This is a genomic window from Streptomyces sp. NPDC048353, assembly GCF_055587165.1.
In genome coordinates this window covers 1127374-1184490 of sequence record NZ_JBVJGU010000001.1, presented here as the reverse complement: position 1 = coordinate 1184490, position 57117 = coordinate 1127374, and the positions used below count along the sequence as shown (strand labels likewise).

Below are 57117 nucleotides of genomic sequence, written 5' to 3'. Positions count from 1 at the left end.
GCGCGACGTCCTCCGCGCCGCCGGTCGCGCCGACCTCGACCGCGACGGTCGCGGGAGAGGCACAGCGGTGCGCGGGGGCGACAGCCAGCTCGTACGCTCCGGCGGCCGGAAGGCGCAGGGTGTAGCGGCCGTCGGCGCCGGTGGTCGCGGTGGCGCCGGACGGGGAGGCGGTGACGACGGCGCCCGCCTCTGCACCGGTGGCGCCGGTCACGAGGCCGGTCAGGTCGATCGTGGCGGTGTCGGCCTGCGCGGGGGCGGCGGCCAGCGCCAGGGGGAGCACGAGGGCGGCGGTGGTGAGCGCGGCGAGGGTTCTCCACCGGTCACGGCGGTGCGATCGGGCCAGACGCACGGACTCTCCTTCACGAAAGGTGCGACATCTGTTCGCACGAACACCTGATCGTGAAGGAGGAGCGTGCTCGACGGCACGGCTTTCGCCCCATGTTTTCGGCCATTCCCGCGCCGCCGCGGCGGCCGGTTCTCCCCGCCGACCGGAGCGACCGGACGGCTCTCTAGACTTCCGGGCATGAAGAACGAGTCCGTCGTCCAGGTCCGGGGCCTGGTCAAGCGGTACGGGAACAAGACCGCCGTCGACGGCCTCGACCTCGACGTCCGGGCGGGCACCGTGACCGCCGTCCTGGGTCCGAACGGGGCCGGGAAGACCACCACCGTCGAGAGCTGCGAGGGCTACCGCAGGCCCGACGCCGGCACCGTCCGCGTGCTCGGCCTCGACCCGGTCGCCGACGCGGCCGCGCTTCGCCCCCGGATCGGCGTGATGCTCCAGGCGGGCGGCGTCTACTCCGGCGCCCGCGCCGACGAGATGCTCCGCCACATGGCCAGGCTGCACGCCCACCCCCTGGACGTGGACGCCCTGATCGAGCGCCTCGGGCTCGGCTCCTGCGGCCGGACCGCCTACCGCCGGCTCTCCGGCGGCCAGCAGCAGCGCCTCGCGCTCGCCCTGGCCGTCGTCGGCCGCCCCGAGCTGGTCTTCCTCGACGAGCCGACCGCCGGACTCGACCCCCAGGCCCGCCACGCCACCTGGGAGCTGGTGCGCGAGCTGCGCGCCGACGGCGCCACGGTCGTCCTGACCACCCACTTCATGAACGAGGCCGAGACCCTCGCCGACGACGTCGCCATCATCGACGCCGGCAAGGTCGCGGCCCAGGGCAGCCCCGAAGAGCTGTGCCGGGGCGGCGCCGAGAACACCCTGCGCTTCACCGGCCGCCCCGGCCTGGACCTCGGCTCGCTGCTCAAGGCCCTGCCCGACGGCTCGGCCGCCGCCGAGCCGGTCCCGGGGACGTACCGGATCAGCGGCGAGGTGGGCCCCCAGCTGCTCGCCACCGTCACCACCTGGTGCGCCCGGCACGGCGTCATGCCGGAGGGCATCTCGGTGGAGCGCCACACGCTCGAGGACGTCTTCCTCGAACTGACCGGCAAGGAGCTGCGCGGATGAGCACCGGTACGGACACGGGCACGGGCACCTTCACGCCGAGGCCCGGCGCGGCCCCGGTCGGCCGGATGATCGCGGCGCAGACGGCGCTGGAGACCCGGATGCTGCTGCGCAACGGCGAGCAGCTGCTGCTGACGGTGATCATCCCCTCGCTGCTGCTGGTGCTCTTCTCCACGGTCGACATCGTCGACACGGGCGCCACCGAGGCCGTCGACTTCCTCGCGCCGGGCGTCCTGGCGCTGGCCGTGATGTCCACCGCCTTCACCGGCCAGGCGATCGCGACCGGCTTCGAGCGCCGGTACGGCGTGCTCAAGCGGCTCGGGGCCTCCCCGCTCCCCCGCTGGGCGCTGATGACCGCCAAGACGCTCTCGGTGCTGCTCACCGAGATCCTCCAGATCGCGCTCCTGACGGCGATCGCACTGGGCCTCGGCTGGTCCCCGCAGGGCAATCCCCTCGCCGTGGCCCTGCTGCTCCTCCTCGGCACGGCCGCCTTCTCGGGTCTCGGCCTGCTGATGGCCGGAACGCTGAAGGCGGAGGCGACCCTGGCCGCGGCCAACCTGGTCTTCCTGCTGCTGCTGGTGGGCGGCGGGGTGATCGTGCCGCTGGAGAAGTTCCCCGACGCGGCCCGCTCGGTCCTGGAGCTGCTGCCGATCGCGGCGCTCTCCGACGGCCTGCGGGACGTGCTCCAGGGCGGCGCCCCGATGCCGTGGGGACAGGCGCTGACGCTCACCGTGTGGGCGGTCCTCGGGCTCGGCGCGGCGGCGAGGTTCTTCCGCTGGGAGTAGCCGGAGGGTGACGTTCCGGGGTGACTTCACCCGTAACGCACCCCTCGTGAACGCGTGCACAAGCCCCGTCTACGATAGGGCCCGTGTTGACCCCCCTCGCCCACATCGCCAGGCGCTGGACCCCGTCCCCCCGGACCCTCCGGCGCGCCGCGCTCTCCGCCGTCGTGATGAGCGTCCTCATCATCGTCACGGGCGGCGCCGTCCGGCTGACCGGCTCCGGCCTCGGCTGCGACACGTGGCCCAAGTGCACCGACGACAGCCTCATCGTGACGCCCGAGCAGGGCTACCGCGGGGTGATCGAGTTCGGCAACCGCATGCTGACGTACGTCCTGTCGGCCGCCGTCGGCTGGGCCATCATCGCCGCGCGGTCCACCAAGCCGTGGCGGCGCGGGCTGACCCGGCTCGGGTGGGCGCAGTTCTGGATCGTCGCGAGCAACGCGGTCCTGGGCGGCATCACCGTGTGGATGGGGCTCAACCCGTGGACCGTCGCCGGTCACTTCATCGCCGCCAACGCGCTCCTCACCGTCGCCGTGATCACCTGGCACCGCACCGGCGAGGGCGACACGCCGCCCCGGCCGCGCGTCCCCGCCCCGGTGCGCAAGCTCTCCTGGGCGATCATCGCGACCTCGGTCCTCCTCATCGTGCTCGGCACGGGCGTCACGGGCTCGGGCAAGCACGCGGGTGACAGCAGTGACGTCCCGCGCATGCCGTGGGACTGGACCGCCGCCGCCCATCTGCACGCCATCGGCGCCTGGCTGGTCTGCGCCCTCGCCCTCGCGATGTGGCTGGTGCTGCGGGTGGTCGACGCCCCCGACGACACCCGGGCCCGCGCCCGCGCCCTGCTGATCGTGCTGCTCGCCCAGGGCGGGATCGGCTATCTCCAGTACTTCACCGGCGTCCCCGAGGTCCTGGTCGGCGCGCACATGCTCGGCTCCGCGCTGATGTGGATCGCGGTCCTGCGCCTGGCCCTGAGCCTGCGCGAGCGCCCGCTGACCGGCCCGGAGACCCCGGCCAGGACCGACGCGGCACTCACCGTCGTGTAAGTCCGGCTCGCCGTTCACCGCAGGGCGAGGCGCGAGAGCCCGGCGCCGGGGCCCGGCCGGGCGGCCGGCACCGCGTCCAGGCGGTAGACGCGCCGCGCGTTGCCCGCCGCGATCATCGTGGCGACCCGCTGCGCGTCCGTACGGGACCAGGAGCCGTCGCCGACCCACTCGCCGAGCACGCGCGCGAGCGCCGCCCGGAAGACGCTCGCGGCGACCACGTGCAGTTCGGGCAGGGCCCGCGCGCCGCTGGAGAAGAGGAGCTTGCCGAAGGGCGCCAGCTCCAGGAGTTCGGCGAGGACGGCGGCCGCCCGCGCCCCGGTCCGGGTGACGACCGGCCCGAGGTCGGCGTACACGTGCGGGAAGGCCCGGCTGAGCCGCGCCGCCTGACGGTGGTACGGATGGCCATCCAGCAGCACCAGGTCGGTGCCGAGGCCGCTGGTGGCGGTCGCGAAGCCGGCGAGTCCTGCCGGGTCCTCGCCCCCCACGTGCAGTTGGAGCGGGCGTCCGGCGCCGATGGCGATCCAGAGCAGATGGCGCAGCAGCACCGGGTCGGTCAGCCGGCCCCCGGCCCCGCGCCGGGCCAGCCAGCGGCCCGCCGCCCCGCGCACCTCGCCGGGCCCGGGCGGGTCGGGGACGTGCGCGAGCCCCCCGCGGACAGCGTCGGCCGAGCTGAAGGCGACGGCGGTCGCCGCGGCGCCGTGCACCGCCTCCGCGAGGTTGGCGAGGAGCGCGTCGACGGTCCCGGAGGTGTCGGCGACCTGTTCGGCCAGCGGCTCCAGCCGGACGACCTCATGGGCGTCGGCGTCGCCCGCGGCGGCGATCTCGGCGGGCCGCGTCAGATCCGCCGGCAGCCCGGTGTCCACCAGATAGGTGGTGATGCCGGAGGCGCGCAGCAGCCGCCGGCCGGTCTCCAGGACGCCCAGTTCGCGGCGGCGGGCCAGATAGCGGGCCGGCGTGCAGTGGGGCTCCAGGCCGAGCAGGGGCGGGCACCAGCGGCGTACCGCGAAGCCGGTCTGGGTGTCGAAAAAGGTGGTGCCGGGCGCGGCGGTGCCCAGCTGGGCCTCGAAGGTGCCGAGGCCGAGCTCCGTGCGGAGCACGCCGTGGCAGTGCTGGTCCACCAGGCTCGGAGTCTCGATCATGCGGGGGCTCCCTGTGTGGACGTGCTTCCACACGTCCTAACGGGTGAGCCCCGCGCGAGGTTGTTGCCTCCGTGACAGGTGAGCGAAGCCGCTCACCTGTTGGACGGGCCGCCGATCTGGATGCCCGCCATCCGGGTCCACTCGTAGGGGCCGGTCACGACCTTGGCGGCGAACTCGCCGTCGAACTCGTCGTGGAGGGTCAGTCCGGCCTTCTCGGCGGCCTGCTGGGCGACGGGGTACGAGGGCGCCACGAGGTCCCCCCAGCCGCCGTCCTCGCCGACGAGGACGATCCGGGTGCCGGTCTGGCCGATGTAGGCCAGCTGCCCCTCGGCGCCGCCGTGCTTCTCGGAGAACGCCCGGATCTGCTTGGCGAGCTTGGCCGCCTTGCGCTCTGCCTGCTTGGTGTCTGCCATGTGCAGGATGCTACCGAGGGGTAGATCCAGTGGCGACGGCCGGGGCGTGTGGGGTGTCCCACGCGCCCCGGCCGTCCGCACGAGCCTGGAGGTTCCGGTTCCGCTACCGCAGGAAGGGGTCCACCGCGACCGCCACGAAGAGCAGCGAGACATAGGTGATCGACCAGTGGAAGAGGCGCATCTCCTTGAGCTTCGCGCCGGTCGCGCCCGACTTGGCGCGGTTCAGGAGACCGTGCGCCTCCCAGAGCCACCAGCCGCCGGTGAGCAGCGCCACCGACGTGTAGAACCAGCCGGTGTAGCCGAGCGGCGTCAGCAGCAGCGAGACGGCGACCATGACCCAGCTGTAGGCGACGATCTGCCTGGCGACGACCTTGTTGGACGCGAGGACCGGCAGCATCGGCACGCCCGCGCGGGCGTAGTCGTCCTTCACCTTCATCGACAGCGGCCAGTAGTGCGGCGGCGTCCAGAAGAAGATGACGAGGAAGAGGATGACCGCGGCCCAGGACATCGAGTCGGTGACGGCCGACCAGCCGATGAGCACCGGCAGACAGCCGGCGATGCCGCCCCAGACGATGTTCTGCGCGGTGCGGCGCTTGAGGATCATCGTGTAGACGACGACGTAGAAGAGGAGCGCGCCGAGCGAGAGGGCGGCGGAGAGCCAGTTGACCAGGAGGCCGAACCAGAGGGTGGAGACGACGGCGAGGGTGAGGCCGAAGACCAGGCCCTCGCGCGGCGAGACCATGCCGGTGACCAGCGGGCGCTGCGAGGTGCGGTCCATCAGCGCGTCGATGTCGCGGTCGATGTACATGTTCAGCGCGTTGGCGCCGCCCGCCGACAGGTAGCCGCCGAAGCAGGTGGCGAGCACCAGCCACAGGTCGGGCACGCCCTGCTCGGCGAGGAACATCACCGGGACGGTGGTGATGAGCAGCAGCTCGATGATCCGCGGCTTGGTCAGCGCCACGAACGCCTTGACGCGGGCCCCGAACGGCCGATGGCCCCCCGGGCTGGGAGTCAAGACGACCCCTGCGGGTCGGGACTCGACGGCCGTCACGCACACCCCTGACAGAGAATTTCCCAGCAAGCTCCCCAGTGAAGACGGGGTGAAGACTTGCGCGTACCACGCCACTCTAGACGTTGCCCATACGCCGATCTTCTCCGGGGTGGGCTCGTGTTGAGTGGGCTCGTTCCGGGGCGTTCCGGCGCTCCGTCCCACGGATCGGACGTCCCTCGGGAGGCGAAGTGACAGAGTCGCCCTCAGTCTTGAAGTGTCCGCTCATTTGAGGGACATGCACTCGAAAAGATGGACGTTGTGTCGGGGGTAGGCTCGACAACGCCGGTACACCCTCAGTCACCGGCTTATGCAGACATGTGGAGAGGAGCCCTGACTCAGGGTGAGCACTAAGCCGACCACCACAGACCTCGAGTGGACCGAATTGGACCAGCGGGCCGTGGACACCGCCCGCATCCTGGCCGCGGACGCCGTACAGAAGGTCGGCAACGGCCATCCTGGTACGGCCATGAGCCTGGCCCCCGCCGCGTACACGCTCTTCCAGCGGGTGATGCGCCACGATCCGGCGGACCCGGAGTGGGTGGGCCGCGACCGGTTCGTGCTGTCCGCCGGGCACTCGTCCCTGACCCTCTACACCCAGCTGTACCTGGGCGGTTTCGGTCTCGAGCTGGACGACCTGAAGGCGTTCCGCACCTGGGGCTCGAAGACTCCGGGCCACCCGGAGTACGGCCACACCCGGGGCGTGGAGACGACGACCGGCCCGCTGGGCCAGGGTGTCGCCAACGCCGTGGGCATGGCGATGGCCGCCCGCTACGAGCGCGGCCTGTTCGACCCGGAGGCGGCCCCCGGCACCTCCCCCTTCGACCACCACGTGTACGTCGTCGCCGGCGACGGCTGCCTCCAGGAGGGCATCTCCGCCGAGGCGTCCTCGATGGCCGGTCACCAGAAGCTCGGCAATCTGATCCTGCTGTGGGACGACAACCACATCTCGATCGAGGGCGACACCGAGACGGCCGTGTCCGAGGACACGATGAAGCGGTACGAGGCCTACGGCTGGCACGTCCAGCGCGTCGAGCCGAAGGCCGACGGCGACCTGGACCCGGCCGGCCTCTACGCCGCCATCAAGGCCGCCGAGGCCGAGACCGAGCGCCCGTCGTTCATCGCGATGCGCTCGATCATCGCCTGGCCGGCCCCGAACGCGCAGAACACCGAGGCCGCGCACGGCTCGGCGCTGGGCGACGAGGAGGTCGCGGCCACCAAGCGCGTCCTCGGCTTCGACCCGGAGCAGAGCTTCGAGGTCTCCGACGCGGTCATCGGCCACACCCGCGCGCTCGGCGACCGCGGCCGCGAGGCCCGGGGCGCCTGGGAGAAGTCGCTCGCCGAGTGGCGTACGGCCAACCCCGAGCGGGCCGCCCTGTTCGACCGGATGCAGGCCAACGAGCTGCCCGAGGGCTGGGAGTCGAAGCTCCCGGTGTTCGAGGCCGGCAAGGGCGTGGCCACCCGTGCCGCCTCCGGCAAGGTCCTGCAGGCGCTCGGCGCGGTGATCCCGGAGCTGTGGGGCGGCTCGGCCGACCTCGCGGGTTCGAACAACACCACGATCGACAAGACCTCCTCGTTCCTGCCCGAGGGCAACCCGCTGCCGGAGGCCGACCCGTACGGCCGCACGATCCACTTCGGCATCCGCGAGCACTCCATGGCCGCGGAGATGAACGGCATCGCGCTGCACGGCAACACGCGGATCTACGGCGGCACCTTCCTGGTGTTCTCCGACTACATGCGCAACGCCGTGCGCCTGTCCGCGCTGATGCACCTGCCGGTGACGTACGTGTGGACGCACGACTCGATCGGTCTGGGCGAGGACGGCCCGACGCACCAGCCGGTGGAGCACCTGGCCTCGCTGCGCGCCATCCCGGGTCTGAACGTCGTGCGCCCGGCGGACGCCAACGAGACCGCGATCGCCTGGCGGGAGATCGTCAAGCGGCACACCCGCGAGTTCGGCAAGGGCGCCCCGCACGGTCTGGCGCTGACCCGCCAGGGCGTGCCGACGTACGCGCCGAACGAGGACACCGCCAAGGGCGGGTACGTGCTCTTCGAGGCCGAAGGGCCCTCCGGGCAGAACACAGAGCCGCAGGTCGTGCTGATCGCCACCGGCTCCGAGGTGCACCTGGCCGTCGAGGCCCGCGAGCAGCTCCAGGCCGAGGGCGTGCCGACCCGGGTGGTCTCGATGCCCTCGGTGGAGTGGTTCGAGGAGCAGGACCAGGGGTACAAGGACGCCGTTCTGCCGCCGTCGGTCAGGGCCCGGGTGGCCGTCGAGGCCGGCATCGGTCTCACCTGGCACAAGTACGTCGGTGACGCAGGCCGGATCGTCTCGCTGGAGCACTTCGGTGCGTCGGCGGACGCCAAGGTCCTCTTCCGCGAGTTCGGGTTCACCCCCGAGGCCGTCGCCGCCGCGGCGCGGGAATCTCTCGCCGCCGCCTCGCGCTGACGCCCATACGTACGACTAATGGAGATGCAACTCTCATGACAGACGCTCTCAAGCGCCTCTCCGACGAAGGCGTCGCGATCTGGCTGGACGACCTCTCGCGTCAGCGGATCACGTCCGGCAACCTGGCCGAGCTGATCGACCAGCAGCACGTGGTCGGTGTCACCACCAACCCGTCGATCTTCCAGAAGGCCATCTCGGAGGGTCACGGCTACGACCAGCAGCTGACCGACCTCGCCGCGCGCCGGGTCACCGTCGAAGAGGCCATCCGCATGATCACGACGGCGGACGTGCGTGACGCCGCCGACATCCTGCGTCCGGTCTTCGACGCGACCGGCGGCCAGGACGGCCGGGTCTCCATCGAGGTGGACCCGCGGCTGGCCCACAACACGACGGCCACCGTCGCCGAGGCCAAGCAGCTGGCCTGGCTGGTCGACCGGCCCAACACGCTCATCAAGATCCCGGCCACCGAGGCGGGTCTGCCGGCGATCACCGAGGTCATCGGCCTCGGCATCAGCGTCAACGTGACGCTGATCTTCTCGCTGGAGCGCTACCGCAAGGTCATGGACGCCTACCTGGCCGGTCTCGAGAAGGCCAAGGAGCGCGGCCTGGACCTGTCCAAGATCCACTCGGTGGCGTCCTTCTTCGTGTCCCGCGTGGACACGGAGATCGACAAGCGCCTGGACTCGGTCGGCACGGACGAGGCCAAGGCCCTGAAGGGCAAGGCGGCCCTCGCGAACGCCCGTCTCGCGTACGAGGCGTACGAAGAGGTCTTCTCATCTGAGCGCTGGGCGGCGCTGGACAAGGCGCAGGGCAACAAGCAGCGTCCGCTGTGGGCGTCGACCGGCGTGAAGGACCCGGCGTACAAGGACACCCTGTACGTGGTGGACCTGGTCGCCCCCGGCACCGTCAACACCATGCCCGAGGCCACCCTGGAGGCGACCGCCGACCACGGCGAGGTCTCCGGTGACACCGTGCGGGGCACCTACCAGCAGGCGCGCGCCGAGCTGGACGCCGTCGCGAAGCTCGGCATCTCGTACGACGACGTCGTGCAGCTGCTGGAGGACGAGGGCGTCGAGAAGTTCGAGGCGGCCTGGAACGACCTGCTCAAGTCGACCGAGGCGGAGCTCCAGCGCCTCGCACCTTCGGAGGCGTAACCACCTTGAGCGCTGTCCACGGAGCCAACCCGCTCCGTGACGCCGCAGACCGACGGCTCCCGCGCATCGCGGGGCCGTCGGGTCTGGTGATCTTCGGCGTCACGGGCGATTTGTCCCGGAAAAAGCTGATGCCCGCCGTCTATGACCTGGCCAACCGCGGCCTGCTGCCGCCGGGCTTCGCGCTCATCGGCTTCGCCCGCCGCGAGTGGCAGGACGAGGACTTCGCACAGGAGGTCCACGACGCCGTCGAGCAGCACGCCCGCACCCCGTTCCGCGAGGAGGTGTGGCAACAGCTGATCCAGGGGATGCGCTTCGTCCAGGGAGACTTCGACGACGACGACGCCTTCGAGCAGCTGAAGTCCACCATCGAGGAGCTGGACAAGGCGCAGGGCACCGGCGGCAACTTCGCCTTCTACCTCTCCGTGCCGCCGAAGTTCTTCCCCAAGGTCGTCCAGCAGCTGAAGAAGCACGGCCTGGCCGACCAGAAGAACGGCTCCTGGCGCCGCGCGGTCATCGAGAAGCCCTTCGGCCACGACCTCGCCTCCGCCAAGGAGCTGAACGAGGTCGTCCACGAGGTCTTCCCGCCCAACGAGGTCTTCCGGATCGACCACTACCTCGGCAAGGAGACCGTCCAGAACATCCTGGCGCTCCGCTTCGCCAACACCCTCTTCGAGCCGATCTGGAACCGGTCGTACGTCGACCACGTGCAGATCACCATGGCCGAGGACATCGGCATCGGCGGCCGGGCCGGCTACTACGACGGCATCGGCGCCGCCCGGGACGTCATCCAGAATCACCTCCTCCAGCTGCTCGCGCTGACCGCGATGGAGGAGCCCGCCTCCTTCGACGCGGACGCGCTCGCGGCCGAGAAGACCAAGGTGCTCGGCGCGGTCAAGCTGCCCAAGGACCTGGGCGCCTCGACCGTGCGCGGCCAGTACGCCGCCGGATGGCAGGGCGGCGCCAAGGCCGTCGGCTATCTGCAGGAGGACGGGATCGACCCCAAGTCGAAGACCGACACCTTCGCCGCGGTCAAGCTGGAGATCGACAACCGCCGCTGGGCGGGCGTCCCCTTCTACCTCCGTACCGGCAAGCGGCTCGGCCGCCGCGTCACCGAGATCGCGGTCGTCTTCCAGCGCGCCCCGCACTCCCCCTTCGACTCCACCGCGACGGAGGAGCTGGGCCAGAACGCCCTGGTCATCCGGGTGCAGCCGGACGAGGGCGTGACGATGCGCTTCGGCTCCAAGGTGCCCGGCACCTCGATGGAGGTCCGGGACGTGTCGATGGACTTCGCCTACGGCGAGTCCTTCACGGAGTCCAGCCCCGAGGCGTACGAGCGGCTCCTGCTTGACGTGCTGCTCGGCGACTCGAACCTCTTCCCGCGGGTCGAGGAGGTCGAGCTGTCCTGGAAGATCCTCGACCCGATCGAGCAGTACTGGGACAAGCACGGCAAGCCCGCGCAGTACCAGTCCGGGACCTGGGGTCCGGTCGAGGCGGACGACATGCTCGCACGAGACGGACGGAGCTGGCGCAGGCCATGAAGACGGACCTGACGGACACCACGTCCAGCAAGATCAACAAGGCGCTGGTGCTCGGACGGCGGGCCATCGGCACGCCGGCCGTCGGCATGGTGCTCACCCTCGTCATCGTCACCGACGAGGAGAACGCCTACGACGCCCTGAAGGCCGCCAACGACGCGTCCCGCGAGCACCCCTCGCGGACGCTGGTGGTCATCAAGCGGGTCTCGCGTTCGCCGCGTGACCGGGCGAAGGCGCGGCTCGACGCCGAGGTCCGCCTCGGCGCCGACGCCAGCACCGGCGAGACGGTCGTCCTGCGGCTGTACGGCGAGGTCGTCGACCACGCCCAGTCGGTGGTCCTTCCGCTACTGCTGCCCGACGCCCCCGTGGTCGTCTGGTGGCCGGTCAACGCCCCGGCCGACCCGGCGAACGACCCGCTGGGCGCGCTCGCCCAGCGGCGGGTGACGGACACCTACGCGTGCGAGCAGCCGATCCGCGAGCTGACCGGACGCGCGGAGCGGTACACCCCCGGGGACACGGACCTGTCATGGACCCGGATCACCCCCTGGCGTTCGATGCTGGCCGCCGCGCTCGACCAGGTCGTGTGCGAGGTCACCTCGGCCGAGGTGGAGGGCGAGGAGTTCAACCCGAGCGTCGAACTGCTCGCCATGTGGCTGGCGGACCGGCTGAAGGTGCCGGTACGGCGGGCCAAGTCGTCCGGTCCCGGGCTCACCTCCGTCCGGATGGAGTCCACCTGCGGGCCGATCGTCCTCGACCGGCCGGACGGCTCGCTGGCGACGCTCTCCATCGAGGGGCAGCCGGACCGTGCCGTGGCGCTGAAGCGCCGTGAGACGGCGGAGCTGATCGCGGAGGAGCTGCGGCGGCTCGACCCGGACGACACCTACGCCTCGGCGCTGCGGTACGGCGTCCACCGGCTGGAGGAGAACGTCGCCCCGACGGCTCCCGAGCCGGCCGAAGCGGCGGCGGCCACCGACCCCGCTCCCTCGTCGGCGAAGAAGCCCGCGGCGAGGAAGGCGGCGTCCAAGTGAGGGTTCCGCAGCTCGTCGTCCACCGCGACAAGGAGCTGATGGCCCAGGCGGCCGCGGCCCGGCTGATCACGCGGATCGTGGACGCCCAGGCCGCGCGCGGCTCGGCGTCCGTGGTCCTCACCGGGGGCCGCAACGGCAACGGGCTCCTCGCGGCGCTCGGCGCGGCTCCGGCCCGGGACGCGGTCGACTGGTCGCGGCTCGACCTGTGGTGGGGCGACGAGCGGTTCCTGCCCGAGGGCGACCCGGAGCGGAACGTCACCCAGGCCCGTGCGGCGCTGCTCGACAGCGTGCCGCTGGACCCGGCGCGGGTGCACGCCATGCCGGCCTCGGACGGTCCGTACGGTGACGACGTGGAGGCGGCGGCCGCCGCCTACGCCACCGAACTGGCCGCCGCGGCCGGTCCCGAGGACCATGCCGCGGTGCCGTCGTTCGACGTGCTGATGCTGGGCGTCGGGCCGGACACCCATGTGGCCTCGCTCTTCCCGGAGCTTCCGGCGGTCCGCGAGACCGAGCGGACGGTGGTCGGGGTGCACGGCGCGCCGAAGCCGCCGCCGACCCGGGTCTCGCTGACCCTTCCGGCGATCCGGGCGGCGCGCGAGGTCTGGCTGCTGGCGGCGGGCGAGGACAAGGCGAAGGCGGCGGCGATGGCGCTGTCGGGCGCCGGCGAGATCCAGGCGCCGGCGGCCGGGGCGTACGGCCGGTCGCGGACGCTCTGGCTGCTCGACGCCGCGGCGGCCTCGGAGCTGCCGCGTGATCTGTACCCGTCGGCGTCGGCCTGACGGACGGCTTGTCGGACGGGCGTGAAGGCCCGGTTCACCCGTGGGTGGGCCGGGCCTTCGGCGTCGGTACGGGTTCCAGGAAGGGCGCGAGGAGTCCGGGCACCGCCGCCGCCGCGAAGGCGAGGCCCTCGCTCTCGTCGGCGTCGAGGATGTCGTACGCCCCCGCGCCGGCCGCCGTGGTCGCGGTCAGCGTCAGGACCCCCGCGCGGCGCTGGAAGACGGACTGCTTGACGGTCCAGCCGATGACCCCGCCGCGCTGGAGCGCGACCGTGGCGCGCCGGACGGTGCCGGACCGGATGACGAGATAGCCGTCCGTGACCCCGTGCCCGAGGCCGCGGTAGGCGTCGAGGGCGAAGAGGACACCGGTCGGGACCAGGACGACCGCGCAGGCCGCCGCGACGTGGAACAGGACGGGGGTCAGGAGGGCGCCCAGGACCGCGAGGACCACGACCGGGGCGAGAGCGGCCCACAGGGCCCAGCGCAGCCGCCGGCCGCGGGCGGCGCGGGGGTGGGCGACGAGCGGGGCGCCGGTGGGCGCCGCGGGTTCGCGCAGGACCTGGGCGGCGACCCGGTCCGCGACGGCCCGGGGGGCCGGGGGCAGCAGGGTCTTGTGGTCGCCGTGCTTGTCCTCGTCGTCGTGGGTGAGGCCGGTGGCGACGGCGTCGACGCGGGCGGCGCGGCAGAGCCGTACGCCCAGCGGCTCGACGAGTTCCACGCCGCGCAGCCGCCGTTCCTCGATCGAGACCGAGCGGGCGGTGAGCAGTCCGCGGCGCACCCGCAGGGTGCCGCCGGGCTCGCGCTCCAGTCGGTAGTTCCACCACATCTCGACCCAGAGACCGAGCGCGCCGACGATTCCGGCGAGGGTGGCCAGCAGCACCAGGACGACGATCATCCAGACGACCGGTGTGTCCCGGAAGCGGTCGCCCACCCAGTCGATGACCGCGCCCTGGGCGCCGAACCACTGGCTGACCTGCATCACGGCTCCGGCCGCGGCTCCGCCGAGGAGCGGGGCGACGAAGGAGACGGGGGCGTAGCGGATCCAGCTCGGGTCGAGGGCGGCGAGCGCGCCGTCGTGCCGGGCGTCCTGCGCGTCGGGGACCTGCCGGTCGAGGAGTTCGCGGCGCAGCCGCTCCCCCTCCGCCCTGCTGACCGGGTCGAGTTCGAGGGTGGACTCGCCTCCGCCGCTGTTCTCGCCGGTGCCGATGCGGACCTTGACGAGGCCGAGCACGCGCTGCAGCGGATGGGCGGTGAGGTCGACGCTGCGGATGCGTTCGCGGGCCAGCGAGCGGCGTTTGACCAGCAGGAGCCCGGTGTGGAGTTCGACCCTCCCCCAGCCTTCGGCCGGGGGCGCCCCCGTCTGGCTCGGCTCCGCCCCGATGCGGTAGCGGGTGCGGCGCCAGCGGACGTAGTCGACGGCGGAGCCCGCGCCGACGAGCAGAAGGGCTCCGGCGAGGACCCAGGCGACGGCCTGCCACAGCGGCAGGGAGCCGGCGAGGCCGAGCGCGACGGGCAGCCCGGCCCCGCCGGCGACGCCCGCGAGGACGGCGGCGGTGACCAGGACCGTACGGCGGTCCAGGCGCCGCCACTCCTCGGCCGGTGTCATGTCGCGTCCCCGGGCGTGGCCTGGGTGATGCGGGTCAGCCGCCGGGCGAGGTCGGCGGCGAGTTCGTGGTCCAGGCCCTGGATCCGGACCGCGCCCTTGGAGGACGCGGTCGTCACGGTCACCGTGGCGAGCCTGAAGGCCTGTTCCAGCGGTCCCCGTATGGTGTCGACGGTCTGGATCCGGGACATCGGGGCGATCCGCCACTCCTGCCAGATGGCTCCCGTACGGACGTAGACGGCGTCCTCCGTCACCTCCCAGCGGTGCACCCGGAACCACCAGGCGGGGAAGAACGCGGTGCAGGCCAGGCCCGCCGCGGCCGTGGCCGCGGCGGCGAGCAGCAGCGCGAACCGCGCGGGGGCGAGGAAGACGCCGAGGACGCCGAGGACGAGCACCGGGACGGCGGTCGTCACCAGCCACTGGGTCCGCCACCAGGTGACGGCCCGTTCGTTCAGCGTGTTGTCCGGCGGTCGCAGCCGCACCTCGGTCCCCACCGCGTTCTCCCCCCTGGTCATCGGATCAGCCGCGTCCGCGCAGGGTGCGGTAGGTGTCGACGAGTGCGGCGGTCGAGCCGTCGAGCCGGTCGCCGCCCTCGCCCCGGGTCAGGACCGGCTCGATCTTCTTGGCGAGGACCTTGCCGAGCTCGACGCCCCACTGGTCGAAGGAGTCGATGTTCCAGACGGCGCCCTGGACGAACACCTTGTGTTCGTAGAGGGCGATGAGCTGGCCGAGGACGGAGGGCGTGAGCTCCTTGGCCAGGATGGTGGTCGTGGGGTGGTTGCCCCGGAAGGTCTTGTGCGGGACCAGCTCCTCGGCCACGCCCTCGGCCCGGACCTCCTCCGGGGTCTTGCCGAAGGCCAGCGCCTGGGTCTGGGCGAAGAAGTTGGCCATCAGCAGGTCGTGCTGCGGGACCAGACCCGGCGGCAGGTCGGCGACGGGCTCGGCGAAGCCGATGAAGTCCGCCGGGATGACCTTGGTGCCCTGGTGGATCAACTGGTAGTAGGCGTGCTGCCCGTTGGTGCCGGGGGTGCCCCAGACGACGGGCCCGGTCTGCCAGTCGACGGGGACGCCGTCACGGTCGACGGACTTGCCGTTGGACTCCATGTCGAGCTGCTGGAGGTAGGCGGTGAACTTCGAGAGGTAGTGCGAGTACGGCAGGACGGCGTGCGACTGGGCGTCGAAGAAGGCGCCGTACCAGACGCCGAGCAGCCCGAGGAGCAGCGGCGCGTTCTCCTCGGCGGGGGCCGTACGGAAGTGCTCGTCGACGAGGTGGAAGCCGTCGAGCATCTCGCGGAAGCGGTCCGGGCCGATGGCGATCATCAGCGAGAGGCCGATGGCCGAGTCGTAGGAGTAGCGGCCGCCGACCCAGTCCCAGAACTCGAACATGTTCGCCGTGTCGATGCCGAACTCCTCGACCTTCTCGGCGTTGGTCGACAGCGCCACGAAGTGGCGGGCGACGGCCTCCTGGCCGGCCCCGAGTCCGGTGAGGAGCCAGGTCCGGGCGGAGGTGGCGTTGGTGATCGTCTCGATGGTGGTGAAGGTCTTCGAGGCGACGATGAAGAGCGTCTCGGCCGGGTCGAGGTCGCGGACGGCCTCGTGGAGGTCGGCGCCGTCGACGTTGGAGACGAAACGGACCGTCAGGTCCCGCCGGGTGTAGGCGCGCAGGACCTCGTAGGCCATGGCGGGGCCGAGGTCGGAGCCGCCGATGCCGATGTTCACGATGTTCTTGATCGGCTTGCCGGTGTGGCCGGTCCACTCCCCCGCGCGGACCTTGTCGGCGAAGGCGCCCATCCTGTCCAGGACGGCGTGCACCGCGGGGACGACGTTCTCTCCGTCGACCTCGACGACCGCGTCGCGCGGGGCGCGCAGCGCGGTGTGCAGCACCGCCCGGTCCTCGGTGGTGTTGATCTTCTCGCCGCGGAACATGGCGTCGCGCAGCTCGGCGACGCCGGTCGCGGCGGCCAGCTCGCGCAGCAGCGCCAGCGTCTCGTCGGTCACCAGGTGCTTGGAGTAGTCCAGGTACAGGTCGCCGACCCGCAGGGTGTAGCCGGTGCCCCGGTCGGGGTGGTCCGCGAACAGGTCGCGCAGATGGGTCTCGCCCCACTGCTCACGGTGCTTGCCGAGGGCGGCCCACTCCGGCGTCTGGTTGAGCCGCACGCGGCCTTCGGTCTTCATCTCGGACATCGCCCACTTCTTCTCTCACTGCCTGTTGCCCCGCTGCCTTCCCAACCTAATTGATCGCCGGTGCCGACGACGCGACGGCGCCGTGAACGGGCGATGGCGTCGGGTGCCGGGGCGTCAGCGGCCGCCGGAGTGCGGGGAGCTGGGGGGGGCAGCGGCGCGTCAGTGGCCGCCGCGGTGGAGGCGGCCCGCGTAGTGGGCCTCCAGGGCCGCGTTGCGCTCATGGCCGCCCGGCAGGTTGGCCGAGACGTAGACCGGCGGCCGGTGGCCCTCGGCGAGCAGCAGGGCGACCGCCTCGGCGACCACCATCTGCACGAGGAGGGAGGAGGTGAGGGTGGAGATGCCGCAGAGCCCGCCGCCGTCGGGCAGCGGTAGCACCGCGTCGCCGGTGGGGGCGCGATTGTCGAGGACGACGTCGGCGAGGTCGGCGAGCCGGTGGCCGCCGGCGTGCAGGGCGGGAACGGCGTGGGTGTGTTCCAGGGAGGTGAGGGCGACCAGCCGGTGACCGGCGGCGGTGACCTTCAGCGCCAGGTCGACGACCGCGTTGTTCACACCGGAGTTCGAGATGATGACGAAGAGGTCCTGGGGGCGGGGCGTGGCCAGGGCGTAGAGGCGTTCGGCGAGGCCCGGGGAGCGTTCCAGAAGCGGGTCGGCGAGCACCGCCGGGTCCTCTCCGCCGCGCAGGACGAGGTCGGCGAGGGAGAGACGGCTGGTGGGCACGAGGCCCCCGGCGCGGCCGGCGATCTCCAGGGCGGCGGCCTGGGAGTGCCCGGTGCCGAAGGCGTGGACCACTCCGTCGGCGGCGACGCAGTCGGCGAGGAGCCGGGCGGCGGCGGGGACGGTCTTCTCGTTGGCGGTGACGGCACGCTCGACGGCGTCCCGGGCGTACTCGGCGAAGAGGGCGGCACCGAGGGGCGGTTGCGGCATGAGCGGACCTCCGCTGGTTCGTTGAACCTATTTCTGGAGAGCGATCCGAATCAATGAACCAGCGGCGGCCGAGCCCGTCAAGAGCGCCCGCCCGACGGCCGCGGGTGGGGCGCGGGGTTCAGGCCCGGCCCGGCGGCCGGGGCCGTGACGGCCGCTACCGGTACGGAAGCCGGGCCAGGGACACCGCGCCCGTGAGGCCGTCCGGAGCAGGGCGGGGGGTCAGGCCCGACCGGGCCACATGGGCGGTGAGCCGGGGCAGCAGCGGGCCGCCGGGGCCGAGCAGACCACCCGTCACCACCAGCGGCTCGCCCGGGCGGGGCGCCAACGCGCAGACGGTGGCCGCCAGTTCCTCCGCCGCCCGGTCGAGCAGCTCCCCGGCCACCGCGTCCCCGGCCCGCTCGGCATCGGCCACCAGGGGGCTCAGCGCGGCGAGGCGGACCGGGTGCCCGGCGTACCCGTACCCGACGATGTCCTCCTTGCTCAGCCCGCCGCACAGCTCCCCCACCGGCCCGGCGAGGGCGGTGGCAGGGCCGCGGCCGTCGAGGGAGCGCAGTACGGCCCGCAGCGCCTCGCGCCCCAGCCAGAAGCCGCTGCCCCCGTCACCGAGCAGCCAGCCGTCGCCGTCCACGGTCAGGACCGCCCGGCGGCGCTCCACCCGCGCGGCGGCGGCGCCCGTCCCGGCGATCAGGACGAGTCCGTCCGCCGGCGTGCCGGGCCCCGAGGCGAAGGCGATGTCCGCGTCCCCGAAGACCTCGACGCGTCCCGGGACGATCCCGGTCGCGGCCAGCGCCTCGGCCAGCGCCGAGCGGGCGTTGTCGTGGCCGCCGCCCGGTCCGCCGCCCGCGAAGCCGGCCACGACGGCGAGGACCGCGCCGCGCCGCCCCTCCGGCACGGCGGTGCCCAGGGCCGCCGCCAGGTTTCCGACCAGGGCCGCGCGCGGAACGCTCAGCGCGTTGCCCGGGCCGCCCGCCCCCTCCCCGAGGCTCTCCCCGGTCGCCGCGTCGGCGAGCCGCGCCCGCGTCCGCGTACCGCCGGCGTCGACGCCGACGACCACCGGCCGGCCCGGCCCGTCGGCCGCAGGGCCGCCGGCCCCCGTCTGAATCCCGGATTCGTTCATCAGCCCGCATGGTGGTTGATAGATTCACGCCTCGACAAGACCCCCGACCCGCCCGGGCAGGAGTGAGGCCCCCGTGATCACCGCGCTGATCCGTTCCGAACTTCCCCGGATGTCCGGTTCACTGCGCAAGGTCGGCGCCTGGGTGCTCGACGATCCGGCGCGGGTCGCGGGCGTCTCCGCCGCCGAGCTGGGCCGCCGCACCGGTACGTCCCAGGCCACGGTGACCCGGTTCTGCCGGGCCCTCGGCCTCGACTCGTACCAGCGGCTGCTGCTGGCCCTCGCCCAGGAGCAGGGCGAGGAGGACCGCGGCGGGCAGACGCGCCCGCTCGGCCCCGACATCGGCCCCGACGACCCGCTCGACCAGGTCGTCGCGGCCGTCGCCCGGGCCGATCAGCAGGCGCTGCGCCGGACCGCCGAGCGGCTGGACCTCGACACCCTCGACCGCGCGGCCCGGGCCCTGGCGACGGCACGCCGTATCGACGTGTACGGCGTCGGTGCCTCCGGGGTCGTGGCCCAGGAGACCCAGGCGCGGCTCTTCGGCATCGGCTGCGACGCCCGGGGCTGGACCGAGGTGCACGCGGCGGAGACCTCGGCCGCCCTGCTGACGCCCGCCGACGCGGTCGTGGCGCTCTCGCACTCCGGCGCCACCCGCGAGGTGCTCGCCCCGCTGCGGCTGGCGGCGGAGCGCGGCGCCACCACCCTGGCGGTGACCGGCGATCCGCGCTCCCCCGTCGCCCGGGCCGCCGGGATCCATCTGACCTCGACCTCGGCGGAGACCGGCTTCCGGCGCGGCGGTTTCGGGACGCGGCATTCGGTGCTGCTGATCCTGGACTGCCTCTACGCGCGCGTGGCGCAGCTGACCTACCAGCGGTCGACGGCGTCGATGGCGCTCACCGCGCACATCGCGGACAAGCACCGTTGACGGCGGCCCGCGCGCGGGCGTGCGGACATGCGAAACGGGCCCTGCCCGCGAACTCGGTTCGCGGGCAGGGCCCGTTCGTCACACCTTCACGCCGGGATCAGATCTCGCCGCGCAGTTTGGCGAGCGCCTCGGCGAGGATCGCCTCGCCGTCGGCGTCGCTGCGCCGCTCGCGCACGTACGCGAGATGCGTCTTGTACGGCTCGGTGCGCGGCGGGTCCGGCGGGTTGTCCCGGTCCTGACCGGCCGGGAAACCGCAGCGCGGGCAGTCCCACGTCTCCGGAACCTGCGCGTCACTGGCGAAGCTCGGCTGCGTCTCGTGCCCGTTCGAGCACCAGAAGGAGATGCGGAGGCGCGGCGCCGACTCGCCGCGCTCGGCCTCCCCCATCGGCCCCGCTCCGACCCGGCTTCCCCGGATCGCGTTGCCACTTGCCACGGTCGTAACTCCCTGCGTGATGGTGCTCGAAGATGCCCCAGTCTACGTAAGGCCCAACGCGCGTCCAGTGATTGGAGTTACACAGAACTCCGCCACGCCGGAACGGACGCTCAGCCGTTCACCTTCATCAGAAGTGCAAGTACGATAATGCACGCGAACCAGAGCAGACCGACCACCACGGTGATCCGGTCCAGGTTGCGCTCGGCGACGGAGGATCCGCCGACGGAGGACTGCATACCTCCACCGAACATGTCGGAGAGGCCGCCGCCCTTTCCCTTGTGCATCAGCACGAGCAGCATCAGCAGCCCGCTGAAGACGATCAGGGCGATCGAGAACCCCATAACCACGGCTGGACCCTACTTCCTGGCAATTCGGGAAAAGTACGAACGACGGGGGCCGACAGGCTCACACAGCCTGGTCGGCCCCCGCAAGGGTACGACGGATCGCCGCTACCGCATACTCACTGGTCGCGGAAGCGGACGATCCTCACGAACTCCTCGGCGTCCAGTGCGGCGCCGCCCACGAGGGCGCCGTCCACGTCCGGCTGCGCCATGATCGCGGCGACGTTCCCGGCCTTGACCGAGCCGCCGTACTGGATGCGGACCTTGTCGGCCAGCTCCTGCGAGTACAGCTCCGCGAGACGGCCGCGGATCGCGCCGCAGACCTCCTGGGCGTCCTCCGGGGTGGCCACCTCGCCGGTGCCGATGGCCCACACCGGCTCGTAGGCGATCACGATGGACTCGGCCTGCTCGGCCGAGACGTCCTGCAGACCGCCGTCGAGCTGCTTCAGGGTGTACGGGACCTGCTCGCCGGCCTTGCGGACGTCCAGGCCCTCGCCGACGCAGAGGATCGGGGTCAGGCCGTGCTGGTAGGCGGCCTTCACCTTGGCGTTGCAGACCTCGTCCGACTCGGCGTGGTACTGGCGGCGCTCGGAGTGCCCCACGGCGACGTAGGCGCACTTCAGCTTGGACAGCATCGCGCCGGAGATCTCGCCGGTGTAGGCACCGGACTCGTGCGCCGACAGGTCCTGGGCGCCGTACTTGATCTTGAGCTTGTCGCCGTCGATCAGGGTCTGCACGGACCGCAGGTCGGTGAAGGGCACCAGCACCGCGACCTCGACGGCGTCGTAGTCCTTGTCGGTGAGGGCGAAGGCGAGCTTCTGGACGTGCGCGATGGCCTCGAGGTGGTTGAGGTTCATCTTCCAGTTGCCCGCCATCAGCGGGGTACGCGAACTCACTTTTTCTCAGTCCTCCAGAGCGGCGAGGCCGGGGAGCGTCTTGCCCTCGAGGTATTCGAGGCTGGCGCCACCACCGGTGGAAATGTGGCCGAAGGCGTTCTCGTCGAAGCCCAGGGTCCGGACGGCGGCGGCGCTGTCGCCACCGCCCACGACGGTGTACGCGCTGCTGTCGACCAGGGCCTTCGCGACGGCGGCGGTACCGCCGGCGTAGTCGGGGTGCTCGAAGACGCCCACCGGGCCGTTCCAGAAGACGGTCTCGGCGTCGGCGATCTTCGACGCGTACAGCTCGCGCGTCTTCGGGCCGATGTCGAGGCCCTCCTTGTCGGCCGGGATCTTGTCCGCGTCGACGGTGACGAAGTCCGCCGGGGCCTTCGTCTTCAGGTCCGGGAACTCGCCGGCGGCCAGGATGTCGACGGGGAGGACCAGCTCGACGCCGTTCGCCTCGGCGCGCTTCATGTACTCCTTGACGACGTCCACCTGGTCCTTCTGGAGCAGGGAGATGCCGACCTCGTAGCCCTTGGCGTAGAGGAAGGTGTACGCCATGCCGCCGCCGATCAGCAGGCGGTCGGCCTTGCCGAGCAGCTCGTCGATGACGGCCAGCTTGTCGGAGACCTTGGCGCCGCCCAGGACGACGACGTACGGGCGCTTGACGTCGGAGGTCAGCTTCTTCAGGACGCCGACCTCGGTGGCGATGAGGTAGCCGGCGGCGTGCGGCAGGCGGGCCGGGAGGTCGAAGACCGAGGCGTGCTTGCGGTGCACGGCGCCGAAGCCGTCGCCGACGTACAGGTCGGCGAGCGTGGCCAGCCGGTCCGCGAACGCGCCGCGCTCGGCGTCGTCCTTGGAGGTCTCGCCGGCGTTGAAGCGGAGGTTCTCCAGCACGGCGACCCGGCCGTCGGCGAGGCCCGCGACGGTGGCGGTGGCGGAGTCGCCGACCGTGTCCGTCGCGAAGGCCACGTCGGCGCCGAGCAGTTCGCCCAGCCGCGCGGCGGCGGGGGCGAGGGAGAACGCCGGGTCCGGGGCGCCCTTCGGGCGGCCCAGGTGCGAGGCGACCACGACACGGGCACCTGCGTCGGCGAGCGCCTTGACCGTGGGGAGGACGGCGCGGATCCGGCCGTCGTCGGTGATGGTGGTGCCGTCCAGGGGCACGTTGAGGTCGGCGCGGACGAATACCCGCTTGCCGGCGACGCCTTCGGCGAGAAGCTCGTCGATCGTCTTCATCTTGTCCTGACTCCTTGGAACGCGGTGGAGCACACGAGACAGGGCTCGTACAGCGCGACGTTACGCTGTCCGAGCCCTGCGCTCACATCAAGGGGTGCCTGCCCTGAGGCTTAGAGCTGACCGCCGACGAAGACGGTGAGGTCGACGAGACGGTTGGAGTAGCCCCACTCGTTGTCGTACCAGCCGAGGATCTTCACCGAGGTCCCCTCCTGGACCATGGTCAGGGAGGAGTCGAAGGTGCAGGAGGCCGGGTCGCTGACGATGTCCGACGACACGATCGGGTCCTCGGTGTAGTAGAGGATGCCCTTGAGGTCGCCGTCCTCGGACGCCTTCTTGAAGGCGGCGTTGACCTCGTCCTTGGTGACCTCGCGCTGCAGGGTCACGACGAGGTCGGTGGCCGAGCCGGTCGGGACCGGGACGCGCATGGCGATGCCGTCCAGCTTGCCCTTGAGCTGCGGGAGGACCAGGGCGGTGGCCTTGGCGGCACCGGTCGTGGTGGGGATGATGTTCTCCGCGGCGGCGCGGGCGCGACGCAGGTCGGAGTGCGGGAAGTCCAGGATGCGCTGGTCGTTGGTGTACGCGTGGACCGTCGTCATCAGGCCCTTGACGATGCCGAAGTTCTCGTCGAGGACCTTGGCCATCGGCGCCACGCAGTTGGTGGTGCAGGAGGCGTTGGAGATGACGTGGTGGTTGGCCGCGTCGTACTTGTCCTGGTTGACGCCCATCACGATGGTGATGTCCTCGTCCTTGGCCGGAGCCGAGATGAGGACCTTCTTGGCGCCACCGGCGATGTGCTTCTCGGCGTCGGCCTTCTTGGTGAAGATGCCGGTCGACTCGATGACGATGTCGACGCCCAGGTCGCCCCAGGGGATGTCGGCCGGGTTGCGCTCGGAGAGCACCTTGATGGTGTGGCCGTCGACGGTGATGGTGTCGGCGGTGTGGGTGACCTCGGCCTTGAGGCGTCCCAGGATCGTGTCGTACTTCAGCAGGTGAGCAGTGGTCGCGGTGTCACCCAGGTCGTTGACAGCCACGATCTCGATGTCGGCACCCTGCTCAAGGAGCGCGCGGAAGTAGTTGCGACCGATGCGGCCAAAGCCGTTGATGCCTACGCGGATCGTCACGAACCGATCTCCTCGTTAGGTACGCCGGTTTCGACGCCGGCGAGATTCTTTTAGGGATGTCCCCGACCGCTTACGACCCTACCTCTCCCATCGGCTGAGAGTGACATCGTGTGCGGCTGGAAACCCCTGGGAATGCACCGTGGCCCGTAACTACCGGCGGGTTCGAGCCACGGTGCGGCTTTCATCCCGATCACTGACTGTGATCAAAAGGGCGGGTGGTCGCTCAGCCGTGCACCGCGCGGAGCGCCTTCCGGATCAGTGCGCTGCGCTGGTCCGCGCGCGTGACGTGCTCCAGGCCGAAACCGAGGAGGACGGTGTCACGCGTGGTGACGGCGGCCTGGGAGTGGAAAAGCCCGGTGGAGCGGGTCCAGTCGCTGCCGTTCCCGGGGCTGCCGGCCGGCGGTCCCGGTACGGACCAGGCGCCGAGCGCGGTCTCGAAGCCCTCGGCGTCGGTCGCCGTGGAGCCGACGACGAGCTTGGTGTCGTCGACGAAGGCGCCCATCTCTCCGGTGCCGGGGTCCGAGATGTACGAGATCGACAGCTCGACCGTCCGGCCCGCGTAGGCGCTGAGGTCGATCGAGGCCTGCCGCCAGCCGTGGGAGGGGCCGGTGAAGGCGTTCCAGGAGCCGGTGGTGCCGGTGGTGGCGCAGCCGCCCTCGCCGACCGTCAGGTAGCGGGCGAGGAAGGGGTGGCCCTGGACGTAGTAGCCCTCGCCGCAGTCGGCGGGGGCGGTGGTGGAGGTGCCGCCGTTGGCGTCGGGGAGCGTGGTCCAGTCGTCCTGGCCGGCGGTGTGGGCCTCGACGACGAGGTTGTCGTAGCCGGGCTCGGTGTCGTAGCTGACCTGGAAGGAGAGGCTCGGCTTCGCCGCGGCGGGCACCGCGGTGAGGTCGACGGTGCGGGTGAGGCGGCTCCAGGTGTCGTCGGCGTGGCGTACGGCGGCGAAGTACGCGCCCTCGTACGGCTCGAAGGGGGTGCGGACGCCCGGGTAGTCACCGGCGGAGGCGCTGCTGCCGAAGTCGGGGAACTGCCGCGGGGGCAGGGTGTCCGAGGTGACGGTGTACGCGCCGGCGTTGTCCAGCGGGTTGCCGGCGGCGGCGCCGAGGGTCGCCGAGGCGCCCGCGAAGCCGCCGGCTCCGGCGAAGCCGGGCGGGTTCTTCAGGCCGGCCCGGTGGTAGGCGCCGAGGTAGTACTGGGCGAAGTCGTTGGAGTCGGCGCGGCCGATGTCGACGAGGCCGCCGGACTTCTCGCCGGCGTTGAGCAGCTTGCCGCCCTCGTTGAGGTAGTCGCGGACGGCCAGCATGACCGGCCCGGAGGGCTGCTCGGCGCCGGTGTACCAGACGACGGTCCGGAAGTGGCTGAGGACGCCGAGCGGGTCCGGGACGCCCTGGGTGGCGACGTCCCAGACTGCGGCCTTGCGGCCGCTGTCGGCGAGCGCCTTCACGTAGGCGGCGGTGTGCCGTGCGGCGGTCGTGCCGCCCTCCTCGGCGAGGACGAGGACGTCGCCGCGCGGCCGCTCGGCCACGGTGTACGTGAACGGGGTGGAGGAGGCCGCCCTGCCCTCGCGGGTACGGGCGGTGAACCAGACCTCGACCGTGTCGCCCGGCTCGGCGTCCTCCACCTCGGCCCGGTACCGGTCGAAGTAGAGGTTGTCCTCGCCGCCGTAGGTCTCGCCGCCCTTCCACGCCTCCAGCCGCTCGCTGTGGACGCGGCCGCCGTTGACGCGGTACCTGAGCTCCTTGCCGCGCAGGCTCTTGCGGGCGGTGACGGACACCTCCTGGTCGCCGCCGCGGGCGTAGGAGGTGGCGAAGGGCTGCGGGGTGAAGTCGGGGGCTTCGAGACCGGTGACGGAGACGGGCCGGTCGGGCCGGGCCGCGCTCTCGGCGACGGCGACGGCGAAGGGCACGTTCTTGGCGAACTCCGCCTGGATCAGCTTCTCGTCGTCGGGGAAGGTGAAGACCGAGGCGCAGTCGGCGGGTTCCCAGGCGTCGGCGGGGTCGACGCGGGAGGCGGTGGCACAGGTCGACATCTCCGGGGTGAACATCTGCATGCCGTTGACGTTGGCCGCGTGTCCGTCGGCCTCGCCGTTGGTGGTGTAGAGCTCGGAGGAGACCTGGGGGCGGTAGCCGGGCACGGCGGACTTCTCCGGGGTGCCGGCGAGCGCCTTGAGGGCCACGTCGTCCGGGGTGTCGGTGGCGACCTGCCAGCCCACGCCGTACAGCAGCAGCTGGGCGGCGGAGTGGTAGTTGATGCCGTACTGGAAGCCGATGCGCCGCTGGAAGGCGTCGAGGGCCCGGGTCTCCGGCTCGGACATGGGGCGGGGACCGCGGAAGGTCTCGTCGGCCGGGTCGGGCGACGAGCCCTCGTTGTCGTAACCCCACTTGTAGGCGAAGTTGCGGTTGAGGTCGACGCCGTCGTCCGGGCCGATCTTCCCGTCGCCGTCGTTGTCGCGGAGGTTCTTGCGCCACTGGCGGTTCGCCGGGTCGGCGTGGGTGTGGTCGTAGCCGTCCGGGTTGGCGGAGAGGACGAACCACAGCTCGGTGGTGTCGACGACCCGGGTGAGCCGGGCGTCCTTGCCGTAGCCGTCGAGGTAGTGGTGCATCAGCCGCCGGGTCATCTCGGTGGTGATCCACTCGCGGGCGTGCTGGTTGGAGGCGTAGAGGGTGGCGGGCCGGGATCCGTCCCGGATCGCGCGGGCGCCCTTGCTGATCTTGAGGGCGAGGATGTCCTGGCCCCTGACGGTCTTCCCGATGGAGACGACCTTGGTCAGGCCGGGGTGGGCCCGGGCCGTGGCGAGGATCTCCTGCTTCAGTCCGCCGGCTCCGCCGTACGGGCGGAAGACGCCGTCCCCGGCGCCGGCGACGCGCCGGGCGGCCTGGGCGGAGAGCGTGTGCTCGGCCAGCTCGACGCCCTTGCCGCGGAGCCCGGCCGCCTGCCGGTCGGTGAGGTGGAGCTCCAGGGTGGCGGAGCCCTTCTCGGGCACCTGCTCGGTGAGTTCGTGCGCGTCGGTGCCGGCTTCGAGGAGCAGCGGGACCTGTGCCCGGCTGACCTCCGCACGCCATACGGAGAGGGCGTCGCCGCCGTCGGTGTCCTGTGGTGCCGCTCCGGCGACGGGTGCCGTCGCCAGACCCGCGATCAGCAGTGAAGCCGCGGCGAGGATCGATCTCGCTCTGCGTCTCATGAGCCCCCCTTGCTGTTGTCTGCCACGAAGGTGAACAGACGACAGGCTCATGACAGTCCTTGATCATGTCAAGGACGCCTCCGGCGCGCCCACGAAAGCTGCCGGTGCCTCAGAAAGGCACCGGCAGCGGGGTGTTGGGCCGAACGGGGCTCAGCCGACGAGGCTGTCGTCCAGCTCCTCCGACAGGTTGGACTCGGTTCCCGGGATGCCCAGGTCCTGGGCCCGCTTGTCGGCCATGGCGAGCAGGCGGCGGATCCGGCCGGCGACGGCGTCCTTGGTCAGCGGCGGGTCGGCGAGCGCGCCCAGCTCCTCCAGGGAGGCCTGCTTGTGCTCCATGCGCAGCCGGCCGGCGGCGGCGAGGTGCTCGGGCACCTCCTCGCCGAGGATCTCCAGGGCCCGCTGGACGCGGGCGCCGGCGGCGACCGCCGCACGAGCCGAGCGGCGCAGGTTGGCGTCGTCGAAGTTGGCCAGTCGGTTGGCGGTGGCGCGGACCTCGCGGCGCATCCGCCGCTCCTCCCAGGCCAGCACCGACTCGTGCGCGCCGAGCCGGGTCAGCAGGGCGCCGATGGCGTCACCGTCCCGGACGACAACCCGGTCCACTCCGCGCACCTCACGCGCCTTCGCGGCGATCGAGAGCCTGCGGGCGGCACCCACCAGGGCCAGGGCGGCCTCCGGGCCCGGGCAGGTGACCTCCAGGGAGGAGGACCTGCCCGGCTCCGTGAGGGAGCCGTGGGCGAGGAAGGCGCCGCGCCAGGCGGCCTCGGCGTCGCAGGTGGCGCCGGAGACGACCTGCGGGGGCAGCCCGCGGATCGGCCGGCCGCGGCCGTCGACCAGACCGGTCTGCCGGGCCAGCTGGTCGCCGCCCGCCACCACCCGGACGACGTACCGGGAGCCGCGCCGCAGTCCGCCGGGAGCCATCACGATCAGCTCGGAGCTGTGGCCGAAGATCTCCAGGATGTCCCGCTTGAGGCGCCGCGCGGCCATGGCCGTGTCCAGCTCCGCCTCGATCACGATCCGCCCGCTCACCAGGTGCAGACCGCCGGCGAACCGCAGGATCGACGAGACCTCTGCCTTCCTGCAGCAGGTCCGGGTGACGGGAAGCCGGGAGATCTCGTCCTTCACCGCTGCCGTCATCGCCATGGGCCGATCCTTCCATGCATCCGAAAAATACGGTCGTACGCGGCGGCCAACAGCTCCGGGTCGTGCTTCGGGAGACCGTCGGCCCGGGCGACCGGCGCCAGCTCGACCGCGGCGCCGAGCCGCTTGGCGGCGTCGGACAGGGACTCGCGGTCGGGCACGGCGGCCTCGTCGGCCAGCACCACGTCCAGGGCGAGTTTAGGGGCGTGTCGTCCCAAAACCTCCAAATGACGCTGCGGAGAGAACCCCTCGGTTTCTCCGGGCTGCGGTGCGAGGTTGAGCGAGAGGACACGCCGGGCCTTGGTCACGACCAGGGCGTCGAGCAGCTCGGGCACGAGCAGGTGCGGGATCACCGAGGAGAACCAGGAGCCGGGGCCCAGGACCACCCAGTCCGCGTCGAGGACCGCGGCGACGGCCTCGGGCACGGCCGGCGGGTCGTGCGGGAGGAGGTGCACGGACTGCACCTCGCCGGGGGTGAGCGCCACCGTCGCCTGGCCGCGGACGGTGTCCACGTCGTCCGGGCGCGCCGGGTCGTGCCCCTTGACCAGCGCCTGGAGCTCCAGCGGCACGGCGGACATGGGCAGCACCCGGCCGTGCGCGCCGAGCAGCCTGCCCACCAGGTCCAGGGCCTGCACGTGGTCGCCGAGCTGCTCCCAGAGGGCCACGATCAGCAGGTTGCCGACCGCGTGCTCGTGCAGGTCGCCCTTGGACTCGAAGCGGTGCTGGATGACCCGGGCCCAGGTCTGGCCCCAGTCGTCGTCGCCGCACAGCGCGGCGAGCGCCTTGCGCAGGTCCCCGGGCGGGAGCACGCCCAGCTCCTCCCGGAGCCGGCCGCTGGAACCGCCGTCGTCGGCGACGGTGACCACGGCGGTGAGGTCACCGGTGATCCGGCGCAGGGCGGCGAGGGAGGCCGACAGGCCCATGCCGCCGCCCAGCGCGACGACCTTGGGCTGGGCGCCGCGCCTGCGGAGCGTACGCACCGAAAGGGTGGACGTACGCCGGCGGTACGGCTTCACTCGCGCCCCATGTCCCGGTGGACGACGACGGTCTCGACCCCTTCCGCGGCGAGACGGGCGGCGAGCTTCTCGGACGTGGCGACGGAGCGGTGCTTGCCCCCGGTGCAGCCGACGGCGATGGTCACGTACCGCTTGCCCTCGCGGCGGTAGCCCGCGGCGATCAGCTGGAGCAGCTCGGTGTAGCGGTCGAGGAACTCCTTGGCGCCGGGCTGGTTGAAGACGTACGCCGACACCTCCTCGTTGAGGCCGGTGAAGGGCCGCAGCTCGGGGACCCAGTGCGGGTTGGGCAGGAACCGCATGTCGACGACGAGGTCGGCGTCGACGGGCAGCCCGTACTTGAATCCGAAGGACATGACCGTGGCCCGCAGCTCCGGCTCCTCGTCGCCGGCGAACTGGGCGTCCATCTTGGCGCGCAGCTCGTGGACGTTGAGGCTGGAGGTGTCGATCACCAGGTCGGCGTCGCCGCGCAGCTCGCGCAGCAGGTCCCGCTCGGCGGCGATGCCGTCCGTGATCCGGCCGTCGCCCTGCAGCGGGTGCGGCCTGCGGACCGACTCGAAACGCCTGACCAGGGCCTCGTCGGAGGACTCCAGGAAGACGATCCGGCGGGTGACCTGCTGGGCGTCGAGGGCGGCCAGGGACTCCCGCAGGGCGTCGAAGAACTGCCGGCCGCGGACGTCGACGACGACGGCGATCCGGGCGACGTTGCCCTGGGAGCGGGCGCCGAGCTCCACCATGGTGGGGATCAGCGCGGGCGGCAGGTTGTCCACGACGAACCAGCCGAGGTCCTCCAGGCACTTCGCCGCGGTGGACCGGCCGGCGCCGGACATGCCGGAGATGATCACCAGCTCGGGGATGGCCGCGTCGGCGGCGGTGTCGCCGTTGGCCTCCGTGCCCGTACTCATGTGTCCTGCTCCGTCTTCTCGCTGATGCCGTTCGTGCTCTTCACGCTCGGCGCGCTCTGCGTGCCGGTGCTGCTCGTGCTGGTCCTGCGGGTCGTGCGCGGTCATGCGGTGCTGCCCCCGTCGTCTTCCATGATCTCTCCTGTTGCCGTGTTCACGGCCGGTGCGGCCGGAGCCGCCTGGGCGAGGGCCACGGCGACGGCCTCGGCGGTCTTGCGGCCCATGCCGGGGACCTCGCAGATCTGCTCGATTGTCGCCTGCCGGAGCCGCTTCACCGAGCCGAAATGCTTGATCAGCGCCTGTTTGCGCGTGTCGCCGAGGCCGGGCACGGCGTCCAGGGGCCCCGTCCTGATGCGCTTGTTCCGCTTGGAGCGCTGATAGCGGATGGCGAAGTCGTGAGCCGTGTCACGTACCCGCTGAAGGAGGTACAGACCCTCGCTGGAGCGGGGCAGCACGATGGGGTCGTCGTCGCCGGGCAGCCAGACCTCCTCCAGGCGCTTGGCGAGGCCGCAGACGGCGATGTCGTCGATGCCCAGCTCGTCGAGGGCGCGCCGGGCGGCCGCCACCTGCGGCTGCCCGCCGTCGACCACGACGAGCTGCGGGGGGTACGCGAAGCGCTTGGGCCGCCCGTCGTCGGCGGGGACCTCGCCGGAACGGGCGAAGCCGCCGCCGGGGGGCGTGCCGCCGTCCGTGGCGGCGTACGGGACCGAGCCGGCCGGCGCGGACCCGTCGGGGGCCGTCCCGTCGACGAAGCCGTTCACCGAGCCGTTCGCCGCGCCGTCGACCCCCGCGGCCGCGGCCTCCGCCGCCTCGGTGTCGTCGACGCCCTCCGGGCCCCACTCCCCCGTCCGCTCCTTCTCGGCGAGGTAGCGCTTGAAGCGGCGGCTGATCACCTCGTGCATCGAGCGGACGTCGTCCTGGCCCTCGAAGCCCTTGATCTGGAAGCGGCGGTACTCGCTCTTGCGCGGCAGGCCGTCCTCGAAGACGACCATGGACGCCACGACGTCGTCGCCCTGGAGGTGCGAGATGTCGAAGCACTCGATCCGCAGCGGCGCCGAGTCCAGCTCCAGGGCCTCGGCGATCTCCTCCAGGGCCCGGGAGCGCGTGGTCAGGTCGCTGGCGCGCTTGGTCTTGTGCAGCACGAGGGCGTGCTGGGCGTTGCGCGCGACCGTCTCCATCAGGTCCTTCTTGTCCCCGCGCTGCGGGATCCGCAGCGAGACCGCCGAGCCCCGGCGTCCGGAGAGCCACTGCCCGACGGCCTCCAGGTCCTCGGGGAGGGCCGGGACGAGCACCTCCTTGGGGACCGCGTCGCCGCTCTCCTCGCCGTACAGCTGCTGGATGGCGTGCTCGACGAGCCCGGCCGTCGACACGGCCTCGACCTTGTCCGTGACCCAGCCGCGCTGGCCGCGCACGCGTCCGCCGCGGACGTGGAAGATCTGGACGGCGGCCTCCAGCTCGTCCTCCGCGAGCGCGATCAGGTCGGCGTCGGTGGCGTCGGCGAGGACGACGGCGTTCTTCTCCATGGCCCGCCGCAGGGCCTCTATGTCGTCGCGGAGCCGGGCCGCCCGCTCGTACTCCATCTCCTCGGCCGCCGCCGTCATCTGCTTCTCCAGGCGGCGGATGTACGTGCCGGTGCGGCCGGCCATGAAGTCGCTGAACTCCTCCGCCAGTTCCCGGTGCTCGTCCGGGGCGATCCGGCCCACGCAGGGGGCGGAGCACTTGCCGATGTAGCCCAGGAGGCAGGGGCGTCCGGCGGAGGCGGCGTTCCGGAAGACGCCGGCGGAGCACGTGCGGACGGGGAAGACGCGGAGCATCAGGTCGACGGTCTCGCGGATGGCCCACGCGTGCGCGTACGGCCCGAAATAGCGCACGCCCTTCTTCTTGTGGCCGCGCATGACCTGGACCCGCGGGAACTCCTCGTTGAGGGTCACCGCGAGATACGGATAGCTCTTGTCGTCCCGGTACTTGACGTTGAACCGGGGGTCGAACTCCTTGATCCAGGAGTACTCCAGCTGCAGCGCCTCGACCTCGGTGGAGACGACGGTCCACTCCACGGAGGCGGCCGTGGTGACCATCGTGGCCGTGCGCGGGTGCAGGCTCGCCAGCGGCTGGAAGTAGTTGGCCAGCCGCTGGCGCAGGGACTTCGCCTTGCCGACGTAGATCACCCGGCGGTGCTCGTCGCGGAATTTGTAGACCCCGGGCGAGTCGGGGATCTGTCCCGGCTTGGGGCGGTAGCTGGAGGGGTCGGCCATGTTCCCCACCCTACTGGCGGGAACTGACACTCCGGGTGTCCGTCCCGGTCCTCCGACCGCCCCGCCGCGCCCCCGCGGGGGGACCCGGGGAACCGACGCCGACGAGGAGTGTCGAGCGTGATCGGGAGCGGGCCGGGCCTGTCGTGCCGTGCCGTGCCTCCGGGTGCTACGCCTCCGGGCCCGCCACCAGCTTGCCGCCGACGACCCGGACGGGGACCTCGGGGAGCGGGACGGTCGCCGGACCCCGGAGGGCCTTGCCGGTGGTGACGTCGAAGCGGCTGCCGTGGCAGGGGCAGTTGCCCTCGTTGTCCTCGATCTTGTCCAGGACGCAGCCGGCGTGGGTGCACTGGGCGCTGAACGCCTTGTACTGCCCCTGGGCCGGGCAGCTCACCAGGACCCGCTGCTCGCGGTAGAGCTTGGCGCCGCCGACGGGCACCTCGTCCGGGGCACCGAGGTCGACCGGGGCGGTCGGGGTCGGGACCTGGGCGTGGCCGAGCTTGGACTCGGTGGAGCAGGCGGCGACACCCAGCCCGGCGGCACCGGCGAGGGCGGCGCCTTTCAGTACGGTGCGGCGGGTGGACTGGCCGGACATGAGCACTCCACGGTCGGATCGGGGCATGACGTGACCGACCCGACGATACCGGCGCGCTCCGAGCGTCCCCCGCCCGGGCCGGGCGTCCGCCGGGAGCGGCCGGGCCGGCGGGGCTGTGCCCGCCCCGGGCATGGGCTACGTTCACGGCGTGATCGTCGTCGCCGGTGAGTCCCTGATCGACCTGGTCCCGGACGGGGCCGCCGCCCCGCCCTCTCCGCTGGGCCCGCTGGTGCCCAGACCCGGCGGCGGCCCGTACAACACGGCCGTGGCGCTGGGGCGGCTCGGCGCGGAGGTGGCGTTCTGCTCGCGGGTCTCCACGGACGCCTTCGGCGAGGCCCTGGTGGCCGGGCTGCGGACGGCGGGGGTCTCCGACGTCCTCGTCCAGCGCGGGCCCGAACCGACGACCCTGGCGATCGCGACCCTGGGTGCGGACGGTTCGGCCCGGTACGGCTTCTACGTCGAGGGCACGGCGGACCGCCTCTTCGCCCTTCCCCCGTCCCTGCCGGCGGGGGTGCGGGCGCTCGCCTTCGGCACCTGTTCGCTGGCTCTGGAACCGGGGGCGAGCGCGTACGAGGCGCTGCTGCGGCGCGAGTCGCGCCGGGGCGCCTTCACGCTCCTCGACCCGAACGTCCGGGCCGGGCTGATCCCGGACGCGGCGGCCTACCGGGAGCGCTTCGCGGGCTGGCTGCCGTACGTCTCCCTGCTGAAGCTCTCGGAGGAGGACGCGTCCTGGCTGGGCGGCACTCCGGCGGAGTGGCTGGCCCGGGGCCCGTCGGCGGTGGTCCTGACCCGGGGCGCGGAGGGTCTGACGGTCTTCACGCCGTCGTACGAGGTGTCGGTGCCGTCGGTCCGGATGCCGGTCGTGGACACGATCGGCGCGGGCGACACGGTGAACGCGGCGCTGCTGCACGGCCTGGCGGACCGTCCTGTCGGGACGCTGGACGCCGGGGCCTGGAGCGACCTTCTGACGTACGCGGCGCGGGCGGCGGCGCTGACCTGCACGCGCGCGGGGGCGGAGCCTCCGTACGCGCGCGAACTCGGCTGAGGCCGTGGCGCGGCTGTCCCCCGCGCCACGGCCCCGGGCTCACGCCTTGCGGGCGCGGGTCACCGTCTTCTTCGCGGCGGTCTTCTTCGCCGCCGGTGCGGCCGTCTTCTTGGCGGGCGCCTTGGCCGTCGTCTTCTTGGCGGCCGTCTTCTTCACCGTCCCGGAGCCGCGGCGGGCGGCCGGGATGGCCGCGTCGCTGATCCGGTCCGCGCCGAGGATCTCGCGGAGGAACTTGCCCGTGTGGCTCGCGGGGACCGACGCAACCTCCTCCGGGGTGCCCTCGGCGACCACGAGTCCGCCGCCGCTGCCGCCTTCGGGGCCCATGTCGACGACCCAGTCCGCGGTCTTGATGACATCGAGGTTGTGCTCGATGACGATCACGGAGTTGCCCTTGTCGACCAGGCCGGACAGGACCTTGATCAGCTTCGAGATGTCCTCGAAGTGCAGACCCGTCGTCGGCTCGTCCAGGACGTAGACCGTGCGGCCCGTCGAGCGCTTCTGGAGTTCGGAGGCGAGCTTGACGCGCTGCGCCTCGCCGCCGGAGAGGGTCGGCGCGGACTGTCCGAGGCGGACGTATCCGAGCCCCACCTCGTGGAGCGTGCGCAGGTGGCGGGCGATCGTCGGGACGGCCTCGAAGAAGTCCAGCGCCTCCTCGATCGGCATGTCCAGGACCTCGGCGATGGACTTGCCCTTGTAGTGGACCTCCAGGGTCTCCCGGTTGTACCGGGCGCCGTGGCAGACCTCGCACGGGACGTAGACGTCCGGGAGGAAGTTCATCTCGATCTTGATGGTGCCGTCGCCGGAGCAGTTCTCGCAGCGTCCGCCCTTGACGTTGAAGGAGAACCGGCCGGGCAGATAGCCGCGGACCTTCGCCTCCATCGTCTCGGCGAAGAGCCGCCGGACGTGGTCGAAGACGCCGGTGTAGGTCGCCGGGTTCGACCGCGGGGTGCGGCCGATCGGCGACTGGTCGACGTGGACGACCTTGTCGACGAGGTCGTCGCCCTCCACGCGCGTGTGGCGCCCGGGGACCGACTTGGCGCCGTTCAGCTCGCGCGCCAGGTGGGTGTAGAGGATGTCGTTGACCAGGGTCGACTTGCCGGAGCCGGAGACGCCGGTGACGGCCGTGAGGACCCCCAGGGGGAAGGAGACGTCGATGTCCTGGAGGTTGTTCTCCCGGGCGCCGTGCACGGTGAGCCGGCGCGAGGGGTCGACGGGACGGCGGATGTCCGGCGTCCCGATGGCCCGGCGGCCGGAGAGGTACTGCCCGGTCATCGACTCCTCGTTGGCGAGCAGTTCGGCCAGGGGCCCGGAGTGGACGACCTTGCCGCCGTGCTCGCCGGCACCGGGACCGATGTCGACGACCCAGTCGGCGACCTTGATCGTGTCCTCGTCGTGCTCCACGACGATGAGGGTGTTGCCCATGTCCCGCAGGCGGACCAGGGTCTCGATGAGCCGGTGGTTGTCCCGCTGGTGCAGGCCGATGGACGGCTCGTCGAGGACGTAGAGCACGCCGACGAGGCCGGAGCCGATCTGGGTGGCGAGCCGGATGCGCTGGGCCTCGCCGCCGGAGAGCGTGCCGGCCGCGCGGTTGAGGGAGAGATAGTCCAGGCCGACGTCGACGAGGAAGCGCAGTCGTTCGTTGACCTCCTTCAGGACCCGCTCGGCGATCTTCTTGTCGCGGGCGTTGAGCTTCAGGCGGCCGAGGAAGTCGGCGCAGTCGCTGATCGACATCGCCGAGACCTCGGCGATGGAGCGCTCCATGACCGTGACGGCGAGGACGATCGGCTTGAGGCGGGTGCCCTCGCAGGTGGGGCACGGCACCTCGCGCATGTAGCCCTCGAAGCGCTCGCGGCTGGAGTCGCTCTCGGCCTCGCTGTGGCGCCGCTTGACGAAGGAGACGGCGCCTTCGAAGGCGGGGGTGGTGTACGCCCGCTCCCGTCCGTAGCGGTTGCGGTAGCGGACCTCGACCTGGGTCTTGTGGCCGTGCATCAGGGCCTTCTTGGCCCGCTGCGGGAGTCCGGCGTACGCGATGTCCGTACGGAAGCCGAGCGCCTGGGAGAGTCCGCCGATGAGCCGGCCGAAGTACTCCCTGGTGTGGCCGTGGGACCAGGGGTGGATGGCGCCCTCGTCGAGGGACTTGTCCGGGTCCGGGACGATCAGCTCGGGGTCGACCTCCATGCGGGTGCCGATGCCCGTGCAGTCGGGGCAGGCGCCGAAGGGCGAGTTGAAGGAGAAGGAGCGTGGCTCCAGCTCCTCGAAGGAGAGGTCGTCGTACGGGCAGTAGAGGTGCTCCGAGTACATCCGCTCGCGCTCGGGGTCGTCCTCGGCGAGGTCGACGAAGTCGAGCACGACCATGCCGCCGGAGAGACCGAGCGCGGTCTCGACGGAGTCGGTGAGCCGGCGCTTGGCGCCTTCCTTGACGGTGAGGCGGTCGACGACTACCTCGATCGTGTGCTTCTCCTGCTTCTTCAGCGTCGGCGGTTCGCTCAGCTGTACGGTCACGCCGTCGACGCGGGCCCGGCTGTAGCCCTTGGTCTGGAGGTCGGCGAAGAGGTCGACGAACTCGCCCTTGCGCTCGCGCACGAGGGGCGAGAGGACCTGGAAGCGGCTGCCCTCGGGCAGCTCCAGGACCCTGTCGACGATGGCCTGCGGCGACTGCCGCGAGATCGGCCGGCGGCACTCGGGACAGTGCGGCTTGCCGATGCGCGCGAAGAGCAGCCGGAGGTAGTCGTAGACCTCCGTGATGGTGCCGACCGTCGAGCGCGGGTTGCGCGAGGTCGACTTCTGGTCGATGGAGACGGCGGGCGAGAGACCCTCGATGAAGTCGACGTCCGGCTTGTCCATCTGGCCGAGGAACTGCCGGGCGTACGACGAGAGCGACTCGACGTACCGGCGCTGTCCCTCGGCGAAGATCGTGTCGAACGCGAGGGAGGACTTGCCCGACCCGGAGAGCCCGGTGAAGACGATGAGGGAGTCACGCGGGAGGTCGAGCGAGACGTTTTTCAGATTGTGCTCGCGAGCGCCACGAACGATGAGACGGTCGGCCACGCCGGTCCGCACCTTTCTTGAGAGAGCGGAGGCACAGGGAGGGGGTCACAGGATGTCCGATGTGCCTGAATGTGTGCCTGCATACCCAACAACCAAGGATGCCGGATGCTTCCTGCGAGCCTATAGCACGCACATTCGATTTCCGGCCGTGCACCGACCGCTTCACCCGAACGAGTGGCGGCGCTAGGGTCGGCGCCATGATCGACCACGTACGTGACCTGGACTCTGTACGCCAGGCGACCGACCGACTCCTCACCGCGGCCGCCGCATGGGACAACGCGGCGGTGGCCCTGCCGTCACGGCTTCCCGGCTGGAGCCGCGGCCATGTCCTCGCCCACCTCGCCCGCAACGCCGACGCTCTGGTGAACGTCCTCCAGGGCCGGCCCATGTACATCTCCGCCGAGGCGCGCGACGCCGACATCGAGCGGGACGCCGCCCGCCCCCTCGACGCGCAGCTCGCCGACGTCCGCGCGACCGCCGCGCGGTTCGACGCCCTGGGCGCCGAACCCGCCGACTGGGAGCGGACCGTGGAGCTCCGCAACGGCGTCACCGACCGCGCCGCGCGAATCCCCTTCCGCCGCTGGGTGGAGGTCGCCCTGCACCACGTCGACCTCGGGACCGGCTACGAGCTGGAGGACCTGCCGGAGGAGTTCGTCCAGCGGGAGATCGACTTCCTGACGGAGCGGTTCCGCGGGCACCGGGACGTGCCGCCGACCGGCGTCCGGGCCGAGAGCGGCCGGGAGTGGACGACCGGCGGCGGGGCGTCCGGCGGCCCGGTGACCGTGTCCGGGCCCGCGCCGGAGCTGCTCGGCTGGCTCGCCGGACGCCGCGACGGCTCGGCCCTCAAGGTGGAGGGCGGTCCGCTCCCGCAGCTGCCGGCGTTGTGACCCTCAGCGTCGGCGCCCGACGCCCGGGGGGTGTCTTGTCACGACCCCGGCAGGAGCGGCCCGAAAGGCCCTAGGCTGGCACCCATGACGTACAGCGGAGCAGTGAAGGTCGGCGGACCTGCGGACGTGCACGAGCTGTCGGACCTGATGATCTCCAAGGTCGCAGTGGGCCCGATGGACAACAACGCCTATCTGCTGCGCTGCCGGGCGACCGGCGAGCAGCTGCTGATCGACGCGGCCAACGATGCCGAGACGCTGCTGACGCTGATCGGTGACGACGGCATCGCCTCCGTCGTCACCACCCACCAGCACGGCGACCACTGGCAGGCCCTCGCCGCGGTGGTCGCCGCGACCGGCGCGCGGACGTACGCCGGCGCGTACGACGCCGACGGGATCCCGGTCCCGACCGAGGTGCGCGTCGAGGACGGCGACACGATCCGGGTCGGCCGGGTCGAGCTGACCGCACGGCACCTGGTCGGTCACACCCCCGGCTCGATCGCCCTGGTCTACGACGACCCGCACGGCCACCCGCACGTCTTCACCGGCGACTGCCTCTTCCCCGGCGGCGTGGGAAACACCTGGAAGGACCCGGAGGCCTTCGCCAGCCTCCTCCACGACGTCCGGACCAAGCTCTTCGACGCCCTGCCCGACGAGACCTGGGTCTATCCCGGGCACGGCAAGGACACCACCCTCGGCGACGAGCGGCCGCATCTCGCCACGTGGCGCGAGCGCGGCTGGTAGCGGCCGCTCCCGGCCCGTGCGGACGGGCGCACGGCCTCGGGTCGTGCGCTCCCACGCGCCCCCGTAACCCTCCCCGTCGACGGGTAGTTGGCGCGGCATGCACGACAGTCACTCTCCGCGTCCGCCGTCCGCTCCCTCCATGGCGCGGCTCGCCGCCGCCTCCCTCGTCGGCACGGCCATCGAGTTCTTCGACTTCTTCGTCTACGGAACGGCCGCCGCGCTCGTCCTCGGCCCGCTGTTCTTCCCGACCTTCTCCCCGCTCGCCGGGACCCTGGCCGCCTTCGGCACCTTCGCCGTGGGCTTCGTCGCCCGCCCGCTCGGCTCGGCCCTCTTCGGCCACATCGGCGACCGCTACGGACGGCGACCGGTCATGTTCGCCTCCCTGGTGCTGACCGGCTGCGCCACGGTCGCCGTCGGCTGTGTCCCCACGTACGCGACCCTCGGCATCACCGCCCCCGTCCTCCTCCTCGCCCTGCGGTTCCTGCAGGGGCTCGGGCTCGGCGGCGAGTGGGGCGGGGCGGTGCTGCTGACGGCCGAGCACGCGCCCGCCGGGCGGCGCGCCCTGTGGTCGAGCTTTCCGCAGATCGGCCCCCCGGTGGGGTTCCTGCTGGCCAACGGCGTGATGCTGGCGCTCTCCGCCGGGCTGACCGACGCGCAGTTCCGCGAGTGGGGGTGGCGGGTGCCGTTCTGGGCGGCCGGGCTGCTCGCGGCGGGCGGTCTGCTGCTGCGCTCCTCGCTGGCGGAGACACCGCAGTTCGAGGCGCTGAGCGCGGCCGGAAAGCGGGCGAACGCGCCTCTGGCGGAGGTGGCGCGCGATCACTGGCGTCTGGTGCTGCTGACCGCCGGCGCGCTCGCGGTGGGGTACGCGGTCTTCTACACGGTGTCGACCTGGGCCCTGGCGTACGGCACCGAGCGGCTGGGGATCGACCGCACGGTGATGCTGGTCTGCGTCATGGGGGCGGTGGCGATCAGCGGCGTGGTGACGCCGTTCGTGGCGATCCTCGGCGACCGGCACGGCCGTCGGCCGCTCTGCCTGGTGGGCTGCGCCGCCTCGGCGCTCTGGATGTTCCCGATGGTGGCCCTGCTGCACACCGGCCGGCCGGTGCTCATGTTCCTCGGCTTCACGGGCGCGTTGCTGGCGTTCATCACGATGTTCGCGGTGGTCGCCGCGTACCTCCCGGAGCTGTACGAGCCGAGGGTGCGGTGCACGGGCGCGGCGGTCGGCTACAACCTCGCCGGGGTCCTCGGCGGGGCGCTGACGCCCATCGTGGCGACGGCCGTCTCGACCGGCGCGGGCACGCCGTGGGGCGTGGCGGTCTATCTGACGGTGGTGGCGCTGGTGAGTCTGGGCTGCTTCGCGCTGCTGCCGGAGACACTGCCGGCCCGCGAGGAGGCCCCAGAGCTGGCGCGGGTCTAGGGCATCGCTTGGGCTCCCGGGGGGGCCGGAGACGCGCCGCGGCCGGCGCGGGCGGTGGTGTACCGCCCGCGCCGGCCGCGGTGCTCTCTTGTACCGGCGTGTCGTGCCGTCGGGACGGTCAGGCCTCGACGCTGTCCTTCTCGGCCTCGCCGGCCTCGGCCGCCTCGCGCTGCGCCTGCTTCTTGGAGGCGATCAGGCTGGTGATCGTGGTGATGACCAGGACGCCGCAGATGACGGCGAGCGAGAACGGGATGGAGATCTCGGGGACGTGCACCCCGGATTCGTGCAGTGCGTGCAGCACCAGCTTCACGCCGATGAAGCCGAGGATCACCGACAGGCCGTAGCTGAGGTGGACCAGCTTCTTCAGCAGGCCGCCGATCAGGAAGTACAGCTGTCGCAGACCCATCAGGGCGAAGGCGTTGGCGGTGAAGACGATGTACGGGTCCTGGGTCAGGCCGAAGATCGCGGGGATCGAGTCGAGGGCGAAGAGGATGTCGGTGGTGCCGATGGCCAGCATGACGACCATCAGCGGCGTCAGCACCCGCTTGCCGTTGACCTGGATGAAGAGCTTGGTGCCGTGGTACTTGTCCGCGACGCCGAACCGCTTCTCGACGGACTTGAGGAGGCGGTTCTCCTCCCACTCGTCCTCGTCCTCGTCGGCGCGGGCCTCCTGGATGAGCTTCCAGGCGGTGTAGATCAGGAACGCGCCGAAGATGTAGAAGACCCAGGAGAAGCTGGCGATGATCGTGGCGCCGGCGGCGATGAAGATCGCGCGGAGCACCAGGGCGATCAGCACACCCACGAGCAGCACGCGCTGCTGGAGGTGGGAGGGCACCGAGAACTTCGCCATGATCAGGACGAAGACGAAGAGGTTGTCGACACTGAGCGACTTCTCGGTGATGAAGCCGGCGAAGAACTCGCCCGACGCCTGGCTGTTGCCGAAGAACAACAGACCGAGGCCGAAGAGCGCGGCCAGGACGATCCAGACGATCGTCCAGATTCCGGCTTCCTTGATCGACACGTCATGGGGCTTGCGCCCGATGAGGAAGTCGATACCGATCAGGGCGGTGAGACCGAGAATGGTCAGCACCCAGAGAGTCATTGAAACGTCCACTGCGCCTCCGGCGTCGTACGGCTACTGATCAGCGTCGTCGCTGCCGGAGGTCTCTTCCACCCGGGACCGTCCGTGACGGGCCGGGCCGACGCCCCGGGATCAGACCGCTCACGATCTGTCCGTATTGACGGGAACGCCGCACATGGGGAGTACTCCCCTCCGCGCCATGAAGACTACCCGAAGACCCAAGAAAAGGTAAAGGAGAGGGTAAAGAGAGCCCAAGGAGGCAGGTCAGCGGCCCCCTTGGCGACGGGCCTCGGCGACCTGTGCCAGGACCGTACGGAGCACATGGCTCCCGTCCGGGATGCGCGGCGGCTCGTACGTCCACGCGTGACCGACCCACGGGTCGGCGAGGTGGTCGTCGGCCACCGGGGTGATCCGGAGCAGGGAGCGCCACAACGGATCGAGGACGGGGCCGTACGCCGAGGCCTCCTCCCGGTCCGCCACCATCATCAGGTGGACGCCGACGGACGGGCCCTCGTCGGCGAGGTAGCGGAGCTGGGTGACCGCCCGGTCGTCGAAGCCGTGCGGGAAGTCGTGGACGATCAGCAGCTGCTCGGCGATGTCCACGCCGGGCGGCAGCGCGTCGGGGGCACCGGCCCGCACGGCCATCTGGACCAGGTCGACCCGTTCGGTGAGCCGGGCCAGGACGGCGCCGACCCCGGCGGCCCCGGCGGCCGGAGGGCTCGCGAGGACCCCCGCCTCGGCGAGCGGGGCGAGGGACGCGGCGCCCGCGCCGGCCGGGTCGATGACATGGACGGTGAACTCGCCGGAGGGGTACACGGCCAGCAGCCGGGCGGCGTGCGCGACGGCGGTGTCCAGCGCGAGGCGGCGCAGCTCCGTCTCGTCGAGCAGGTTCGCCGCCTCGGAGTGGCCGCGGCCGCTGTCCACCCACAGTCCGCGCTCCAGCGGGAGGCGGACCAGCATGGGGATCCGCAGCCCGGTGCGCTCGGGAAGGTGGAGGTCGCCCAGGCGCACGGCCATCGGGACCTCCATGGGGACGCGGTAGGCGTGCCAGACGGGGTTGTCCCAGCGGGCGAAGGCGGTGGGCAGGGCCGGTTCGACGACCTCGGCCTCCGCCGCCAGCTGGTCGAGGTCCCGGTCCAGGGCCTCCTGGGCGCGGGCGGTCAGCTCGTCGTGCCGGGAGCGGGCCGCCTCGCGGGCGGCGTCCCCGGCACCGCCGATCCGGCTGCGGGGGTCGGACAGGGCCCGGTCGATCTCCTGGTCGAGGCGGGACTCGGCGAAGTCGCAGGCGCTGCGGTACGCGGCGGTGCTGCGGGCGAGGTCCTCGAACATGCCCCACACCTGGTTGTAGAGCCGCTCCTCCATGGACCACCCGGAGGCGTCCCCGGCGACGGGAACGGGCGGGGCCTGGGCCGGCTGAGGCTGGGGGGCGGCCGCCTGGCGGCGGGGGTGGGCGTAACTGATGCCCCCGCCGGGGGTCGGGGCGCCGGAGGCCGCGGCCGAGGCGGGGGCCGGGGGCGTGACGGGGGCCGGGGGCGTGACGGGCGCGTCGGCGGGCAGGGCGGGCGTGGTGGCCGGCGGGGGCGTCACCGGCAGCGTCGGAGCCGCGTCGGAGGCCGCCACGGGCGAGGAGTGGCGTACCCGCTCGGTGTCGGGGACGCGCGGCGGCGGGGCGGAGACGGAACGGGCCATGCCCCGGGCGACGGCATCCAGGACGGTCGCCGCGAGTTCCGCGGGCCGCTCCACGCCCTGGTCGCCGAGCATGGCCGCGAGGCCGCCTTCGTACCCCTGGCCGACGGCGCGGACCTTCCAGCCGCCCTGGCGGCGGTACAGCTCCAGGGCGACGACGGCGGACTCCCGGTCGAGGCCGGTGAGGGTGAAGCTGGCGATCTCGACGCCGTCGAGGCCGGTGACGGCCACGAAGGGGGCGGCGACGGCGCCGAAACAGGACGGCCCGCCGACGCCGACGGGCAGCGCCAGGAGGACCGAGACCCGGTGCACGGCGTGCGGCAGCGCTTCGAGGTCGACGGCGAGGCGGTGGTCGGCGGCGGCCTGCTGCGAGACCTCGATGCCGGGCAGCGAGGGCGATCCCGGATGGGCGATCCACTCGACGCCGGCCACCCTGCCCCCCTCGTCGCCGAGGGTGGCTCCGGCGACGACCGCATGCCCGGCCGACACCCGGACCTCCAGTCGGGTGTGGGGCAGGGGGTGGTTCTGCCCGCGGACCAGCTCGGCCGTCATCGACTCTGTCCCCTCAGCGTCTTTCCGTGTGGATCATGTGGGACAGCTCCCGGCGGCCTGCTGCCTCCGGGAGCTGTGGGTTCGCCTGCGGGTGCCGTCTACAGATGCGGCAGGATCGCGGGCATCAGGTCCTGGAACGTCCGGCCGTTGGCCGGGTTGCCCAGGGCGGTCATCTGCCAGCCGGAGCCGGCCCGGTGCACCTTCGCCATGATCTGCGCGGTGTACTGGCCGCCGCCGTCCAGGGTGTAGCGCGCGAGCTCCTGGCCGTTGGTCTCGTCGACGATCCGGCAGAAGGCGTTCTGGACCTCCTGGAACGTCTGACCGGTGAAGGAGTTCACGGTGAAGACGATCTGGTCGATGTGGACGGGGACGCGCTGCAGGTCGACCAGGATCGACTCGTCGTCGCCGCCCTGACCGGCGCCGCCGACCAGGTTGTCACCGGTGTGACGGACCGAGCCGTCGTCGCTGACCAGATGGCGGAAGAAGACCACGTCCACCGGCTGCTTGTCCGCGAAGAGCACCGCGGAGGCGTCCAGGTCGACCTCCCGGGTGCGCGAGCCGAACAGTCCGCGGCGCGGAGCCGCCTGCCAGCCGAGCCCCATCCGTACCGAGGTAAGGGCGCCCCCGCCCTGCTTCTCCAGGCTGATGGCCTGACCCTTGGTCATGTTGACCGTCACGCGCTGTCCCCTCTCGTTGCGATCCCCGCGGCCGTCTCTGCTGTGCGTGCGGTTGGCAGCACCCTACGCAGGGGGGCGGACGGCGCAGCAGCCGCCGTCCGGTTTTGTGTCGGTCTTGCAACACACCGGACGGCGTCCGGGGCGCGGCGCTGTCAGGCGAGACCCGCCTCCTTCATCTGGCGCAACTCCTTCTTCAGCTCTCCCACTTCGTCACGGAGCCGGGCCGCCACCTCGAACTGCAGCTCCGCCGCGGCGGCGCGCATCCGGTCGGTCATCTCCTCGATGATCGACGCCAGTTCGGTGGCCGGCCGGTCGCCCAGCTCGAGGGTGGAACCGGCCTTTCCGCCCTTGCCCTTGACGCTGTGGGCGGCGAGGGAGGGCACGGGGGCCTTGGCGCTCTTGCCGTCCTTGCCCTGGCGGTACCCGGTGCCCAGCAGCTGCTCGGTGTCGACCTCCTCGCGCGCGATCGTGGCGACGATGTCGTTGATCTTCTTGCGCAGTGGCTGGGGGTCGATGCCGTGGGCGGTGTTGTACGCGATCTGCTTCTCGCGGCGCCGGTTGGTCTCGTCGATGGCCTTCTCCATCGCGGGCGTGATCGTGTCCGCGTACATGTGGACCTGGCCCGAGACGTTGCGCGCCGCGCGGCCGATGGTCTGGATCAGGGAGGTGCCCGAGCGCAGGAAGCCCTGCTTGTCGGCGTCGAGGATGGCGACGAGGGAGACCTCGGGCAGGTCGAGGCCCTCCCGGAGCAGGTTGATGCCGACCAGGACGTCGTACTCACCCGCCCGCAGCTCGCGCAGCAGCTCGATACGGCGCAGGGTGTCGACGTCGCTGTGGAGGTAGCGGACCTGGATGCCCAGCTCCAGGAAGTAGTCGGTGAGGTCCTCGGACATCTTCTTGGTGAGGGTGGTGACGAGGACGCGCTCGTCCCTCTCGGTGCGCAGCCGGATCTCGTGGACCAGGTCGTCGATCTGGCCCTCGGTGGGCTTGACGACGACCTCGGGGTCGACCAGGCCGGTGGGGCGGATGATCTGCTCGACGAAACCGTCGCCGCGCGACAATTCGTACGCCCCGGGGGTGGCGGAGAGGTAGACCGTCTGGCCGATCCGCTCCTGGAACTCCTCCCACTTCAGCGGGCGGTTGTCGAGCGCCGAGGGGAGCCGGAAGCCGTGGTCGACCAGGGTCCGCTTGCGGGAGGCGTCGCCCTCGTACATGGCGCCGATCTGCGGCACGGTGACGTGCGACTCGTCGATGACGAGCAGGAAGTCCTCGGGAAAGTAGTCGAGGAGGGTGTTGGGCGCGGAGCCCGGCTCGCGGTCGTCGAAGTGCATCGAATAGTTCTCGATGCCGGAGCAGGAGCCGATCTGGCGCATCATCTCGATGTCGTACGTGGTGCGCATGCGCAGGCGCTGGGATTCCAGCATCTTGCCCTGCTTGTCGAGCTCGGCGAGGCGGGTCTCGAGTTCCCGCTCGATGCCGTTGATCGCCTTCTCCATGCGCTCAGGACCCGCCACATAGTGGCTGGCGGGGAAGACGTACAGCTCTCGGTCGTCGCTGATGACCTCGCCGGTGAGCGGGTGGAGCGTGGAGAGGGCCTCGATCTCGTCACCGAACATCTCGATGCGGACGGCGAGCTCTTCGTAGACCGGGAAGATCTCGATGGTGTCGCCGCGGACGCGGAAGGTGCCGCGGGTGAACGCCAGGTCGTTGCGCGCGTACTGGATGTCGACGAAGCGGCGCAGCAGCTGGTCCCGGTCGATCTCCTCGCCCACCTTGAGCGAAACCATCCGGTCGACGTACTCCTGGGGCGTACCGAGGCCGTAGATGCAGGAGACGGAGGCGACCACGATGACGTCACGGCGGGTGAGCAGCGAGTTCGTCGCGGAGTGGCGCAGCCGCTCGACCTCCTCGTTGATCGAGGAGTCCTTCTCGATGTAGGTGTCCGACTGCGGGACGTACGCCTCGGGCTGGTAGTAGTCGTAGTACGAGACGAAGTACTCGACGGCGTTGTTCGGCAGGAGCTCGCGGAACTCGTTCGCCAGCTGGGCGGCCAGCGTCTTGTTCGGCGCCATCACCAGCGTGGGGCGCTGGAGCTTCTCGATCATCCAGGCGGTGGTCGCGGACTTTCCGGTGCCGGTGGCACCGAGCAGGACGACGTCCTTCTCGCCGGCGCGAACGCGCCGGTCGAGGTCGGCGATGGCCGTCGGCTGGTCGCCGCTGGGCTGGTAGGGACTGACGACCTCGAAAGGCGCCACCGTACGTTCGATCTGGGAAACGGGCCGCATGCAACCACCGTACGACCCCCCACTGACAGTCGGGCGGTGAACGGGGCGCGGGCCGGGCGACGGCGGCCCGGTCACCAGTCCTGGGAGCGGTGGACGCCGCGCTGGGTGCCGCCGCGGCCGCCCCGGCGCGCCCCCCGGCCCGACGGCGGCTTGGCCGCCCAGTTGGCGGGCTCACCGTAGGCGGCCGGGCGGCGCGGCGCGGGCACGCCGGGCCGGGGGCCGCCCTGGGAGGCGGGGCGCTGCCAGTCCGGCTCCCCCATGACGAGCAGCGGGTCGAACATCACGACGACCGCCGCCAGGAGGAGGAAGACCCCGGGGCCGATCAGCATCGGCAGCAGCAGGGAGGTGGCGGAGTCGCCGACGACCGGCGAGGTGCCCTCGGCGTACAGGTTGACGTGGACCGCCGCCATGGCGGTGTAATGCATGCCGCTGACCGCGAGGCCCATCACCATGCTGGCCCCCAGGCTGGCCAGGAAGCCGTGCACCGAGACGGCGGCCCAGAGGGCGGCGGTGGCCGCCACGACCGCGATGACCACGGAGAGGGCGACGGTGGGGGTGTCGTACTCGATGCGCCCGTGGAGCCGCATGCCCGCCATGCCGAGGTAGTGCATGGTGGCGATGCCGAGGCCGGTGATCGTGCCGCCGGTGACCAGGGTGAGGCGCGTGGCGCCGCGGTACCCGACGATGAAGATGCCGATGCCGACCATGAGGACGGCGACGCCGAGACTCGCGAAGGTCAGCGGCCGGTCGTAGCCGATGGGGACCTGCCGGACCGAGAAGCCCATCATGGCGATGAAGTGCATCGTCCAGATGCCGGTGCCGATCGAGGTGGCGCCCAGGACCAGCCAGCCGGCCTTGAAGCTCTCCCGGTTGCGCAGCGATCTGGTGGTGCAGCGCAGCCCGAGGGCGCCGCCGAGGCAGGCCATGAGGTAGGCGGCCACCGGCGTGACCAGGCCGTAGCTGAATCCGTCGACCGTGCCCTGCATGAGCGTGAGTCCTCCACCCGTGGCGCAACGTCGTCCGAAAACAGTCGGTACCGCTGAGTAGTACTACGGGGCGAGATTATGGCGCGCGGGCGGCCGCACGACCACGCGGTCCGGGAATTGGTACGCGTGGGGCCGGCGTGATGCCCGACCGTGTTGTCAGTGCCGGGTCGTACCGTGGGCGGCATGGACACCACGGTGGAATGGGCGGTCGTCGAGAGCTCCATCGGCCCGCTGTTGCTGGCCGCGACCGATCGCGGCCTGGTAAGCGTGGTCTTCCATGCCGACGAGACGGTGCGGGAGCGGGCGCTCGACCGGCTCGCCGGGCAGCTGGGAGCCGCTCCGGTGGAGAGCGGCACGGGCCGGCTCGCCGAGCCGATACGCCGGCTCGCGGAGTACTTCTCCGGTGATCTGCACCGCTTCGACATACCGCTGGACTGGACGCTGACGGCCGGATTCAACCGGCAGGTGCTGCGCGCGCTGGCGGACTCTGTGCCGTACGGGACGGTGGTGGGGTACGGAGACCTGGCGAAGCGGGTGGGGCAGCCGGGCGCGGCCCAGGCGGTCGGGGCGGCGATGGGCTCCAACCCGCTGCCGCTCGTCGTGCCGTGCCACCGGGTGGTGGAGAGCGACGGCGGGCTCGGCGGCTTCGGTGGCGGCCTAGAGACGAAACGGAGACTGCTCGCCCTGGAGGGGGTCCTGCCGGAGCCACTGTTCTGAGGGGGGCGGGCGCCGCGGGGCGCCGGACCGGCGGGGCCGGGGGGCCGGGGGTGCGGCGGCTGGACCTCCCGGGGCCAGGCACCGGGAGGCCAGGGGGCCGGGCGTCGGGGGGTGCCGGACCGGCGGGGCCGGGGGGCCGGGGGTGCGGCGGCTGGACCTCCCGGGGCCTGGCACCGGGAGGCCAGGGGGCCGGACCCCCAGGGCCAGGGCCCGCCCGGGGCGTACGGCGTTCCCCTGGCGCCGCCCGGCTGGCACACTCCCGTAAGTGACCGAGACACCCGGCGCCCCTGACGCCACCGCAGCCGTCCCGCCCCGGCCCATACCCGTCCCGGCGGGCCCCGAGATGACGGCCCTGCGCCGACGGATCCAGGCCGTCCTGATCGCCAGCCAGATCCTCGGCGGGCTCGGCATCGCCATCGGTGTCGCCCTCGCCGCGGTGCTCGCCAAGGACGTCAGCGGCACGGAGGCCCTGTCCGGTCTGGCCTCCACGGCGACCGTGGCCGGCCCCGCACTGCTCGCCATGCCGCTCGCCGCCCTCATGGCCTCCCGGGGCCGCCGGTCAGGACTGGTGTTCGCCTACCTGATGGGCGCCCTCGGCGCCGGCGTCGTGGTCCTCGGCGCGGTCCTCGACAGCTTCCCGCTGCTCCTGGTGGGCCTGGTCGGCTTCGGCGCCGGGTCCTCGGCCAACCTCGCGGCCCGGTTCGCCGCCGCCGACCTCGCCGAGGCGGACCGCCGGGGCCGCGCCATCTCCACGGTGGTGTGGGCGACCACCATCGGCGCCGTCCTCGGCCCGAACGTCGCGGCGCCGGCCGGGGAGAGCGTCTCCGGGTTCGGCATCCCGGCCACGGCCGGCCCGTTCGTCTGGGCGGCCGGGGTGTTCCTCGTCGCCGCGGTCATGGTCGCGTTGCTGCTCCGCCCCGACCCGCTGCTCACCGCCCGTGCCCTCGCCGGCCCCGAGGACGGGGAGGCGGCCGCCGGCCGCTCCCTCAAGGCGGGGATGCGGGCCGTGCGGGCGTCCACCCGGGCCCGCCTCGCCCTGGTGACCGTGGCCGCCTCGCACACCGCCATGGTCTCGATCATGTCGATGACCCCGGTGGCGCTGAGCCACCACGGGGCGGGCATCCAGCTGATCGGTCTCGTGATCAGCGTCCACATCGCCGGCATGTACGCTTTCTCGCCGGTGATGGGCTGGCTCTCGGACCGGCTGGGACGGCTGACGGTGATCGGCCTCGCGGTCGGCCTGCTGGCGGTGGCCGCGCTGCTGGCCGGTACGGCGGGGGCGAGCCACGGACAGACCGCCCTGGGCCTCTTCGTGCTGGGCCTCGGCTGGTCGGCGGGGCTGGTCTCGGGGTCGGCGCTGCTGACGGACTCGGTGCCCCAGGCGGCCAGGGCGGCGGTCCAGGGCCTGTCCGACGCCACCATGAACACGGCGGCGGGCATCGGCGGCCTGGTGGCGGGCCTGATCGTCGCGCAGGCCGGCTACGGCTGGCTGAACGTGGTGGGGGCGTGTCTGCTGCTGCCGATGGCCGCCCTGGCGGTACGGGGAGCGGTCCGGCCGGGGGCCCTAAAGGCCTGAGGCCACCGGGCCCGGGGCGTCTGTAGCCGCCGGGGGCCGGGGGGCGCCTGAAGCCCCTGACGCCCCTCCCAAATCCCTCTCCTCCGCGGGCTCAGAGGCTGATGTGGTACGCCTTGCGCAGCGTCTCGTGGACCGTCCAGGTGGTCCGGTCCCCCTCGCGCAGCACGCAGGCGTCCCCCGGCCCGATCTCCAGGACGTCCCCGCCCTCGACGGCGACGGTGGCGCGTCCGCTGACCACCACGAAGAGTTCGTTGGCCTCCGTGTCCGTCACCACCCCGGGCGTGATCTGCCAGATGCCCCGCACCTGCTTGCCGTCCGCGGACTCCCACAGGACCTTGCCGGTCACCTCGGGCGTACCCGAGACGATCTGGCCGGGATCGAGCGGCTCGGGCTCCAAGTCCGTGTCGGCGATGTGAACGGCGAAAGAGGGGTGATCATGTGTCGTCATGGGCGGTGACTGTAGCCGGGGCCCGCCGACCGGCGACGGGCGGCACCCGTGCGATCCCGTGGCGTCCCCCCGCCCCCGCTTCCGCCCTTCCTTCCGTCAGGCTCCCCCCACCTCTGACAGGAGAGTGCCGATGCCGGCCTCCACCTTCCTCCACCGCAGCCTCGCCCTGACCGCCGCCGCGCTCCTCGCGACCGCGGCGGCCGCGATCGCTCCCTCCGCCTTCGCCGTGCCCCGGGCCGCCGCCGATCCGGCGCCGGACACCGCCCTGCCCGCCCCCGGCGCCCCGGCGACCCCCCAGAGCGCCGAGCACCCCGAGGCCCCGGGCGCCGCGTACAAGGAGGCGCACGACACCCTCGGCCCGCAGTACCTCACCCCCGACCAGTGGAGACTGAGCGCCGCCAAGCAGGCGGAGGCGGAGGCGAGAGCGTACGAGAGGTCCTGGGGGCGGGCCTGGACCGGGACCCGGCCGGGGAGCACGCGCGCCGGCTTCAAACTGTCCGGCGGCCTCCACCAGCCGCAGCGCACTTCCTACTGGTGCGGCCCGGCCACCCTCGTGATCGCCCAGTCCGCCCACGACGGGGTCGCGGGCCGCTCGCAGCAGGACGCGGCCACCCTCCTGCGGACCACCACCAGCGGCACCGCCTGGTACGGCATCGACATCAACGTCGCGGCCCCGACCGGCTACCCGATGGCGGACGCGCTCAACCACCGGCTGCCCGGCGCCGGGTACGTCCCCAAGGCGCTGCCCTACACGCCGACCGCCACCGACAAGGCGAACTTCCGGCAGCACATCGCCTTCGACACCGACAACGACTACGCCGTCGCCGGCAACGCGTGGGAGGTGCCGGGCGGCCCCCACCTCGTCGGGCACCCGAACGTCGAGATCTTCCACTGGGTGGCGATCGACGGCTACGACACCGACACCGAGGCCGCCCAGGTCAACTACCTGGACCCGGTCGGCGGGGTGAGCACGAGCGTGATCTCGTGGGCCGGGACGGTGCCCAGGTCGGCGCGCATCTCCTCCGACACCCTCACCACCATCATGGGCGGCCGTGGGTACGTCTGGTAGGGGCCGCACGGCGCCTCCGGCCCTGCTGCTGGCGGGCCTCCTGTCGGCGGGCGTCCTGGTGACGGGATGCTCGCCGGCGGGGCCCGCCCCCGCCCCCGTACCGGATCGCGGACGGACCCCGTCCGCGCTTCCCCGGCCCACCGCTCCCCCGCCCGGGCGGCCGACGGCACGGGCGGCCGTTCCCGCCGCCGCCTGCGAGGTGGGGCTGCCCGCCGCCTGGCGCGCCGCCTTCGGCGCGGGCGAGCTGCGCGCCCCGGCCGCCGAGCGGGCGGTCCTCTCCGACGCCGGGCCGGGCTGGACCGCCGTCCAGCTCACCGGCGCCGGGCAGCGGCGCGCCGTCCTGGTCCGGCACAGCGCGGCGCCCCGCACCCTCCTCGCCTTCGCCGACCCCGTCGAACACCAGCTGCTCGCCGCCGACTTCGACGGCGTCCGGTGGGCGGCGTTCGCCGTCCTGGAGGGGCGGACCCTCGACAGCCCGTGGAGCCTGTACGTCTGGGACGCCGGCACCGGCAAGGCGAGGCGCGTGGCCCGCGCCGACCGCCCGGGCCCTCTTCCCCGGCCCGTCCTCCTCGGCGGCACGGTCCACTGGGCGCAGGGCGTGGGCGGCGGAAAGGCCACCGTGTACGCGGCCGCGGCGGCGGGCGGGGCCCCGCGCCCTCTGCGGACGGGCGTGCCGGACACGCCGTTCGCCGCCGGCGAGCTGCTGGTGTGGCGCGAGGCGGCCGGTTCCGGAACCCGGCTGGCCGCCGTCTCCCTGAAGGACGGCCGCCCGGCCGCCCTGCCCGCTCCCCTCGCCACGCTCCGCGACATCCGGTCCGTCGTCTCCGACGGCCGCACCTGGGCCTGGGTGGCGGGCGAGAGCGAGCCCCGGCTCATGGTGTGGCGCACGGGAGATCCGGAGCCGGTGGCCGTGGTGGGCGGGTCACCGGCCGTCGACGGCATGGACCAGCTCCGGATCGGCGGCCGCCTGGTCACCTGGCGCACCCCGGAGACCTCCTACGCACTGGACCTGGCCGCGGGCGCGTACGCACGGATCACTCCCGCGTACGGATACGCGCAGGCCGGGGGCGGCTCGCTGGCCGTCGCGTACACCGTGGGCGACGCCAAGGCGCGCGGCTCCCGGTCGGTGATCCAGGTGGTGGACGCCGGCCGGCTGCCGCCGCTGCCGGGCTGTGGCTGAGGGCCGCCACCGAGGTTTGACGGGGTCGCCGCCGCGCCAGAGATGGGACATGTCCACACACGTGTCCGAAGAGGTACGGGAAGCGCTCCACGAGGGCCGTCCCGTCGTCGCGCTCGAGTCCACGATCATCGCCCACGGCCTGCCGCGGCCGCGGAATCTCGCCGTGTCGCGGGAGTTGGAGGCGTTGGTGCGGGAGGGCGGAGCCGTGCCCGCCACCATCGCCGTGATCGACGGCGTGGCCCGAGTCGGCTTGGACGAGAAGGGGTTGACCCGGATCGCGGAGGACCCGGAGGTGCGGAAGCTGGGGCACCGCGATCTGGCGCCGGCCCTGGCGACCGGGGCGACCGGGGCGACGACCGTCTCCGGCACCGCCTGGCTGGCGCACTCCGCGGGCATACGCGTCTTCGCGACCGGCGGGCTCGGGGGCGTGCACCGGGAGTGGAGCGAGACGCAGGACGAGTCGGCCGATCTGCGGCTGCTCTCGCGGGTGGGGATCGCGGTGGTCTGCGCCGGCGTCAAGTCGATCCTCGACGTCCCTGCGACGCTCCAGCGTCTGGAGACCCTGGGCGTGACGGTCGTCGGGTACGGCACGGAGCACTTCCCCGGCTTCTATCTGGCCTCCTCGGGCGAGCCGGTGGACTGGACGCTGCGGACGCCGGGTGAGGTGGCGGGGGTGATACGGGCCCAGGACGCGCTGGGCGAGCCGTCCGCCGCGCTGATCGTGGCCCATCCGGTGCCGGTGGAGGACCAGTTGGATCCCGCCCTGCACGACCGGGTGCTGGCGGGGGGCCTCGCCGAGGCGCGGGCGAAGGGGATCACGGGGCAGGCGGTGACGCCGTTCCTGCTCGAGTACCTGACGGTGCACACGGGCGGGGCGTCCCTGGAGGCCAACCTCGCGGCCGTGCGCGGGAACGTCCGGCTGGCCTCCCGGATCGCGACGGCGTACGCCGAAGCGGGCGCGTGAGGGGCCTGCTGGTCGTCGGGGACGTGGTCACCGACGTGGTCGCCCGGCACGGTGCTCCCCTCGCGGCCGCGACCGACACGGCGGCCCGGATCCGCACGCTTCCGGGCGGGGCGGGCGCCAATGTCGCCTGCTGGGCGGCGCGCGCGGGCTGCGCGGACGTACGGCTGCTCGGGCGGGTCGGGACCGACGCGGCCGACTGGCACGAGCGGGCGCTGGTGTCGGCGGGTGTGCGCCCGCTGCTGGTCAGGGACGCGGAGGCCGCCACGGCCACGGTGATAGCGCTGGTCGACGCGAGCGCCGAGCGCACGTTCCTGACCGACAGCGGGGCGGCCCTGCGGCTGTCGCCCGACGACTGGTCGCCCGCCTTCCTCGACGGGGCCGCCCATCTCCATCTGTCCGGGTATCTCTTCTTCTCCGAGCCGAGCCGGGCGGCCGTGCGGCGGGCGCTGCGCGACGCGCGGGAGGCGGGGGTCACGGTGAGCGTGGACCCGGCGTCGGCGGGGTTCCTGGCGGAGCTGGGGACGGACCGCTTCCTGAGGGAGGCGGCGGGCGCGGACATGCTGTTCCCCAACGCCGACGAGGCCCGGCTGCTGACCGGGTGCCCCGGCCCGGCCGAGGCCGCGGTGGCGTTGAGCCGCGCCTTTCCGCTGGTGGCGGTCACGTCGGGCGCGCAGGGCGCTCTCGTCGCCGAGTCGGGGGCGGTGACGGCGCGGGTCGCGGCGCCGGCGGCGCGGCCGGTGGACTCCACGGGCGCGGGAGACGCCTTCACCGGGGCCTTCCTCGCGGCACGGCTCGCGGGCGCGGACGCGGCGAAGGCGGCGGAGGCCGGGTGCCGTGCGGGCGCCCGGGCGGTGGCCTCGGTGGGCGGACGCCCCGCGGGCCCCTGACCCCGTGGGGCGGCTGCGGCTCGGGAGCCGGGAACAGGCGTTCCCGGACACGGCTTATGCCGGGAGGCCCGTCCAGGCGGGGTGGCGCGGGTCGTCGGTGCGGACGACGACGTCGGCGGCGTCCGCGGGGCCCACCTCCTGCTCGTAGCGTGCGAAGGCGGGCAGGGTCCAGGGTTCCTCGGTGCGGCGCGCGAGGGCGGCCGCGGACAGGCGCAGGTGCACGGTCAGGTCGAAGGGGAACCAGTGCCCGAGCAAGAAGGGGCCGTGCAGCAGCAGTACCCCTCCGGGCGGCAGGGTGACGTAGGGGCTGCGGGTCGCCCGGTCGGTGGCCGGGTCCCACAGATCGGGGAGCACCCGTCCGCTGCCGCCGGCCTCCAGCGGCCCGAAGACCTCGCGCCACAGCGCTCCCGTGTCGAACCAGCCGCTGTAGTACGCGTCGGCGTCCCGCTTGCCGTATTCGTACCGCAGCGACGCCGGCCGCAGGAATCCGCCGGTGCCCACCACCAGCACGGAGCGGCCCCGCAACCGCAGCGCGGTGGCGATCGATGCGGCGGTGTCTCCGGTGGGCGCGGCGGGAGCGCCGTCGATGCCCACCGTGAGCCGGTCGCCACCGCCGCCGGGGGTGGTCCCGTCGAGGTGTTCGGCCAGAGCGTCGGCCAGCCGTTCCCAGGTGATCGGTTCCCATCGCACGGAGCTCATGGTGACGGTTCGTCCACCGCGGCCCGGCCCGCCACGACCGCGTCCGCCAGCGTCAGTTCCCCGGCCGCGAGGGCCCGGCAGGTCGCCAGGTCGGTCCGCAGGTGCGCGGCGGCGCCCTCCGCCGGGCCGTCGCCGTACTCCACGCCCCCGTCCTCCCCGGTCCGCACGTGGAACGGCCCCTCGTCGAGGGTCACCTGCACCACCCCCGCGCCCCGGTCCTGGAGGGCACTCAGCAGCGGGATCGCGAACCAGTGCGCCCGTACGGCGTCGGTCGGCCGCGGCTCGTCCAGTGCGGGGGCTCCCCACTCGGCCAGGGCCCGCAGGACCGGCAGCAAGGCGCTGCCCCGGTCGGTGAGTTCGTACACGTGGGCCGCGACGGGAGGCGGCAGACGGCGGCGGGTGACGATCCCGGCGCCCTCCATCTCCTTGAGGCGTCCGGCGAGCATGTCCGTACTGACGCCGGGGAGATCGGCGTGCAGATCGGTGTAGCGGCGCGGCCCCGCGAGGAGTTCACGGACGATCAGCAGCGTCCACCGGTCACCGACGGCGTCGAGGGCACGGGCGGCGGCGCAGTACTGGTCATAGCTTCGGCGACGTGGCATGCGACGCAGTCTAGACAAGTTGTTGGACTTTCCAAGCTCGAACTTGGTAAAACCAAGCATCAGCACTCTGGGGAGGTCGTCACATGGAGTTCCGGCAGTCGAGCAAGTTGAGCGAGGTCTGTTACGAGATCCGCGGACCGGTCATCGAGCACGCCAACGCCCTGGAGGAGGCGGGCCACAGCGTCCTGCGGCTCAACACCGGCAACCCGGCGCTCTTCGGCTTCGAGGCTCCGGAGGAGATCGTCCAGGACATGATCCGGATGCTCCCGAAGGCCCACGGCTACACCGATTCCCGCGGGATCCTCTCCGCCCGCCGCGCCGTCGCCCAGCGCTACCAGGCCCTCGGCCTGCCCGATGTCGACGTGGACGACGTCTTCCTCGGCAACGGCGTCTCGGAACTGGTCTCCATGGCCGTCCAGGCGCTCCTGGAGGACGGCGACGAGGTGCTGATCCCCGCCCCCGACTTCCCCCTGTGGACGGCGGTGACCACCCTCGCGGGCGGCAAGGCGGTGCACTACCTCTGCGACGAGTCGGCCGACTGGTACCCGGACCTCGACGACATGGCCGCGAAGATCACCGACCGCACCAAGGCGGTCGTGCTCATCAACCCCAACAACCCCACCGGCGCCGTGTATCCGCGCGAGATCGTCGAGGGCGTCCTCGACCTCGCCCGCCGCCACCAGCTGATGGTCTTCGCCGACGAGATCTACGACCAGATCGTCTACGACGACGCCGTCCACCACACCGCCGCCGCCCTCGCCCCCGACCTCGTCGTCCTCACCTTCTCCGGGCTCTCCAAGACGTACCGTGTCGCCGGCTTCCGCTCCGGCTGGCTGGTCGTCAGCGGCCCTCGGCAGCACGCGAAGAGCTACCTGGAGGGCCTGATGATGCTGGCCTCCATGCGGCTGTGCCCCAACGCCCCCGCGCAGTACGCCATCCAGGCCGCGCTCGGCGGACGGCAGTCGATCCGGGAGCTGACCGGCCCCGGCGGCAGGCTGCTCGAACAGCGCGACACGGCGTGGGAGAAGCTGAACGAGATCCCGGGGGTGTCCTGCGTGAAGCCGAAGGGCGCGCTCTACGCCTTCCCGCGTCTCGACCCGAAGGTGCACCGGATCCACGACGACGAGAAGTTCGTCCTCGACCTGCTGCTGCGCGAGAAGATCCAGGTCGTCCAGGGCACCGGCTTCAACTGGCCGCGTCCGGATCACTTCCGCATCCTGACCCTGCCGTACGCCGACGACCTGGACGCGGCGATCAGCCGCATCGGCCGCTTCCTGAGCGGCTACCGCCAGTAGGCGGCCGGAGCGGGGCCCGCGCCCGGAAACGGGAGCGGGTCCGAGGGCGTAGCCTGCCCCCGGACCCTGTCGATGCCGCTCACATCACACGCCGGCACGCTTGAGGACCCGGGTCAGTCGTCATTGCGTCGCGTCCTGCCATTGGACCACCGCCGATCGGAGCTCGGCGGACCAGATTCGAACTGGCATTTCGACGCACCAGGGCCCGGGCCCGGTCGATCCGGCGATGAGCGGCGCATGCTGAGTCTGGAGCAATAGTCTGAGTCTGATCACGGCCCTCGTCAGGAGGGCCGCGGATTCACGACAAGCCTCATCTTCAGCTTCGCGCTCCTCGCGCGCCCCGGCCGTGTTCTGTGGCCGGGGAGTCTGTGGTCCGTCCCGGCTACCCGAAGAGGTAGCCGAAGACGGCGTCGCCGACCCGCTGGTCGGTGACCTCGGCGCCGTTCGCCTCCTCGCGGGCGAACTTGACCGCCTGCTGGAGCTTCTCGACCCGCTCCAGGAGTTCGTTCACCCTGCGGGCCGGCAGCGCCCCGGAGAACTTCACCGTGCTCCAGTACCCGACCGGGATGTCCTCGTAGTACACCTCGACCTGCGCCGGGTGCTTCTCCGTCGCCTCCGCCTTGACGTG

General features: G+C 72.4%; 50 protein-coding genes (2 of these 50 cut by a window edge). 20 read left to right on the top strand and 30 right to left on the bottom strand.

What is annotated here, in order from left to right; all coding sequences use genetic code 11:
* A protein-coding gene (locus tag ACZ6RC_RS05260) for a carboxypeptidase-like regulatory domain-containing protein (protein ID WP_469579381.1) crosses the window boundary here: on the bottom strand, positions 1–349 show its 5' end (the start). The gene continues 1178 nt to the left of window position 1, outside the view; 349 of the gene's 1527 nt are visible here — the first part of the coding sequence; the start codon lies at positions 347–349; its stop codon lies off the left edge, out of view.
* Positions 350–523: 174 nt separating this feature from the next.
* Here ACZ6RC_RS05260 and ACZ6RC_RS05255 point away from each other — a divergent pair, with 174 nt between their 5' ends.
* The 3 genes from ACZ6RC_RS05255 (at position 524) to ACZ6RC_RS05245 (ending at position 3275) form a co-directional block, all read left to right on the top strand.
* Entirely contained in the window at positions 524–1450 is a 927-nt protein-coding gene (locus ACZ6RC_RS05255; RefSeq protein ID WP_469579380.1) for an ABC transporter ATP-binding protein, read from the top strand.
* A complete protein-coding gene (locus ACZ6RC_RS05250) occupies positions 1447–2232 on the top strand; it encodes an ABC transporter permease (RefSeq protein ID WP_469579377.1) in 786 nt (261 codons plus the stop codon). Before ACZ6RC_RS05255 ends, ACZ6RC_RS05250 begins: the two co-directional genes overlap by 4 nt.
* Positions 2233–2306: 74 nt before the next feature.
* The gene (locus ACZ6RC_RS05245; protein ID WP_469579454.1) at positions 2307–3275 is read left to right on the top strand and encodes a COX15/CtaA family protein; all 969 of its coding nucleotides are present in this window, start codon (positions 2307–2309) and stop codon (positions 3273–3275) included.
* A gap of 14 nt (positions 3276–3289) precedes the next feature.
* Here the strand turns inward: ACZ6RC_RS05245 and ACZ6RC_RS05240 are convergent, their stop codons facing one another.
* The 3 genes from ACZ6RC_RS05240 to ACZ6RC_RS05230 all read right to left on the bottom strand — a co-directional run bounded on the left by ACZ6RC_RS05240 (position 3290) and on the right by ACZ6RC_RS05230 (position 5878).
* Positions 3290–4414 carry an amidohydrolase family protein gene (locus ACZ6RC_RS05240; protein ID WP_469579375.1) on the bottom strand — a complete coding sequence of 375 codons (1125 nt, stop codon included), beginning with the start codon at positions 4412–4414 and terminating at the stop codon, positions 3290–3292.
* Between the two features lie 92 nt (positions 4415–4506).
* A complete protein-coding gene (locus tag ACZ6RC_RS05235; protein ID WP_391140580.1) occupies positions 4507–4827 on the bottom strand; it encodes a hypothetical protein in 321 nt (106 codons plus the stop codon).
* Between the two features lie 103 nt (positions 4828–4930).
* Complete coding sequence (locus ACZ6RC_RS05230; RefSeq protein ID WP_391140581.1) at positions 4931–5878, bottom strand: heme o synthase; 948 nt, start codon at positions 5876–5878, stop codon at positions 4931–4933.
* A 340-nt stretch (positions 5879–6218) separates the two neighbouring features.
* Here ACZ6RC_RS05230 and tkt point away from each other — a divergent pair, with 340 nt between their 5' ends.
* The 5 genes from tkt to pgl are packed head-to-tail and all read left to right on the top strand — an operon-like array spanning position 6219 to position 12817.
* The gene (gene tkt / locus ACZ6RC_RS05225; protein ID WP_453615100.1) at positions 6219–8321 is read left to right on the top strand and encodes a transketolase; all 2103 of its coding nucleotides are present in this window, start codon (positions 6219–6221) and stop codon (positions 8319–8321) included.
* Positions 8322–8356: 35 nt separating this feature from the next.
* Positions 8357–9475 (top strand): transaldolase, encoded by a 1119-nt coding sequence (gene tal / locus ACZ6RC_RS05220; RefSeq protein WP_469579372.1) that lies wholly within the window; start codon positions 8357–8359, stop codon positions 9473–9475.
* A 5-nt stretch (positions 9476–9480) separates the two neighbouring features.
* Entirely contained in the window at positions 9481–11013 is a 1533-nt protein-coding gene (gene zwf, locus ACZ6RC_RS05215; RefSeq protein WP_391140584.1) for a glucose-6-phosphate dehydrogenase, read from the top strand.
* Complete coding sequence (gene opcA, locus ACZ6RC_RS05210) at positions 11010–12038, top strand: glucose-6-phosphate dehydrogenase assembly protein OpcA (RefSeq protein WP_391140585.1); 1029 nt, start codon at positions 11010–11012, stop codon at positions 12036–12038. Before zwf ends, opcA begins: the two co-directional genes overlap by 4 nt.
* Positions 12035–12817 (top strand): 6-phosphogluconolactonase, encoded by a 783-nt coding sequence (pgl, locus tag ACZ6RC_RS05205; protein WP_391140586.1) that lies wholly within the window; start codon positions 12035–12037, stop codon positions 12815–12817. Before opcA ends, pgl begins: the two co-directional genes overlap by 4 nt.
* A 34-nt stretch (positions 12818–12851) precedes the next feature.
* Here the strand turns inward: pgl and ACZ6RC_RS05200 are convergent, their stop codons facing one another.
* The 5 genes from ACZ6RC_RS05200 to ACZ6RC_RS05180 form a co-directional block, all read right to left on the bottom strand.
* The gene (locus ACZ6RC_RS05200; protein ID WP_469579369.1) at positions 12852–14420 is read right to left on the bottom strand and encodes a PH domain-containing protein; all 1569 of its coding nucleotides are present in this window, start codon (positions 14418–14420) and stop codon (positions 12852–12854) included.
* Positions 14417–14932 carry a PH domain-containing protein gene (locus ACZ6RC_RS05195; RefSeq protein WP_453615108.1) on the bottom strand — a complete coding sequence of 172 codons (516 nt, stop codon included), beginning with the start codon at positions 14930–14932 and terminating at the stop codon, positions 14417–14419. The genes ACZ6RC_RS05200 and ACZ6RC_RS05195 overlap by 4 nt, the downstream gene beginning before the upstream one ends.
* A 4-nt stretch (positions 14933–14936) precedes the next feature.
* A complete protein-coding gene (pgi, locus tag ACZ6RC_RS05190; RefSeq protein WP_453615110.1) occupies positions 14937–16601 on the bottom strand; it encodes a glucose-6-phosphate isomerase in 1665 nt (554 codons plus the stop codon).
* A 159-nt stretch (positions 16602–16760) separates the two neighbouring features.
* The gene (locus tag ACZ6RC_RS05185) at positions 16761–17525 is read right to left on the bottom strand and encodes a sugar isomerase domain-containing protein (protein ID WP_469579367.1); all 765 of its coding nucleotides are present in this window, start codon (positions 17523–17525) and stop codon (positions 16761–16763) included.
* Between the two features lie 154 nt (positions 17526–17679).
* Complete coding sequence (locus tag ACZ6RC_RS05180) at positions 17680–18642, bottom strand: N-acetylglucosamine kinase (protein WP_469579365.1); 963 nt, start codon at positions 18640–18642, stop codon at positions 17680–17682.
* A 73-nt stretch (positions 18643–18715) separates the two neighbouring features.
* On the opposite strand from ACZ6RC_RS05180, the gene ACZ6RC_RS05175 reads away from it, so the two are divergent.
* The gene (locus tag ACZ6RC_RS05175) at positions 18716–19564 is read left to right on the top strand and encodes a MurR/RpiR family transcriptional regulator (RefSeq protein ID WP_391140592.1); all 849 of its coding nucleotides are present in this window, start codon (positions 18716–18718) and stop codon (positions 19562–19564) included.
* Between the two features lie 97 nt (positions 19565–19661).
* On the opposite strand, the gene ACZ6RC_RS05170 is transcribed toward ACZ6RC_RS05175, so the two are convergent.
* The 11 genes from ACZ6RC_RS05170 to ACZ6RC_RS05120 form a co-directional block, all read right to left on the bottom strand.
* Positions 19662–19997, bottom strand: a complete 336-nt coding sequence (locus tag ACZ6RC_RS05170; RefSeq protein ID WP_003976875.1) for an RNA polymerase-binding protein RbpA — start codon at positions 19995–19997, stop codon at positions 19662–19664.
* Positions 19998–20107: 110 nt separating this feature from the next.
* Entirely contained in the window at positions 20108–20338 is a 231-nt protein-coding gene (gene secG, locus ACZ6RC_RS05165) for a preprotein translocase subunit SecG (protein WP_391140593.1), read from the bottom strand.
* A 119-nt stretch (positions 20339–20457) separates the two neighbouring features.
* Positions 20458–21234, bottom strand: a complete 777-nt coding sequence (gene tpiA, locus ACZ6RC_RS05160; protein ID WP_391140594.1) for a triose-phosphate isomerase — start codon at positions 21232–21234, stop codon at positions 20458–20460.
* A 6-nt stretch (positions 21235–21240) separates the two neighbouring features.
* Positions 21241–22452 carry a phosphoglycerate kinase gene (locus tag ACZ6RC_RS05155; protein WP_391140595.1) on the bottom strand — a complete coding sequence of 404 codons (1212 nt, stop codon included), beginning with the start codon at positions 22450–22452 and terminating at the stop codon, positions 21241–21243.
* A 110-nt stretch (positions 22453–22562) separates the two neighbouring features.
* The gene (gene gap / locus ACZ6RC_RS05150; RefSeq protein ID WP_391140596.1) at positions 22563–23573 is read right to left on the bottom strand and encodes a type I glyceraldehyde-3-phosphate dehydrogenase; all 1011 of its coding nucleotides are present in this window, start codon (positions 23571–23573) and stop codon (positions 22563–22565) included.
* Between the two features lie 223 nt (positions 23574–23796).
* A complete protein-coding gene (locus ACZ6RC_RS05145; protein WP_469579362.1) occupies positions 23797–26751 on the bottom strand; it encodes a M14 family metallopeptidase in 2955 nt (984 codons plus the stop codon).
* Positions 26752–26901: 150 nt separating this feature from the next.
* Positions 26902–27891: a DNA-binding protein WhiA gene (gene whiA, locus ACZ6RC_RS05140; RefSeq protein ID WP_365715207.1), complete on the bottom strand. Its 990-nt coding sequence runs from the start codon at positions 27889–27891 to the stop codon at positions 26902–26904.
* Positions 27882–28904, bottom strand: coding sequence for a gluconeogenesis factor YvcK family protein (locus tag ACZ6RC_RS05135; RefSeq protein ID WP_391140598.1), 1023 nt, complete (start codon positions 28902–28904; stop codon positions 27882–27884). Before ACZ6RC_RS05135 ends, whiA begins: the two co-directional genes overlap by 10 nt.
* Positions 28901–29911 carry an RNase adapter RapZ gene (gene rapZ, locus ACZ6RC_RS05130; RefSeq protein WP_391140599.1) on the bottom strand — a complete coding sequence of 337 codons (1011 nt, stop codon included), beginning with the start codon at positions 29909–29911 and terminating at the stop codon, positions 28901–28903. The genes ACZ6RC_RS05135 and rapZ overlap by 4 nt, the downstream gene beginning before the upstream one ends.
* Complete coding sequence (gene uvrC / locus ACZ6RC_RS05125) at positions 29908–32055, bottom strand: excinuclease ABC subunit UvrC (protein WP_469579358.1); 2148 nt, start codon at positions 32053–32055, stop codon at positions 29908–29910. The genes rapZ and uvrC overlap by 4 nt, the downstream gene beginning before the upstream one ends.
* 166 nt (positions 32056–32221) lie before the next feature.
* On the bottom strand, positions 32222–32647 hold the full coding sequence (locus ACZ6RC_RS05120; protein WP_391140601.1) for a Rieske (2Fe-2S) protein: 426 nt from the start codon (positions 32645–32647) through the stop codon (positions 32222–32224).
* Between the two features lie 148 nt (positions 32648–32795).
* Between ACZ6RC_RS05120 and ACZ6RC_RS05115 the strand changes: the two genes are divergently transcribed.
* The gene (locus ACZ6RC_RS05115; RefSeq protein WP_469579356.1) at positions 32796–33692 is read left to right on the top strand and encodes a carbohydrate kinase family protein; all 897 of its coding nucleotides are present in this window, start codon (positions 32796–32798) and stop codon (positions 33690–33692) included.
* A 39-nt stretch (positions 33693–33731) separates the two neighbouring features.
* Here ACZ6RC_RS05115 and uvrA read toward each other — a convergent pair whose 3' ends face one another.
* A complete protein-coding gene (gene uvrA / locus ACZ6RC_RS05110; protein ID WP_391140603.1) occupies positions 33732–36740 on the bottom strand; it encodes an excinuclease ABC subunit UvrA in 3009 nt (1002 codons plus the stop codon).
* A 197-nt stretch (positions 36741–36937) separates the two neighbouring features.
* Here uvrA and ACZ6RC_RS05105 point away from each other — a divergent pair, with 197 nt between their 5' ends.
* The 3 genes from ACZ6RC_RS05105 to ACZ6RC_RS05095 all read left to right on the top strand — a co-directional run bounded on the left by ACZ6RC_RS05105 (position 36938) and on the right by ACZ6RC_RS05095 (position 39785).
* Positions 36938–37627, top strand: a complete 690-nt coding sequence (locus ACZ6RC_RS05105; RefSeq protein ID WP_469579354.1) for a maleylpyruvate isomerase family mycothiol-dependent enzyme — start codon at positions 36938–36940, stop codon at positions 37625–37627.
* A gap of 84 nt (positions 37628–37711) precedes the next feature.
* The gene (locus ACZ6RC_RS05100; protein WP_469579352.1) at positions 37712–38368 is read left to right on the top strand and encodes an MBL fold metallo-hydrolase; all 657 of its coding nucleotides are present in this window, start codon (positions 37712–37714) and stop codon (positions 38366–38368) included.
* A gap of 139 nt (positions 38369–38507) precedes the next feature.
* Complete coding sequence (locus ACZ6RC_RS05095; protein ID WP_391140606.1) at positions 38508–39785, top strand: MFS transporter; 1278 nt, start codon at positions 38508–38510, stop codon at positions 39783–39785.
* A 118-nt stretch (positions 39786–39903) separates the two neighbouring features.
* Here the strand turns inward: ACZ6RC_RS05095 and ACZ6RC_RS05090 are convergent, their stop codons facing one another.
* From ACZ6RC_RS05090 to ACZ6RC_RS05070, 5 genes are all read right to left on the bottom strand, one after another.
* Positions 39904–40899 (bottom strand): TerC family protein, encoded by a 996-nt coding sequence (locus ACZ6RC_RS05090; protein ID WP_453615138.1) that lies wholly within the window; start codon positions 40897–40899, stop codon positions 39904–39906.
* Positions 40900–41130: 231 nt separating this feature from the next.
* Positions 41131–43104 carry a TerD family protein gene (locus ACZ6RC_RS05085; protein ID WP_469579349.1) on the bottom strand — a complete coding sequence of 658 codons (1974 nt, stop codon included), beginning with the start codon at positions 43102–43104 and terminating at the stop codon, positions 41131–41133.
* Positions 43105–43202: 98 nt separating this feature from the next.
* Entirely contained in the window at positions 43203–43781 is a 579-nt protein-coding gene (locus tag ACZ6RC_RS05080; protein WP_391140609.1) for a TerD family protein, read from the bottom strand.
* Positions 43782–43933: 152 nt separating this feature from the next.
* On the bottom strand, positions 43934–46066 hold the full coding sequence (gene uvrB, locus ACZ6RC_RS05075) for an excinuclease ABC subunit UvrB (RefSeq protein ID WP_469579347.1): 2133 nt from the start codon (positions 46064–46066) through the stop codon (positions 43934–43936).
* A gap of 71 nt (positions 46067–46137) precedes the next feature.
* Positions 46138–47052, bottom strand: coding sequence for an MHYT domain-containing protein (locus ACZ6RC_RS05070; RefSeq protein WP_391140611.1), 915 nt, complete (start codon positions 47050–47052; stop codon positions 46138–46140).
* 183 nt (positions 47053–47235) lie between these two features.
* On the opposite strand from ACZ6RC_RS05070, the gene ACZ6RC_RS05065 reads away from it, so the two are divergent.
* Both ACZ6RC_RS05065 and ACZ6RC_RS05060 read left to right on the top strand, forming a co-directional pair.
* Entirely contained in the window at positions 47236–47769 is a 534-nt protein-coding gene (locus ACZ6RC_RS05065; protein ID WP_469579344.1) for a methylated-DNA--[protein]-cysteine S-methyltransferase, read from the top strand.
* Positions 47770–48034: 265 nt separating this feature from the next.
* Entirely contained in the window at positions 48035–49345 is a 1311-nt protein-coding gene (locus tag ACZ6RC_RS05060; RefSeq protein ID WP_469579342.1) for an MFS transporter, read from the top strand.
* A gap of 91 nt (positions 49346–49436) precedes the next feature.
* Here the strand turns inward: ACZ6RC_RS05060 and ACZ6RC_RS05055 are convergent, their stop codons facing one another.
* Positions 49437–49793, bottom strand: coding sequence for a cupin domain-containing protein (locus ACZ6RC_RS05055; protein WP_453615153.1), 357 nt, complete (start codon positions 49791–49793; stop codon positions 49437–49439).
* Between the two features lie 130 nt (positions 49794–49923).
* Between ACZ6RC_RS05055 and ACZ6RC_RS05050 the strand changes: the two genes are divergently transcribed.
* Genes ACZ6RC_RS05050 through ACZ6RC_RS05035 form a run of 4 tightly spaced genes read left to right on the top strand, consistent with a single transcriptional unit; the run spans position 49924 to position 53893 of the window.
* Positions 49924–50862: a cysteine peptidase family C39 domain-containing protein gene (locus ACZ6RC_RS05050; protein ID WP_469579340.1), complete on the top strand. Its 939-nt coding sequence runs from the start codon at positions 49924–49926 to the stop codon at positions 50860–50862.
* Positions 50846–52042 (top strand): hypothetical protein, encoded by a 1197-nt coding sequence (locus tag ACZ6RC_RS05045; RefSeq protein WP_469579338.1) that lies wholly within the window; start codon positions 50846–50848, stop codon positions 52040–52042. The genes ACZ6RC_RS05050 and ACZ6RC_RS05045 overlap by 17 nt, the downstream gene beginning before the upstream one ends.
* A gap of 49 nt (positions 52043–52091) precedes the next feature.
* The gene (locus tag ACZ6RC_RS05040) at positions 52092–53006 is read left to right on the top strand and encodes a pseudouridine-5'-phosphate glycosidase (protein ID WP_469579336.1); all 915 of its coding nucleotides are present in this window, start codon (positions 52092–52094) and stop codon (positions 53004–53006) included.
* On the top strand, positions 53003–53893 hold the full coding sequence (locus ACZ6RC_RS05035; RefSeq protein WP_469579334.1) for a carbohydrate kinase family protein: 891 nt from the start codon (positions 53003–53005) through the stop codon (positions 53891–53893). Before ACZ6RC_RS05040 ends, ACZ6RC_RS05035 begins: the two co-directional genes overlap by 4 nt.
* 54 nt (positions 53894–53947) lie before the next feature.
* On the opposite strand, the gene ACZ6RC_RS05030 is transcribed toward ACZ6RC_RS05035, so the two are convergent.
* Positions 53948–54583, bottom strand: a complete 636-nt coding sequence (locus ACZ6RC_RS05030; RefSeq protein WP_453615166.1) for a nucleoside/nucleotide kinase family protein — start codon at positions 54581–54583, stop codon at positions 53948–53950.
* Between the two features lie 5 nt (positions 54584–54588).
* The gene (locus tag ACZ6RC_RS05025; RefSeq protein WP_469579331.1) at positions 54589–55194 is read right to left on the bottom strand and encodes a winged helix-turn-helix transcriptional regulator; all 606 of its coding nucleotides are present in this window, start codon (positions 55192–55194) and stop codon (positions 54589–54591) included.
* 83 nt (positions 55195–55277) lie between these two features.
* Here ACZ6RC_RS05025 and ACZ6RC_RS05020 point away from each other — a divergent pair, with 83 nt between their 5' ends.
* Positions 55278–56489: a pyridoxal phosphate-dependent aminotransferase gene (locus ACZ6RC_RS05020; RefSeq protein WP_391140621.1), complete on the top strand. Its 1212-nt coding sequence runs from the start codon at positions 55278–55280 to the stop codon at positions 56487–56489.
* Between the two features lie 382 nt (positions 56490–56871).
* Here the strand turns inward: ACZ6RC_RS05020 and ACZ6RC_RS05015 are convergent, their stop codons facing one another.
* Positions 56872–57117: the end of a DUF7873 family protein gene (locus ACZ6RC_RS05015; RefSeq protein WP_391140622.1), read on the bottom strand. 489 nt of this gene lie beyond the right edge of the window; only the last 246 of its 735 coding nucleotides appear in the window; the start codon falls outside the window, past its right edge; it ends in the stop codon at positions 56872–56874.

Excerpts from the sequence above, each read along its gene's own strand:
- rapZ (WP_391140599.1), bottom strand. The coding sequence starts at position 29,911 with ATGACCGCGCACGACCCGCAGGACCAGCACGAGCAGCACCGGCACGCA.
- ACZ6RC_RS05240 (WP_469579375.1), bottom strand. The coding sequence starts at position 4,414 with ATGATCGAGACTCCGAGCCTGGTGGACCAGCACTGCCACGGCGTGCTC.
- secG (WP_391140593.1), bottom strand. The coding sequence starts at position 20,338 with ATGGGGTTCTCGATCGCCCTGATCGTCTTCAGCGGGCTGCTGATGCTG.
- whiA (WP_365715207.1), bottom strand. The coding sequence starts at position 27,891 with ATGGCGATGACGGCAGCGGTGAAGGACGAGATCTCCCGGCTTCCCGTC.
- ACZ6RC_RS05255 (WP_469579380.1), top strand. The coding sequence starts at position 524 with ATGAAGAACGAGTCCGTCGTCCAGGTCCGGGGCCTGGTCAAGCGGTAC.
- tal (WP_469579372.1), top strand. The coding sequence starts at position 8,357 with ATGACAGACGCTCTCAAGCGCCTCTCCGACGAAGGCGTCGCGATCTGG.
- ACZ6RC_RS05235 (WP_391140580.1), bottom strand. The coding sequence starts at position 4,827 with ATGGCAGACACCAAGCAGGCAGAGCGCAAGGCGGCCAAGCTCGCCAAG.
- ACZ6RC_RS05250 (WP_469579377.1), top strand. The coding sequence starts at position 1,447 with ATGAGCACCGGTACGGACACGGGCACGGGCACCTTCACGCCGAGGCCC.
- uvrB (WP_469579347.1), bottom strand. The coding sequence starts at position 46,066 with ATGCGGCCCGTTTCCCAGATCGAACGTACGGTGGCGCCTTTCGAGGTC.
- pgi (WP_453615110.1), bottom strand. The coding sequence starts at position 16,601 with ATGTCCGAGATGAAGACCGAAGGCCGCGTGCGGCTCAACCAGACGCCG.
- ACZ6RC_RS05200 (WP_469579369.1), bottom strand. The coding sequence starts at position 14,420 with ATGACACCGGCCGAGGAGTGGCGGCGCCTGGACCGCCGTACGGTCCTG.
- ACZ6RC_RS05105 (WP_469579354.1), top strand. The coding sequence starts at position 36,938 with ATGATCGACCACGTACGTGACCTGGACTCTGTACGCCAGGCGACCGAC.
- ACZ6RC_RS05055 (WP_453615153.1), bottom strand. The coding sequence starts at position 49,793 with ATGACGACACATGATCACCCCTCTTTCGCCGTTCACATCGCCGACACG.
- ACZ6RC_RS05025 (WP_469579331.1), bottom strand. The coding sequence starts at position 55,194 with ATGCCACGTCGCCGAAGCTATGACCAGTACTGCGCCGCCGCCCGTGCC.
- opcA (WP_391140585.1), top strand. The coding sequence starts at position 11,010 with ATGAAGACGGACCTGACGGACACCACGTCCAGCAAGATCAACAAGGCG.
- ACZ6RC_RS05020 (WP_391140621.1), top strand. The coding sequence starts at position 55,278 with ATGGAGTTCCGGCAGTCGAGCAAGTTGAGCGAGGTCTGTTACGAGATC.
- ACZ6RC_RS05085 (WP_469579349.1), bottom strand. The coding sequence starts at position 43,104 with ATGACGGCCGAGCTGGTCCGCGGGCAGAACCACCCCCTGCCCCACACC.
- uvrC (WP_469579358.1), bottom strand. The coding sequence starts at position 32,055 with ATGGCCGACCCCTCCAGCTACCGCCCCAAGCCGGGACAGATCCCCGAC.
- ACZ6RC_RS05145 (WP_469579362.1), bottom strand. The coding sequence starts at position 26,751 with ATGAGACGCAGAGCGAGATCGATCCTCGCCGCGGCTTCACTGCTGATC.
- ACZ6RC_RS05195 (WP_453615108.1), bottom strand. The coding sequence starts at position 14,932 with ATGACCAGGGGGGAGAACGCGGTGGGGACCGAGGTGCGGCTGCGACCG.
- ACZ6RC_RS05095 (WP_391140606.1), top strand. The coding sequence starts at position 38,508 with ATGGCGCGGCTCGCCGCCGCCTCCCTCGTCGGCACGGCCATCGAGTTC.
- ACZ6RC_RS05050 (WP_469579340.1), top strand. The coding sequence starts at position 49,924 with ATGCCGGCCTCCACCTTCCTCCACCGCAGCCTCGCCCTGACCGCCGCC.
- ACZ6RC_RS05180 (WP_469579365.1), bottom strand. The coding sequence starts at position 18,642 with ATGAACGAATCCGGGATTCAGACGGGGGCCGGCGGCCCTGCGGCCGAC.
- ACZ6RC_RS05155 (WP_391140595.1), bottom strand. The coding sequence starts at position 22,452 with ATGAAGACGATCGACGAGCTTCTCGCCGAAGGCGTCGCCGGCAAGCGG.
- ACZ6RC_RS05065 (WP_469579344.1), top strand. The coding sequence starts at position 47,236 with ATGGACACCACGGTGGAATGGGCGGTCGTCGAGAGCTCCATCGGCCCG.
- ACZ6RC_RS05120 (WP_391140601.1), bottom strand. The coding sequence starts at position 32,647 with ATGTCCGGCCAGTCCACCCGCCGCACCGTACTGAAAGGCGCCGCCCTC.
- ACZ6RC_RS05070 (WP_391140611.1), bottom strand. The coding sequence starts at position 47,052 with ATGCAGGGCACGGTCGACGGATTCAGCTACGGCCTGGTCACGCCGGTG.
- ACZ6RC_RS05100 (WP_469579352.1), top strand. The coding sequence starts at position 37,712 with ATGACGTACAGCGGAGCAGTGAAGGTCGGCGGACCTGCGGACGTGCAC.
- ACZ6RC_RS05185 (WP_469579367.1), bottom strand. The coding sequence starts at position 17,525 with ATGCCGCAACCGCCCCTCGGTGCCGCCCTCTTCGCCGAGTACGCCCGG.
- ACZ6RC_RS05040 (WP_469579336.1), top strand. The coding sequence starts at position 52,092 with ATGTCCACACACGTGTCCGAAGAGGTACGGGAAGCGCTCCACGAGGGC.